The sequence below is a fragment of the Pseudomonas sp. NPDC086112 genome, assembly GCF_044746425.1.
GTDB lineage: Bacteria > Pseudomonadota > Gammaproteobacteria > Pseudomonadales > Pseudomonadaceae > Aquipseudomonas.
Genome location: NZ_JBIVCD010000015.1, coordinates 1 through 57,671, shown reverse-complemented (window position 1 = coordinate 57,671; position 57,671 = coordinate 1). Strand labels below are relative to the sequence as shown.

At 58.9% G+C, this 57,671-nt stretch carries 52 protein-coding genes, 1 tRNA gene and 3 pseudogenes (1 of these 56 running past the window's edge); 23 read left to right on the top strand and 33 right to left on the bottom strand.

Annotated elements, in window-relative coordinates; translation table 11 throughout:
* A protein-coding gene (locus tag ACIPLA_RS13435) for an MFS transporter (protein ID WP_218399224.1) crosses the window boundary here: on the bottom strand, positions 1–137 show its 5' portion. The gene continues 1,540 nt to the left of window position 1, outside the view; only the first 137 of its 1,677 coding nucleotides appear in the window; the start codon lies at positions 135–137; its stop codon lies off the left edge, out of view.
* Between the two features lie 364 nt (positions 138–501).
* Between ACIPLA_RS13435 and ACIPLA_RS13430 the strand changes: the two genes are divergently transcribed.
* From ACIPLA_RS13430 to ACIPLA_RS13355, 16 genes are all read left to right on the top strand, one after another.
* Positions 502–1,173, top strand: a complete 672-nt coding sequence (locus ACIPLA_RS13430; protein ID WP_007900901.1) for a GntR family transcriptional regulator — start codon at positions 502–504, stop codon at positions 1,171–1,173.
* Between the two features lie 114 nt (positions 1,174–1,287).
* Positions 1,288–2,220 carry a 4-hydroxyproline epimerase gene (locus ACIPLA_RS13425; protein ID WP_401173496.1) on the top strand — a complete coding sequence of 311 codons (933 nt, stop codon included), beginning with the start codon at positions 1,288–1,290 and terminating at the stop codon, positions 2,218–2,220.
* Positions 2,217–3,332 carry an NAD(P)/FAD-dependent oxidoreductase gene (locus ACIPLA_RS13420; RefSeq protein ID WP_401173494.1) on the top strand — a complete coding sequence of 372 codons (1,116 nt, stop codon included), beginning with the start codon at positions 2,217–2,219 and terminating at the stop codon, positions 3,330–3,332. Before ACIPLA_RS13425 ends, ACIPLA_RS13420 begins: the two co-directional genes overlap by 4 nt.
* Positions 3,325–3,561: a (2Fe-2S)-binding protein gene (locus ACIPLA_RS13415; protein WP_063340377.1), complete on the top strand. Its 237-nt coding sequence runs from the start codon at positions 3,325–3,327 to the stop codon at positions 3,559–3,561. The genes ACIPLA_RS13420 and ACIPLA_RS13415 overlap by 8 nt, the downstream gene beginning before the upstream one ends.
* Positions 3,558–4,814, top strand: a complete 1,257-nt coding sequence (locus ACIPLA_RS13410; protein WP_401173492.1) for an FAD-dependent oxidoreductase — start codon at positions 3,558–3,560, stop codon at positions 4,812–4,814. The genes ACIPLA_RS13415 and ACIPLA_RS13410 overlap by 4 nt, the downstream gene beginning before the upstream one ends.
* A 71-nt stretch (positions 4,815–4,885) precedes the next feature.
* Entirely contained in the window at positions 4,886–5,635 is a 750-nt protein-coding gene (locus tag ACIPLA_RS13405) for a helix-turn-helix domain-containing protein (RefSeq protein WP_401173491.1), read from the top strand.
* 562 nt (positions 5,636–6,197) lie between these two features.
* The gene (locus ACIPLA_RS13400) at positions 6,198–6,557 is read left to right on the top strand and encodes a DUF6124 family protein (RefSeq protein ID WP_401173489.1); all 360 of its coding nucleotides are present in this window, start codon (positions 6,198–6,200) and stop codon (positions 6,555–6,557) included.
* A 469-nt stretch (positions 6,558–7,026) separates the two neighbouring features.
* Positions 7,027–7,845: a transporter substrate-binding domain-containing protein gene (locus ACIPLA_RS13395; RefSeq protein WP_007903735.1), complete on the top strand. Its 819-nt coding sequence runs from the start codon at positions 7,027–7,029 to the stop codon at positions 7,843–7,845.
* Positions 7,846–7,855: 10 nt separating this feature from the next.
* The gene (locus tag ACIPLA_RS13390) at positions 7,856–9,634 is read left to right on the top strand and encodes an aconitase X (protein ID WP_401173488.1); all 1,779 of its coding nucleotides are present in this window, start codon (positions 7,856–7,858) and stop codon (positions 9,632–9,634) included.
* The gene (locus tag ACIPLA_RS13385; RefSeq protein ID WP_007903733.1) at positions 9,627–10,292 is read left to right on the top strand and encodes an amino acid ABC transporter permease; all 666 of its coding nucleotides are present in this window, start codon (positions 9,627–9,629) and stop codon (positions 10,290–10,292) included. The genes ACIPLA_RS13390 and ACIPLA_RS13385 overlap by 8 nt, the downstream gene beginning before the upstream one ends.
* Before the next feature lie 10 nt (positions 10,293–10,302).
* Positions 10,303–10,953 (top strand): amino acid ABC transporter permease, encoded by a 651-nt coding sequence (locus ACIPLA_RS13380; RefSeq protein ID WP_218399217.1) that lies wholly within the window; start codon positions 10,303–10,305, stop codon positions 10,951–10,953.
* On the top strand, positions 10,946–11,668 hold the full coding sequence (locus ACIPLA_RS13375; protein ID WP_401173486.1) for an amino acid ABC transporter ATP-binding protein: 723 nt from the start codon (positions 10,946–10,948) through the stop codon (positions 11,666–11,668). The genes ACIPLA_RS13380 and ACIPLA_RS13375 overlap by 8 nt, the downstream gene beginning before the upstream one ends.
* Positions 11,669–11,804: 136 nt before the next feature.
* A complete protein-coding gene (locus tag ACIPLA_RS13370) occupies positions 11,805–12,833 on the top strand; it encodes a proline racemase family protein (RefSeq protein WP_401173484.1) in 1,029 nt (342 codons plus the stop codon).
* Between the two features lie 115 nt (positions 12,834–12,948).
* A complete protein-coding gene (locus tag ACIPLA_RS13365; RefSeq protein ID WP_401173482.1) occupies positions 12,949–13,866 on the top strand; it encodes a dihydrodipicolinate synthase family protein in 918 nt (305 codons plus the stop codon).
* Between the two features lie 71 nt (positions 13,867–13,937).
* Positions 13,938–15,332 carry a fosfomycin efflux MFS transporter AbaF gene (gene abaF, locus ACIPLA_RS13360; protein WP_401173480.1) on the top strand — a complete coding sequence of 465 codons (1,395 nt, stop codon included), beginning with the start codon at positions 13,938–13,940 and terminating at the stop codon, positions 15,330–15,332.
* Between the two features lie 128 nt (positions 15,333–15,460).
* Entirely contained in the window at positions 15,461–17,041 is a 1,581-nt protein-coding gene (locus ACIPLA_RS13355) for an aldehyde dehydrogenase (NADP(+)) (RefSeq protein ID WP_401173479.1), read from the top strand.
* A 120-nt stretch (positions 17,042–17,161) separates the two neighbouring features.
* On the opposite strand, the gene ACIPLA_RS13350 is transcribed toward ACIPLA_RS13355, so the two are convergent.
* The 8 genes from ACIPLA_RS13350 to ACIPLA_RS13315 all read right to left on the bottom strand — a co-directional run bounded on the left by ACIPLA_RS13350 (position 17,162) and on the right by ACIPLA_RS13315 (position 29,616).
* Entirely contained in the window at positions 17,162–18,169 is a 1,008-nt protein-coding gene (locus ACIPLA_RS13350; RefSeq protein ID WP_401173477.1) for an Ldh family oxidoreductase, read from the bottom strand.
* Between the two features lie 106 nt (positions 18,170–18,275).
* Positions 18,276–19,919: a fatty acid--CoA ligase gene (locus tag ACIPLA_RS13345; protein ID WP_401173475.1), complete on the bottom strand. Its 1,644-nt coding sequence runs from the start codon at positions 19,917–19,919 to the stop codon at positions 18,276–18,278.
* Positions 19,920–19,950: 31 nt separating this feature from the next.
* Positions 19,951–21,729 (bottom strand): acyl-CoA dehydrogenase C-terminal domain-containing protein, encoded by a 1,779-nt coding sequence (locus ACIPLA_RS13340; protein WP_401173473.1) that lies wholly within the window; start codon positions 21,727–21,729, stop codon positions 19,951–19,953.
* Positions 21,730–21,736: 7 nt separating this feature from the next.
* Positions 21,737–24,253 carry an RND family transporter gene (locus tag ACIPLA_RS13335; protein WP_401173471.1) on the bottom strand — a complete coding sequence of 839 codons (2,517 nt, stop codon included), beginning with the start codon at positions 24,251–24,253 and terminating at the stop codon, positions 21,737–21,739.
* 15 nt (positions 24,254–24,268) lie between these two features.
* Positions 24,269–25,357 carry a WD40/YVTN/BNR-like repeat-containing protein gene (locus ACIPLA_RS13330; RefSeq protein ID WP_401173469.1) on the bottom strand — a complete coding sequence of 363 codons (1,089 nt, stop codon included), beginning with the start codon at positions 25,355–25,357 and terminating at the stop codon, positions 24,269–24,271.
* A 150-nt stretch (positions 25,358–25,507) separates the two neighbouring features.
* Positions 25,508–26,866, bottom strand: coding sequence for a DUF1329 domain-containing protein (locus tag ACIPLA_RS13325; protein ID WP_123497769.1), 1,359 nt, complete (start codon positions 26,864–26,866; stop codon positions 25,508–25,510).
* Positions 26,867–26,907: 41 nt separating this feature from the next.
* Entirely contained in the window at positions 26,908–28,920 is a 2,013-nt protein-coding gene (locus tag ACIPLA_RS13320; RefSeq protein WP_401173467.1) for a DUF1302 domain-containing protein, read from the bottom strand.
* Between the two features lie 129 nt (positions 28,921–29,049).
* The gene (locus tag ACIPLA_RS13315) at positions 29,050–29,616 is read right to left on the bottom strand and encodes an RBBP9/YdeN family alpha/beta hydrolase (protein WP_401173465.1); all 567 of its coding nucleotides are present in this window, start codon (positions 29,614–29,616) and stop codon (positions 29,050–29,052) included.
* A gap of 356 nt (positions 29,617–29,972) precedes the next feature.
* Here ACIPLA_RS13315 and ACIPLA_RS13310 point away from each other — a divergent pair, with 356 nt between their 5' ends.
* Positions 29,973–31,025, top strand: coding sequence for an AraC family transcriptional regulator (locus ACIPLA_RS13310; protein ID WP_123497773.1), 1,053 nt, complete (start codon positions 29,973–29,975; stop codon positions 31,023–31,025).
* 298 nt (positions 31,026–31,323) lie between these two features.
* Here ACIPLA_RS13310 and ACIPLA_RS13305 read toward each other — a convergent pair whose 3' ends face one another.
* The 7 genes from ACIPLA_RS13305 to ACIPLA_RS13275 all read right to left on the bottom strand — a co-directional run bounded on the left by ACIPLA_RS13305 (position 31,324) and on the right by ACIPLA_RS13275 (position 37,722).
* Positions 31,324–32,334, bottom strand: coding sequence for a YeiH family protein (locus tag ACIPLA_RS13305; protein ID WP_008072377.1), 1,011 nt, complete (start codon positions 32,332–32,334; stop codon positions 31,324–31,326).
* Positions 32,331–32,657 carry a Rieske 2Fe-2S domain-containing protein gene (locus tag ACIPLA_RS13300; protein ID WP_008072378.1) on the bottom strand — a complete coding sequence of 109 codons (327 nt, stop codon included), beginning with the start codon at positions 32,655–32,657 and terminating at the stop codon, positions 32,331–32,333. Before ACIPLA_RS13300 ends, ACIPLA_RS13305 begins: the two co-directional genes overlap by 4 nt.
* Entirely contained in the window at positions 32,654–33,319 is a 666-nt protein-coding gene (locus ACIPLA_RS13295) for a DsbA family oxidoreductase (RefSeq protein WP_401173462.1), read from the bottom strand. Before ACIPLA_RS13295 ends, ACIPLA_RS13300 begins: the two co-directional genes overlap by 4 nt.
* Positions 33,316–34,647 (bottom strand): MFS transporter, encoded by a 1,332-nt coding sequence (locus tag ACIPLA_RS13290; protein ID WP_123497781.1) that lies wholly within the window; start codon positions 34,645–34,647, stop codon positions 33,316–33,318. The genes ACIPLA_RS13295 and ACIPLA_RS13290 overlap by 4 nt, the downstream gene beginning before the upstream one ends.
* Before the next feature lie 91 nt (positions 34,648–34,738).
* Positions 34,739–35,791 (bottom strand): 3-keto-5-aminohexanoate cleavage protein, encoded by a 1,053-nt coding sequence (locus tag ACIPLA_RS13285; protein ID WP_218399203.1) that lies wholly within the window; start codon positions 35,789–35,791, stop codon positions 34,739–34,741.
* Between the two features lie 87 nt (positions 35,792–35,878).
* The gene (locus ACIPLA_RS13280; RefSeq protein ID WP_218399202.1) at positions 35,879–36,727 is read right to left on the bottom strand and encodes a TauD/TfdA family dioxygenase; all 849 of its coding nucleotides are present in this window, start codon (positions 36,725–36,727) and stop codon (positions 35,879–35,881) included.
* Between the two features lie 14 nt (positions 36,728–36,741).
* Positions 36,742–37,722, bottom strand: coding sequence for a quinone oxidoreductase (locus tag ACIPLA_RS13275; RefSeq protein ID WP_008072383.1), 981 nt, complete (start codon positions 37,720–37,722; stop codon positions 36,742–36,744).
* A gap of 231 nt (positions 37,723–37,953) precedes the next feature.
* On the opposite strand from ACIPLA_RS13275, the pseudogene ACIPLA_RS13270 reads away from it, so the two are divergent.
* Together ACIPLA_RS13270 and ACIPLA_RS13265 are read left to right on the top strand one after the other, a co-directional pair.
* Positions 37,954–38,319 (top strand): annotated as a pseudogene (locus ACIPLA_RS13270) (GntR family transcriptional regulator); the annotation flags it as partial.
* A 130-nt stretch (positions 38,320–38,449) separates the two neighbouring features.
* On the top strand, positions 38,450–38,632 hold the full coding sequence (locus tag ACIPLA_RS13265) for a hypothetical protein (protein WP_218399201.1): 183 nt from the start codon (positions 38,450–38,452) through the stop codon (positions 38,630–38,632).
* Positions 38,633–38,754: 122 nt separating this feature from the next.
* Here the strand turns inward: ACIPLA_RS13265 and ACIPLA_RS13260 are convergent, their stop codons facing one another.
* Both ACIPLA_RS13260 and ACIPLA_RS13255 read right to left on the bottom strand, forming a co-directional pair.
* Positions 38,755–39,330 (bottom strand): hypothetical protein, encoded by a 576-nt coding sequence (locus ACIPLA_RS13260; protein WP_218399200.1) that lies wholly within the window; start codon positions 39,328–39,330, stop codon positions 38,755–38,757.
* 184 nt (positions 39,331–39,514) lie between these two features.
* Positions 39,515–39,643, bottom strand: coding sequence for a hypothetical protein (locus tag ACIPLA_RS13255; protein ID WP_256349037.1), 129 nt, complete (start codon positions 39,641–39,643; stop codon positions 39,515–39,517).
* A gap of 129 nt (positions 39,644–39,772) precedes the next feature.
* On the opposite strand from ACIPLA_RS13255, the gene ACIPLA_RS13250 reads away from it, so the two are divergent.
* Positions 39,773–40,315, top strand: a complete 543-nt coding sequence (locus ACIPLA_RS13250) for a DinB family protein (protein ID WP_401173459.1) — start codon at positions 39,773–39,775, stop codon at positions 40,313–40,315.
* Positions 40,316–40,396: 81 nt separating this feature from the next.
* On the opposite strand, the gene ACIPLA_RS13245 is transcribed toward ACIPLA_RS13250, so the two are convergent.
* The 9 genes from ACIPLA_RS13245 to ACIPLA_RS13205 all read right to left on the bottom strand — a co-directional run bounded on the left by ACIPLA_RS13245 (position 40,397) and on the right by ACIPLA_RS13205 (position 50,723).
* Positions 40,397–40,663 (bottom strand): hypothetical protein, encoded by a 267-nt coding sequence (locus ACIPLA_RS13245; protein ID WP_218399197.1) that lies wholly within the window; start codon positions 40,661–40,663, stop codon positions 40,397–40,399.
* A 162-nt stretch (positions 40,664–40,825) separates the two neighbouring features.
* Positions 40,826–41,248, bottom strand: a complete 423-nt coding sequence (locus ACIPLA_RS13240; RefSeq protein WP_218399196.1) for an RDD family protein — start codon at positions 41,246–41,248, stop codon at positions 40,826–40,828.
* Between the two features lie 701 nt (positions 41,249–41,949).
* Positions 41,950–44,856 carry an AMP-binding protein gene (locus ACIPLA_RS13235; protein WP_401173579.1) on the bottom strand — a complete coding sequence of 969 codons (2,907 nt, stop codon included), beginning with the start codon at positions 44,854–44,856 and terminating at the stop codon, positions 41,950–41,952.
* Between the two features lie 115 nt (positions 44,857–44,971).
* Positions 44,972–45,616: a LysE family translocator gene (locus ACIPLA_RS13230; protein ID WP_401173456.1), complete on the bottom strand. Its 645-nt coding sequence runs from the start codon at positions 45,614–45,616 to the stop codon at positions 44,972–44,974.
* A 30-nt stretch (positions 45,617–45,646) separates the two neighbouring features.
* Positions 45,647–47,002 (bottom strand): diaminopimelate decarboxylase, encoded by a 1,356-nt coding sequence (gene lysA / locus ACIPLA_RS13225; protein WP_401173454.1) that lies wholly within the window; start codon positions 47,000–47,002, stop codon positions 45,647–45,649.
* A gap of 81 nt (positions 47,003–47,083) precedes the next feature.
* Complete coding sequence (cysC, locus tag ACIPLA_RS13220; RefSeq protein WP_218399192.1) at positions 47,084–47,677, bottom strand: adenylyl-sulfate kinase; 594 nt, start codon at positions 47,675–47,677, stop codon at positions 47,084–47,086.
* A 47-nt stretch (positions 47,678–47,724) separates the two neighbouring features.
* Positions 47,725–48,444 (bottom strand): sulfotransferase family protein, encoded by a 720-nt coding sequence (locus ACIPLA_RS13215; protein ID WP_007992552.1) that lies wholly within the window; start codon positions 48,442–48,444, stop codon positions 47,725–47,727.
* A 77-nt stretch (positions 48,445–48,521) separates the two neighbouring features.
* Positions 48,522–49,697 (bottom strand): argininosuccinate synthase domain-containing protein, encoded by a 1,176-nt coding sequence (locus ACIPLA_RS13210; protein WP_218399191.1) that lies wholly within the window; start codon positions 49,695–49,697, stop codon positions 48,522–48,524.
* A 42-nt stretch (positions 49,698–49,739) separates the two neighbouring features.
* Entirely contained in the window at positions 49,740–50,723 is a 984-nt protein-coding gene (locus ACIPLA_RS13205; RefSeq protein WP_401173452.1) for an aldo/keto reductase, read from the bottom strand.
* A gap of 165 nt (positions 50,724–50,888) precedes the next feature.
* Here ACIPLA_RS13205 and ACIPLA_RS13200 point away from each other — a divergent pair, with 165 nt between their 5' ends.
* Positions 50,889–51,836, top strand: coding sequence for a LysR family transcriptional regulator (locus ACIPLA_RS13200; protein ID WP_218399189.1), 948 nt, complete (start codon positions 50,889–50,891; stop codon positions 51,834–51,836).
* Positions 51,837–51,840: 4 nt separating this feature from the next.
* On the opposite strand, the gene solA is transcribed toward ACIPLA_RS13200, so the two are convergent.
* The 4 genes from solA to proC are packed head-to-tail and all read right to left on the bottom strand — an operon-like array spanning position 51,841 to position 55,577.
* Positions 51,841–53,010 (bottom strand): N-methyl-L-tryptophan oxidase, encoded by a 1,170-nt coding sequence (gene solA / locus ACIPLA_RS13195; RefSeq protein WP_401173450.1) that lies wholly within the window; start codon positions 53,008–53,010, stop codon positions 51,841–51,843.
* Positions 52,979–53,905, bottom strand: coding sequence for an EamA family transporter (locus ACIPLA_RS13190; RefSeq protein WP_148050152.1), 927 nt, complete (start codon positions 53,903–53,905; stop codon positions 52,979–52,981). The genes solA and ACIPLA_RS13190 overlap by 32 nt, the downstream gene beginning before the upstream one ends.
* Positions 53,889–54,764 carry a methyltransferase gene (locus ACIPLA_RS13185; protein ID WP_123498788.1) on the bottom strand — a complete coding sequence of 292 codons (876 nt, stop codon included), beginning with the start codon at positions 54,762–54,764 and terminating at the stop codon, positions 53,889–53,891. The genes ACIPLA_RS13190 and ACIPLA_RS13185 overlap by 17 nt, the downstream gene beginning before the upstream one ends.
* A gap of 18 nt (positions 54,765–54,782) precedes the next feature.
* Complete coding sequence (gene proC, locus ACIPLA_RS13180) at positions 54,783–55,577, bottom strand: pyrroline-5-carboxylate reductase (RefSeq protein WP_401173447.1); 795 nt, start codon at positions 55,575–55,577, stop codon at positions 54,783–54,785.
* A 535-nt stretch (positions 55,578–56,112) separates the two neighbouring features.
* On the opposite strand from proC, the pseudogene ACIPLA_RS13175 reads away from it, so the two are divergent.
* Both ACIPLA_RS13175 and ACIPLA_RS13170 read left to right on the top strand, forming a co-directional pair.
* Positions 56,113–56,205: pseudogene (locus ACIPLA_RS13175) on the top strand (cell wall hydrolase); the annotation flags it as partial.
* A gap of 699 nt (positions 56,206–56,904) precedes the next feature.
* Positions 56,905–57,078, top strand: a pseudogene (locus ACIPLA_RS13170) (integrase); the annotation flags it as partial.
* 60 nt (positions 57,079–57,138) lie between these two features.
* On the opposite strand, the gene ACIPLA_RS13165 reads toward ACIPLA_RS13170, so the two are convergent.
* Both ACIPLA_RS13165 and ACIPLA_RS13160 read right to left on the bottom strand, forming a co-directional pair.
* A tRNA-Pro gene (locus tag ACIPLA_RS13165) sits at positions 57,139–57,215 on the bottom strand.
* A gap of 89 nt (positions 57,216–57,304) precedes the next feature.
* Positions 57,305–57,625, bottom strand: coding sequence for a MerR family transcriptional regulator (locus ACIPLA_RS13160; RefSeq protein ID WP_401173577.1), 321 nt, complete (start codon positions 57,623–57,625; stop codon positions 57,305–57,307).
* Positions 57,626–57,671: the final 46 nt, after the last annotated feature.

Sequence of the window (57,671 nt, the reverse complement as noted above, 5' to 3'; positions counted from 1 at the left end):
GCGAGGGAGCCGTAAAGGTAGAAGTCGTACCACTCGAACACGGTGCCCAGGGACGAGGCGAAAATGACCTTGCGCTCCTCCCTGGTGATCCCGTGGTGGGGCGCGCTGCCTGTGGTCGTATTGTCGATTGCGGCCATGATTGTTCTCCGTCTTGCTCTTGTTATAGGCCGGAGTACCTCATTATTTTTTTACCGTACCCAGGCCCCAGGGCTGATGTCATCGGATTACGGATTACGCAAAGCATGCAAACAGGCTGACGGCCTCGCATCGCTGCAAGGTTTCTTGAAGCATAATCGGCTTCGCGCAGATATCCACTCGGTCATCCCGTCCAAACCCCGGCCGACGCGCTGCCGAATGACTATTCAGGCCCGTGAAATCCCACGCGAAGCGTCTGGGTGGCGCCCCGCTGATGCCTGTATCTTCGGGCGGCCATCGCCTGGAACTTCGCAGCGAAAGAATTTCGTATACCCTATCGCCATCTCACTCCAAACGACCGCTGCCGTGAACCTACCCAAACTCAACGCTCCTGACCTTGGCAATACCCCTTCGACCTCGGAAATCATCACCCGTCATCTGCGGGACGCGATCGTCGCCGGGCATTTCGCCGAAGACGAGCCGATTCGCCAGGACGACATTGCCCGCCAGTTCAACGTCAGCAAGATCCCTGTGCGCGAGGCCCTCAAGCGGCTGGAGGCCGAAGGGCTGGTGATGTTCCAGCGCAATCGCGGGGCGATGGTCACGCGAGTTTCCGATGCCGAGCTGGCGCAGATGTTCGAAGTGCGGATGTTGCTGGAGGACAAGATACTGCGCCTGGCCATTCCCAACATGACCGAAGAAACCTTCGCCCGTGCCGAGCGCATCTGTCAGGAATTCATCGGCGAGGACGACGTGGGCCGCTGGGCCGAGCTCAATTGGGAGCTGCACGCTTGCCTCTACGAGCCGGCGCAACGACCGTTTCTGGTCAGCCTGATTCGTTCGGTCAACGACAAGCTGGAGCGCTACCTGCGCATGCAGATGAGCCTGTCGGCCGGCAAGGAACGGGCTGATCACGAACACCGTGAGATCATCAAAGCCTGTCGTGCCGGGGATGTGGATCTGGCGGTGAAGCTGCTGGACGAGCACATTGCCGGGGTCTGCAAGACCTTGTTCGAACACCTGCCTCACGCGCACTGAGCCTTCAGGATGCTGTGCTGATTTCGTCATCGGCACAGGATAAATCCATCAAGCCGACACCCCGTTGCACAGGCCACTCTTTCGTTCACTCATCTGAACGGACGTGGCCCTCCCATGAAACGCATCACTGTGATCGACTCCCACACCGGCGGCGAACCGACCCGTCTGGTGACTGCCGGCTTTCCTGACCTGGGCACCGGCAGCATGGCCGAACGTCGCAAACTGCTCGCCGAACATCACGATCAATGGCGCGCCGCTTGTGTGCTCGAACCCCGTGGCAGTGACGTGCTGGTGGGTGCCCTGCTCTGCACGCCTGTGGACCCGAGTGCGTGTGCCGGGGTGATTTTCTTCAATAACACCGGTTACCTGGGCATGTGCGGCCACGGCACGATTGGCCTGGTGGCGTCGTTGGCGCATCTGGGCAAGATCAGCCCCGGCGTCCATCGCATCGAGACGCCGGTGGGTACGGTGCAGGCGACCCTGCACGAAGATCATTCGGTGAGCGTGCGCAATGTGCCGGCCTACCGTTACCGCAAGGCGCTGGTGTTGCAGGTGCCAGATGTCGGTCAGGTGGTCGGCGATATCGCTTGGGGTGGCAACTGGTTTTTCCTGATCCCGGAGCATGGCCTGCGGGTGGCCGGCGATAACCTCGACGCGCTGACCGCTTACACCTACGCCGTGCAACAGGCGCTGGAGGCCCAGGGTATACGTGGCGAAGACGGCGGGCTGATCGACCATGTCGAGCTGTTCAGCGATGACGATCACGCCGACAGCCGCAACTTTGTCCTCTGCCCCGGCAAGGCCTATGACCGCTCACCGTGCGGCACCGGCACCAGTGCCAAACTGGCGTGCCTGGCCGCGGACGACAAACTGCAACCGGGACAGATCTGGCGCCAGGCCAGTGTCATCGGCAGTGAGTTCGAAGGCTCTTACGAATGGCAGGGCGAGCGCGTTGTGCCGACCATTCGCGGCCGCGCTTTTATCAGCGCCGAAGCCAGTTTGATCATCGAACAGGATGACCCGTTCGCCTGGGGCATTCGTCCATGAACGAGGGCCTTGTGGCCGATGTGATCGTGATCGGCGCCGGCATCATCGGCGCCGCCTGTGCCCAGGCGCTGGCCCGTCGTGGCTTGCAGGTGCTGGTGCTGGACGCCGGCCTGCACGGTGCGACGGCGGCGGGCATGGGGCACCTGCTGGTGCTCGACGACAACCCGGCCGAACTGGCCCTGAGTCAATACTCCCTGCAACGCTGGCGCGAGCTGGCACCGGACCTGCCCGACGGCAGCGCCTACCGCAACAACGGCACGCTGTGGCTGGCGGCCAACGCTGAGGAAATGGCGGTCGCCCATGGCAAATACCTGAACCTGCAAGCCCAGGGCGTGATGTGCGAATTGATCAGCGCCAGTGCCTTGCGCCAGCGTGAACCGGAACTACGCGAGGGTCTGGAAGGCGGTTTGTTGATCAATGGCGACGGCATTCTTTATGCGCCGGCGACAGCCAACTGGATGCTCGACACGCCGAACATCCGTCAGCGCCGGGCGCGGGTCAGCGCAGTCGATGGCAACCGCGTATGCCTCGATGACGGTCACTGGTTGAGCGCCGATGCGGTGGTGTTGGCCAACGGTATTCAGGCCAACGAACTGTGCCCGGAGTTGCCCATCGAGCCGAAGAAAGGTCACCTGCTGATTACCGACCGCTACCCCCGCACCGTCACCCACACCTTGGTCGAACTGGGTTACGTCACCAGCGCCCACAACGCCACGGGGCCGTCGACCGCCTGCAACATTCAGCCGCGCCCCACCGGACAATTGTTCATCGGTGCCTCGCGGCAATTCGGTACCACCGACCCGCAGGTCGAAGGCTGGATGCTGGCGAAAATGCTCAAGCGTGCCGCCGAGTACATGCCGGGGCTGGCCCGGCTCAACGGCATCCGCGCCTGGACCGGCTTTCGCGCCGCCAGCCCCGACGGCCTGCCGCTGGTGGGCCAACACCCGCAGCGCCAAGGCTTGTGGCTGGCCGTCGGTCACGAAGGGTTGGGCGTCACCACGGCCCCCGGCACCGCCGACTTGCTGGTGGCGCAACTGTTCAACGAAACCCCGCCACTGGCCGCACAACCCTATCTGCCCCAGCGTTTCCTCGGAGAACCTGTCTATGCCTGAATTGCTGCTGGATGGCCGCGCCTTGAAAGTGGCCGAGGGCACCAGCGTCGCCGCTGCCCTGGCGTTGGGCAGCGACGGCTGCACGCGCACGTCGGTCAGTGGTCAGCGCCGCGCACCGCTGTGCGGCATGGGCATCTGCCAGGAATGCCGGGTGACCATCGACGGCCGGCGACGCCTGGCCTGCCAGACTTTGTGCCGAGACGGCATGCAGGTGGAGACACGCTCATGAACGAATACGCCGATCTGCTGATCATCGGTGCCGGCCCCGCTGGCATGGCCGCCGCCCTTGCCGCCGCACCCAGCGGCGCACGCATTGTCATGCTCGACGACAATCCGCTGCCGGGCGGGCAAATCTGGCGTGACGGCCCTCAAGCCAACGTGCCCGATCAGGCCCGTCGCCTGCGTGAGCGTTTGCAGTCTTGCAGCAACATCCGCCATCACGCCGGCACCCGGGTGATCGCCAGTCCCGGTCCGAAACAACTGTTGGTCGAAGATGATGACGACGGCTGGTTGATCAGTTACGACAAACTGATTCTGTGCACCGGCGCCCGCGAGTTGCTGCTGCCCTTCCCCGGCTGGATATTACCTGGCGTGACCGGGGCCGGTGGCCTGCAGGCGCTGATCAAGGCCGGTGTGCCGGTGCAGGGTGAGCGCGTGGTGATCGCCGGCAGCGGCCCGCTATTACTGGCGAGTGCCGCCACCGCAAAAAAGCATGGCGCGCAGGTACAACGCATCGCCGAGCAAGCCTCGCGCACCGCCGTCGCCGGTTTCGCCGCGCAACTGCCCCGCTGGCCCAACAAGCTGATGCAATCGTTCGGCTTGTTCGACCGCCATTACCGCACCGCGACTCATGTACTGGCCGCCCTTGGCACTGACCGACTGGAAGGTGTGCGCCTGCAACAGCAAGGCAAAATCGTCGAACTGGCATGTGATCGGCTGGCCTGTGGTTTCGGCTTGATCCCGAACATTCAATTGGGCCAGGCACTGGGTTACGCCATCGAAGGTCAGGCGTTGGCGGTGGATGCCTGGCAGGCCAGCAGCCGCGCCGATCATTATGCAGCAGGCGAATGCACCGGGTTTGGTGGCAGTGAACTGGCGTTGGTCGAAGGTGCAATTGCTGGTCACGCGGCGGTCGGTAACCTTGAAGCGGCCCGCCAATTGTGGCCGCGCCGGGCACGCTGGCAGGGTTTTGCCAAGGCACTGAATCAGGCATTCGCCCTCGCCCCGCCACTCAAGTCCCTGGCCCGGCCCGACACCCTGGTCTGCCGCTGCGAAGACGTGCCCTACGCCGCATTGGCCGGGCACACTGACTGGCGCGAAGCCAAGCTGGCCAGTCGCTGCGGCATGGGCGCCTGTCAGGGCCGGGTGTGCGGCGGTGCGGTGCAGCACCTGTTCGGCTGGCAACCTTCGGCACCCCGCCCACCCTTCAGCCCGGCGCGAATCGAGACCTTGATGTGCCTGGACGACACCCCGCCGGCCTGATTCCCCCTCGGGGGTTTCGGCCACGCTGCCGAGCCTCTATGATCCCGGGGTCGCCATCAGACCCCAGCGCCATGTATCCCTCGCTCAGCACCTTCAAACCCTGCGACCTGCCAACGCTGCTGAACAGCCTGCAGCCGATTGCGCCGCTGCTCGATACCCTCTCGGATGTGGTGTTTTTCATCAAGGACAGCGAAGCCCGCTACGCCTTCGTCAACCAGACTTTGGCCCGGCGTTGCGGTTTCAAACATCGCGAGGAACTGCTGGGGCGCACCGCCGAAATGGTCTTCCCGGAACGCTTCGGCCCGCTGTACACCGAACAGGATCGACGGGTCCTGTCCAGCGGCCGCGAACTGGCCGACCAACTTGAGCTGCACCTGTATTACGGCAATCAACCGATCTGGTGCCTGACCCACAAACTCGCCTTGCAGGATGAACAGGGTCAGATCGTTGGCCTGGCCGGGATCTCCCGCGACCTGCAATCCCCCCAGTCCAACCACCCCGCGTTCCAGAAACTCGCCGCCGTGGATGCGCACATCCGCAGCCACTTCGCCCGCCCCATCAGCCTCGCCGAACTGACCGCCATCGCCGGCTATTCCGTGGCGCAACTGGAGCGTCACTGCAAACGGGTGTTCCAGCTCACCCCACGGCAGATGATTCACAAGGCGCGCCTGGAAGAAGGTTCGCGGCTGTTACTGCACACCGACCTGCCCATCACCGAAATCGCCCTGCGCTGCGGCTACACCGACCACAGTGCCTTCAGCCGACAGTTTCGTGCCTTGACCAGCCTGTCACCGAGCCAGTTTCGCGATAATCCACGCTAGGTGGAGGTGCGCAATTTTTTGTTCCGGATTCATTTTCTGGTGGTTTGGCCGGGAGATAAAGGGTGTTCTTCCGGGCCTCTTCGCGAGCAAGCCCGCTCCCACACTGGATCTTCTGTGAACACATTATTTGTGACCGACACAAATCAACTGTGGGAGCGGGCTTGCTCGCGAAGAGGCCGGTACAGCCACCACAAGGCTCGGTGTCAGACCGCTAAACAAGCACTGTTTAATCGACACTTCCAGACACTCACCCAGGCTACACATCCTTGCGCCGCTGCCTACGACTACGCCAGAATCCGCCGGCTTGTACGCCAAAGGGCCGGGCTCTATCGTTTGCCTGTCGCTGAAAAACAGCGATCGGGTTTGGTAGCCCGGTTTGACTTGCGTGCATAGCGCACCTGATGCAGAGCCTTTTCGGCCTGCGTTTATGGTGGCCATGCGCAGGGCGCCTTCGGGCGCGCCGGTTTTCCAAGTCACCGGTCTACCAACCTTCGCATGGCCACCACCCCTTCGTTTGGTAGCGAGGGTGATGGCTCCTCTTTTCTGATTTGGAGCTTCATCTATGTTCAAACCTACACCCAACCCACCTGAAACCGATCCAACCTCCCCCTACGAATCCCTCGATTCCAAAAAGCTCAACGAAGCCGCCGACCGCGCTCTCGATTACTACCTCAAGCCGCCTATCCCCAAAGACACCAAGCGCAAACCCAGCACCATTTACCATGTCGGCACCGAGGTCGATAGCGAAACCCTGCTGGTCAACGCCTGCGAATCCCTGGCGTCAGCCAGCATGATGCTCAGTGAGTTCGCTGGGTTGATGGACATGCCACATCGCAACATGATGTTGGGGATTCAATCGGTGGTCATGCTCGGGGAGCTGGCGGTGAATCGGGTGCTGGATAACCTCGATCCGCCGTCCTGACCATTGATCTGAGGCCATAGGGCTTTTGTGGCGAGGGAGCTTGCTCCCGCTCGGCTGCGCAGCAGTCGCAAAACCTGAGCATGCGGTGTATCTGAAAAACCGTGACTGCCGGGTTTGGGGCCGCTTCGCAGCCCAGCGGGAGCAAGCTCCCTCGCCACATTGGGTGCATCCCCGCAAAGGGTTAGCCTAATCAAAAGATCGCAGGCTTTGCCAACTCCTTTGCCTGTGGGTGTTCCTTAAAGGGGCGCACCGCACAACCATTGCTCCCATCTGTAACACCTGCCGTTGCGGGCCCAAGCCTCCACGCCATCACTCCCCTCCAGTTGCTCCACCGCAACACCTCTACTTCAAGCCCTGACACTAAATTCGCGCTTCTGCCTGGCAATAGGCACGTTGATTGCTATTGTTAATATCGTATACGAAATCCCCAATACGATATCCAACAGCACTTCACATCAACGAGGCCTCTATGAAAAACCCCGCATTTGCCGTAGCCCTCAGCGCTGTTCTCAGTACCTCCTTCATCGCCACCGCCCAGGCCGACAAGCTCGACGACATCATCGGTTCGGGCAAGCTGCGTTGCGCCGTGACCCTGGACTTCCCGCCCATGGGTTTTCGCGATGCCGGTAACAACCCGGCCGGTTTTGACGTGGACTACTGCCATGACCTGGCGAAAATCCTTGGGGTCGATGCCGAAGTGGTCGAGACGCCGTTCCCGGACCGCATTCCGGCGCTGGTTTCCGGGCGGGCCGACGTGATCGTCGCCTCAACCTCCGACACCCTCGAACGGGCCAAGACCGTCGGCCTCACCGTGCCCTACTTTGCCTTCCAGATGGTGGTGCTGACCCGCGACGACACCGGCATCAACAGCTTCGATGACCTCAAGGGCAAACCCGTGGGAAACACCAGCGGCACTTATGAGGCCATCGCCCTGGAGAAAGACGTGAAGAGCTGGGGCACCGGCACCTTCCGCGCCTATCAGTCGCAAAACGACACGTTGCTTGCCGTCGCCCAAGGCCATATCGCCGCCACCGTGGTCACCAACACCGTGGCTGCCGCCACTCTCAAGTCGGGCAAATACAAAAACCTGAAAGTCGCCGGTAATGCGCCGTACGTGATCGACTACGTTTCCCTCGGTGCCAAGCGCAACGAGTATGGCCTGCTCAATTACCTCAACCTGTTCGTCAACCAGCAGGTGCGCACCGGTCGTTACAAGGAGTTGTTCGTCAAATGGGTCGGCACCGAAATCTCGCCGACCAACCTGACCGTGCCACAGGTCTACTACTAAGGTGTCCGGCATGCCTAGGCCCACTTCTCTGACCGGTCGCAGCCTGGTCGCGGGCGCCGCCGAGGGCGCCCTGCTGTTCGCCGATATCGGGTTGAGTTTCTGGGGCGGGGTCGATCCGTACAGCGGCGAGATCATTGACCGTCATCACCCGCTCAGTGGCGAATACCTGGCCGGCCGCGTGCTGGCCATCCCCAGCGGTCGCGGCTCGTGCACCGGCAGTAGCGTGTTGATGGAACTGATCAGCAACGGTCACGCACCGGCCGCACTGGTGCTGGCCGAACCCGATGAGATCCTGACCCTGGGCGTGCTCGTGGCACAGACCATTTTCGAGCGTTCCCTGCCGGTGCTGTGCATCGGCCGGGAGGCCTTCGCCGCCCTGCGCGGCAAGGCCTTCGCTCGGGTCGAGGACACAACGCTGAGCCTGTTCGAGCACCTGCCGGGCGATGCCTGGCAGGCACTCGACAGTCCTTTGCCGACCACCGATATCGCCACCGCGATCGAACTCACCGAACACGACCGGGCGCTGCTCGACGGCCAGAATGGCAAGGCCGCGCAGGTGGCCATGCAGATCGTCCTGCGCATGGCCGAACTGCAAGGTGCCCGCCATCTGGTGGATGTCACCCAGGCGCACATCGACGGCTGCATCTACACGGGACCGGCGAGCCTGCGTTTTGCCCAACAATGGGTGCAATGGGGGGCAAAAGTGCGAGTGCCCACCACCCTCAATTCGATTTCCGTGGATCAGCGCCGCTGGCGCGAACTGGGGATCGACCCGGCACTCGGTGAACCGGCCAGTGCCTTGGGCGATGCCTATATGGCGATGGGTGCACAGCTGAGTTTTACCTGCGCGCCCTACCTGCTCGACAGCGTGCCGAAGGCTGGCGAGCAGATCGTCTGGGCCGAATCCAACGCGGTGGTCTACGCCAACAGCGTACTCGGCGCACGCACCCTGAAGTACCCGGACTACCTGGACATCTGCATCGCGCTGACCGGTCGCGCCCCGTTGATCGGCTGCCATTTGGACGCGCAACGCAAGGCTGGCCTGCAAGTCGAGTTGCCTGCCTTGGGTGAACTGGACGACGCCTTCTACCCGCTGCTCGGTTACCACATCGGTACGCTGGCGGGCAGCCGGATTCCACTGGTGCGCGGGTTGGAAAACCGCCAGCCGAGCCTGGACGACCTCAAAGCGTTCGGCGCGGCATTTGCCACCACATCCGCCGCACCACTGTTCCATATCGCCGGAGTAACTCCGGAAGCACTCGACCCGGCGCAGCTGCTAGAAATGGATCAATCCATACCCGTGGAAAAAATCCGCCTGAACGATCTACTGGTCAGCTGGCGCGAACTCAACAGTGCCCGCGACAGCCGGGTGGATGTGGTCTCGCTGGGCAACCCGCACTTTTCCCTCAGCGAGTTCGCCCACCTCGCGCGATTGTGCCTCGGTCGGCACAAACACCCTGACGTGGTCCTCGCCATTACCTGCGGCCGTGCCGTGCTGGAGCAGGCTCGCGAAGCCGGGCATATCGCCGTGATCGAAGCCTTCGGCGCGACCCTGGTCACCGATACCTGCTGGTGCATGCTCGGCGAACCGGTGATCCCGCTGGCCGCAAAAACCTTGATGACCAACTCCGGCAAATACGCCCATTACGCACCCGGCCTGGTGGGCCGCAAGGTGCATTTCGCCAGCCTCGCCGAATGCATTGATGCCGCCTCTAATGCCACCGCCAGCGGGCGCCTGCCGGCGTGGCTACAACCTGCCGCCCTACTGGAGAGCCCTGCGCATGTTTGACTACAGCTTCCAATGGCGCTCAGCGCTGCGCGCCCTGCCGGACATGCTTGCCGGTGCCCTGGTCACCTTCGAGACCGCGGCACTGTCGATGATCTTCGGCGTGCTGATCGCCCTGGCCCTGACCGTGATGCGCGAAAGCAAAAACCCGCTGCTGCGCGGCATCGGTAACGGCTGGGTATCGATCGCGCGCAACACCCCGTCGCTGTTCCAGATCTACGTCCTCTACTTTGGCCTCGGCTCGCTGGGCCTGCACGTCAGTTCATGGCTCGCCCTGCTGGCCGGGATCACCTTCAACAATGCCGGGTATCTGGCGGAGAACTTTCGCGGTGGCCTCAAGGCCGTCCCGGACACCCAAGTGCGCGCTGCACGTTCGCTGGGCATGAGCGCCTTTCAGGCCTATCGCATGATCATCGTCCCGCAGCTGCTGCGGATCGTCTTCTACCCGCTGACGAATCAGATGGTCTGGGCGGTGCTGATGACGTCGCTGGGGGTGATCGTCGGGCTGAACAATGACCTGACCGGCGTGACCCAGGACTACAACGTCAAAACGTTCCGCACCTTCGAGTTCTTCGCCATTGCAGCGGTGCTGTATTACCTGATTGCCAAGGCGATCGTCGCGGCAGCCCGGCTGATGGCCTGGCGGTTGTTCCGTTACTGAGGAGCTGTGCATGTTTGCCACCGGATTTTCCTCCAATGACCTGTTGTTCCTGCTCAATGGCGCCTGGGTCACGCTGCAACTGACGTTCTGGTCGATCATGCTCGGCACCCTTGCCGGCTTGCTCTTCGGCCTGCTGCGGGCCTTGTTGCCTCGGGCCAGTTTGCCCCTGGCCTGGGTGCTGGACGTGTTTCGCAGCGTGCCGTTGCTGATCCAGTTCGTGCTGTTCAACTCGCTCAAAAGCATCGTTGGCTTGAACATAAGCGCCTTCAGCGTCGGCTGCATTGTGCTGGGGGTTTATGCCGCCGCGTACTTCACCGAGATCGTGCGCGCTGGTGTGCTGTCGGTGCCGTTCACCCTGCGCCGGGCCAGTCGCTCGCTGGGCCTGAGCTTCCTGCAGGACCTGCGCTGGATCGTTCTGCCGATGGCCACCCGGGTGGCTTTTCCGGGCTGGTTGAACCTGGTGCTCGGCGTGATGAAAGACACCGCGCTGGTGATGTGGATCGGCATCGTCGAACTGCTGCGCGCCTCGCAAACCATCGTCACCCGCATCCAGGAACCGTTGCTGGTGCTGTGCATCGCGGGCCTTATTTACTACGTCATGAGCCTGGTGGTCGCACGCCTGGGCGCTCGTCTGGAAAGAAGGTGGCAAGAAAATGATTGAGATCGACAACGTACATAAATCCTTCGGCGACCTCGCCGTGGTCAAGGGTGTCAGCCTGACGGTGAACAAGGGCGAGGTGGTGTCGATCATCGGCGGCTCGGGCTCCGGCAAATCGACCCTGCTGATGTGCATCAACGGCCTGGAACCGATCCAGAAAGGCAGCATCCGCGTCGACGGCGTCGAGGTCCATGACAGCGCCACCGACCTCAACCGCTTGCGGCAGAAAATCGGCATCGTGTTCCAGCAATGGAATGCCTTCCCGCACCTGACAGTGCTGGAAAACGTGATGCTGGCGCCACGCAAAGTCTTGGGTAAAAGCAAGCGCGAGGCCGAGGAACTGGCGGTGCAGCAACTGACCCACGTGGGCCTTGGCGACAAACTCAAGGCCTTCCCTGGCAAGTTGTCCGGCGGTCAGCAACAACGCATGGCGATTGCCCGCGCCTTGGCCATGTCGCCGGACTACATGCTGTTCGACGAAGCCACGTCGGCCCTCGATCCGCAATTGGTCGGCGAGGTGCTGGACACCATGCGCATGCTCGCCGAAGACGGCATGACCATGGTGCTGGTGACCCACGAAATCCGCTTTGCCCGCGATGTGTCTGATCGTGTGGCGTTCTTTCGCAATGGCCTGGTGCATGAGATTGGTTCGCCGGATCAGGTGATTGGTAATCCGGTGCATGCGGAGACTGCGGCGTTTCTGAAATCGGTGAAGTAACTGATGGCCCCTTCGCGAGCAAGCCTCGCTCCTACAGGGTTGGGTGGTGTACACAAAGTCGGTGACCGCCACAGATAAATGTAGGAGCGAGGCTTGCCCGCGAAGGGGCCCGCACAGACAGAAAAAGGAGCAAACCATGCGCTCATCGAAAGTCATTCACGTAGTCAGCTGTCACGCCGAAGGCGAAGTCGGCGATGTGATCGTCGGCGGCGTCGCCCCACCACCGGGCGCCACGGTGTGGGAACAATCGCGCTGGATCGCCAAGGATCAGACCTTGCGCAACTTTGTCCTCAACGAACCTCGCGGCGGCGTGTTCCGTCACGTCAACCTGCTGGTGCCGGCCAAGGATCCTCGGGCGCAGATGGCCTGGATCATCATGGAACCGGCGGACACGCCACCGATGTCCGGCTCCAATTCGTTGTGCGTCGCCACGGTGCTGCTCGACAGCGGCATCCTGCCGATGACCGAACCGCAAACCCGACTGATACTCGAAGCGCCCGGCGGCCTGATCGAGGCCGTGGCCGATTGCCGCGATGGCAAGGTCGAGCGGGTAGAAATCAAGAACGTGCCCTCCTTCGCTGATCGCCTCGACGCCTGGATCGAAGTCGAAGGCCTTGGCTCGTTGCAGGTCGACACCGCGTACGGCGGCGACAGTTTTGTCATCGCCGACGCCGAACGCCTGGGCTTTTCCATTCGTCCTGATGAGGCTGCCGACCTGGTGGCGGTCGGGCTGAAAATCACTCGCGCGGCCAATGAACAGCTGGGCTTCGTCCATCCGCTGAACCCGGAGTGGTCGCATATTTCCTTCTGCCAAATTGCCGCGCCCATCGTCATGGAGAACGGCATTGCCACCGGAGCCAACGCGGTGGTGATCCAACCCGGCAAGATCGACCGCTCGCCCACCGGCACCGGCTGTTCGGCGCGCATGGCGGTGCTGCAGGCCAAGGGGTTGATGCAGGTGGGCGAGCGCTTTATTGGCCGCTCGATCATCGGTTCCGAATTCCACTGCCGCATCGATTCCCTAACCGAAGTGGCCGGACGCCCGGCGATCTACCCATGCATTTCCGGCCGGGCCTGGATCACCGGCACCCACCAATTGCTGCTCGACCCGAGCGATCCGTGGCCACAGGGCTATCGCTTGTCAGACACCTGGCCGGGTGCCTGAAACGCCCCCAGACCAACGGCTACCAAAAACCCCTGACCAATTGAAAAAAACACTAGCCGAGTCACTGGCATTTAAAATATCGTATACGAAATACAAAAACGAACCGGAGGCAACAATGAGCAAACGTATTAACTGGAGTGGCGTCTTCCCCGCGGTGACCACTCAATTCAACAATGACTTCACCATCAACCTGGAAAAAACCCATCAGGTGATTTCCAACGTGATCCGTGATGGCGTCTCAGGCCTGGTGGTGTGCGGTTCGGTGGGGGAAAACACCTCATTGACCGCCGAAGAAAAAATCGCCGTGACCGAAGTCGCGGTCGACGCCTCCCGGGGTCGCGTGCCGGTGATCTGCGGTGTGGCCGAGTTCACCAGCGTGCAAGCGGCCAAGGTCGCCAATGCCGTGCGCCGGGTCGGCGTCGACGGCGTGATGCTGATGCCGGCTCTGGTCTATGGGTCCAAGCCGTTCGAGACCGCCGAGCACTACCGCTACGTGGCGAAAAATGCCGACGTACCGCTGATGGTCTACAACAACCCGCCGATCTACAAAAACGACGTCACCCCGGACATCCTGATTTCCCTGGCCGACTGCGACAACGTGGTGTGCTTCAAGGATTCGTCCGGCGATACCCGTCGTTTCATCGACGTGCGCAATGAAGTCGGCGACCGTTTCGTGCTGTTCGCCGGCCTCGACGACGTGGTGCTGGAAAGCATCGCGGTGGGTGCCGAGGGCTGGGTCTCGGGCATGTCCAACGTGTTCCCGAAAGAAGGCGAAACCATCTTCCGCCTGGCCAAGGCCGGTCGCTTTGCCGAAGCCATGCCGATCTACGAATGGCTGATGCCGATCCTGCACCTCGATGCCCGTGCCGACCTGGTGCAGTGCATCAAGCTCTGCGAAGCCATCGCCGGTCGCGGCAGTGCGCTGACCCGTCCGCCACGCCTGGCACTGCCGCAAGCTGATCGGGTGTTCGTCGAGCAGATCATGGCCAAGGCCTTGGCCAATCGTCCGGAGTTGCCAGACGTCGGTCTCTGAGTGATTGCCGGGCGGGTCTTTGCGGACCCGGCCCGGCTGCCTGTTTTTGCGCCCCTACAGGAAACGCCAGCATGTCCAATCCTCTACACACGCAAAGCGCAACCACCCCCTCGGGACTCAAACGCGTAGTGGCCGCCGCCATGGCCGGCACCGTTGCCGAGTGGTACGAATTCTTTCTCTACGGCACAGCCTCCGCACTGGTCTTCGGCCAGTTGTTCTTCCGCCAGACCGACAGCCCCATCGACGGCATCATCGCCGCCTTCGCCCTGTACGCGGTCGGCTTTCTCGCTCGTCCATTGGGCGGCCTGGTGTTCGGTCACTATGGTGACAAATTCGGCCGAAAACGCCTGCTGCAATTGAGCCTGGTGGTGGTCGGCATCACCACTTTTCTGATGGGCTGCCTGCCCGGCTTCGACCAGATCGGCTATGCCGCGCCGGTGTTGTTGGTGCTGCTACGGCTGATCCAGGGCTTTGCCTTTGGTGGTGAATGGGGCGGTGCGATTCTGCTGGTGTCCGAACACTGCCCCGACAACCGTCGCGGCTTCTGGGCCAGTTGGCCGCAAGCCGGGGTGCCGGCCGGCAACCTGGTGGCCACCGTCGCCCTGTTGCTGTTGTCGTCGAACCTGTCGGAGGAACAATTCCTCGCCTGGGGCTGGCGCGTAGCGTTCTGGTTCTCGGCGGTGGTGGTGCTGATCGGCTACTGGATTCGCACCAGTGTCGATGACGCGCCGATCTTCAAGGAAGCCCAGGCCCGTCAGGCGCAGACCAAGCAACAACAGCTGGGCGTGGTCGAAGTGCTGCGTCATCACTGGCGCGCCGTGCTGGTGGGGATCGGCGCACGCTTTGCCGAGAACATCCTCTATTACACCGTGGTCACCTTTTCGATCACCTACCTCAAACTGGTGGTGCACAAGGACACCTCGGAAATTCTGCTGCTGATGTTCGGCGCGCACTTGGTGCACTTCTTCCTGATTCCGTTGATGGGGTATCTGTCGGATATCGTCGGGCGCAAACCGATCTACCTGACCGGCGCGGTGCTCACCGCGTTCTGGGGCTTTGTCGGTTTCCCGATGATGGACACCGGCAACAACTGGCTGATCATGGCGGCGATCATTCTGGGCCTGGGTATCGAGTCGATGACCTATGCACCCTACTCGGCGCTGATGGCCGAAATGTTCCCGACCCACGTGCGCTACACCGCCCTTTCACTGTGCTACCAGGTGGCGCCGATTTTCGCTGGTTCCCTGGCACCGCTGATCGCCATCACCCTGCTCAACAAATATCACAGCTCGACACCCATTGCCTGGTACCTGGTGGGCGCCGCGCTGATCTCCATCGTGGCCGTCGGCCTGACCCGGGAAACCCGTGGCAAGTCGTTGCACCTGGTGGATGTCGAATCCGCTGCGCGCATTGCTGCCCTGGATAGCGCCGCGCCGGCCACACGCCGGGGTGATTCATTGGCCTGAGCCCTGTAGGAGCGAGGCTTGCCCGCGAACGGGGTCGGACATTCACCATTGATGTCGTCTGACACACCGCCTTCGCGGGCAAGCCTCGCTCCTACAGGTCCCGATCACTTTTTTGATAGGAGTTTTCCATGCCCGAGATCATCGGCCACAACTACATCGGCGGTGCCCGCAGCGCCGCCGGCAGCATCACTCTGCACAGCCACGACGCCAGCACCGGCGAAGCGCTGCCCTTCTCTTTCATGCAAGCCACCGTGGAAGAAGTGGACGCCGCCGCCCAGGCCGCTGCTGCCGCTTACCCGGCCTTGCGCAATCTACCGGCAACTCGCCGTGCAGAATTTCTTGAAGCGATCGCCACGCAACTGGATGCGCTGGATGATGAATTCGTCGCTCTGGTCACCCGCGAAACCGCGCTGCCGACCGGGCGCATTCAAGGCGAACGCAGTCGTACCAGCAACCAAATGCGCCTGTTCGCTCAGGTTCTGCGCCGGGGCGATTTCTATGGTGCGCGCATCGACCGCGCCTTGCCCGAACGTCTGCCACTGCCACGGGTCGACCTGCGCCAATACCGGATCGGCGTCGGCCCGGTGGCCGTATTCGGCGCCAGTAATTTCCCGCTGGCCTTTTCCACTGCCGGCGGTGACACCGCTGCCGCCCTGGCCGCCGGGTGCCCGGTGGTGTTCAAGGCCCACAGCGGACACATGGCAACCGCCGAACGCGTGGCCGATGCAATCATCCGCGCCGCCGAGCAAACCGACATGCCCACAGGTGTGTTCAACATGATCTACGGCGCGGGTGTCGGTGAAGCGCTGGTCAAGCATCCGGCAATCCAGGCCGTCGGTTTCACCGGCTCGCTAAAAGGTGGTCGCTCTCTCTGTGACATGGCCGCCGCACGGCCGCAACCGATCCCGGTGTTCGCCGAAATGAGCAGCATCAACCCGGTGCTGGTATTGCCGGAAGCCCTGCTCGCGCGTGGCGAGAAAATCGCCGGTGAACTGGTGGCGTCGGTGGTCCAGGGGTGCGGTCAGTTCTGTACCAATCCGGGGTTGGTGATCGGTATGCGCTCCCCTCACTTCAGCGCTTTCATCGCGCGGCTCAGTGCCTTGATGGCCGAACAACCGGCGCAAACCATGCTCAACGCCGGCACCCTCGGCAGCTACGAAAAAGGCGTGCAGGCCTTGCTCGACCATCCAGGAATAACCCGCCTGGCGGGCCAGAATCAGCACGGCAATCAAGCGCGGCCGCAACTGTTCAAGGCCGACGTCAGTCTGCTGTTCAAGGGTGATCCGCTGTTGCAGGAAGAAGTGTTCGGCCCGACCACCCTCGTCGTCGAAGTGGCCGACAAGGCCGAGTTGCGACAAGCGCTGAACAGTTTGCACGGTCAACTCACCGCCACGTTGATTGGCGAAGCACAGGACCTGAAGGAACACGCCGATCTGCTGGTACTGCTGGAACAAAAGGTCGGCCGGGTGCTGTTCAACGGCTACCCCACCGGCGTCGAAGTCTGCGATGCCATGGTGCATGGCGGGCCTTATCCGGCGACCTCCGATGCCCGTGGCACCTCGGTCGGCAGCCTGGCCATCGAGCGCTTCCTGCGCCCGGTGTGCTACCAGAACTGCCCGGACGCCCTGCTGCCCGACGCCCTGAAAAACGCCAACCCGTTGGGCATTACGCGTCTGGTCGATGGCAACAGCCACCGCGAACCGCTGTAAAAACATGACCTCCCGTAGGAGCGAGGCTTGCCCGCGAAGGCGTCTCGACATTCACCATTGATGTCGTCTGATACACCGCCTTCGCGGGCAAGCCTCGCTCCTACAGGATTTTCATCGCATTCAAGCCAGCAATGCGTTCAGGTCGTTGTACAGCGTCTCGGGAATCTGTACTCCCTCCACCATACTGCGCGCCCGCGCCGCATAACGCCGTTGCGACGGCAAGCGCGCGCCCTGCCCTTCAATGCCCTGAAACAACACTTCGGCCCGGGCCAAATGTTCCTCGGTGGCCGCACCCAGAAAACGTCGCGGGTCCAGCGCGATGATCAACTCGCCATGGTAGGGCGATGACTTGCTGCCCGCGTCATAGGCCAGCGATTCGGCACTGGTCAGATCACCGATCAAAGGCCCGGCGATCAACTCCACCATGGCCGCCAGCGCCGAGCCCTTGTGCCCACCGAACGTCAGCATCGCGCCGCTGTCGAGCACGACGTTGGCATCGGTGCTCGACCGGCCCTCAGCGTCCACGCCCCACCCCTCGGGAATCGCCTTGCCGGCACGCCGATGCAACTCGATATCACCACGGGCAATCGCACTGGTGGCGAAGTCGAACACAAACGGATCCTGCCCCGCACGGGGCCAGCCAAAGGCAATGGGATTGGTGCCAAACACCGGCACACGTCCCCCGGCCGGTGCCACCCAGGCATGGCTCGGATTACAGGCCAACGCCACCAACCCGGCAGCGGTCAACTGCTCGATCTCCACCCACAGCGCCGAGAAATGCACACAGCGATTGATCGCCAACGCCGCAATCCCGTTGGCCCGGGTTTTCTCCGCCAGCAACCCAAGCCCCGCCTGAAACGCCAACTGCGAAAAACCACCCCCGGCATCCACACGCACAATCGACGGCGCCTGGTCGATCACCTGCGGCTCGGCATCGGCCGACACCTTGTCGGCCCGCAGGGAATTCACGCAGCCCAGAATCCGGTACAAACCGTGGGAGGCACAGCCATCGCGCTCGCCGGCGATCACCGTCGCCGCCACCGCTTGCGCGTGGGCCAGATTAAAACCGTTGTGCAACAGGATCGATTCGGCCAACTCGCGGGCTTCGATCAGGGTCAGTCGGATCATGCTCATCTCCTTGGACAGACCGGTCAGGGTGGTCTATCCACAGAGATGTGGCTTGATGGGATTGGGCGCGAGGGATGACGAAATTGGCACAGGGGCACCGCGTCTTTCACCCCAATTCACTTTGCCGGATCAGCTTCTTATCAATCTTCCCGACACTGGTTTTAGGAATCTCGGCGACGAACTTGAACTGCTTGGGGATCGCCCATTTGTTGATGCGCCCACGCTCGACAAACCCTTGCAGATGCACCTCCAGGATCTTGCGGTCGAGATATTGCCCTGGCTCGCACACCACCAGCGCCATCGGCCGTTCGCCCCATTGCTCATCGGCAATGCCCACGACCGCGACCGACATCACCGCCGCGTGTTCGCTGATCAGGCTTTCCAGTTCCAGGGAGCTGATCCACTCCCCGCCCGTCTTGATGACATCCTTGATTCGATCTTTGATTTCCACCCCTCCCAAGGCGTCGATGGAGGCCAGATCGCCGGTGTGCATCCAGCCGTTGTGCCATAGCTCGGCGCCCTTTTCGGGCTCCTTCAAATAGCCTTGGGTCAGCCAGGGGGCGCGCACCACGATCTCGCCCAGAGACTCGCCATCGTGGGCAACGTCATTGCCATTGGCGTCGATGATTTTCAGGTCGACCATCGGCACCGGCGTGCCAGTCTTGATGCGGGTGGCCAGTTGGGCTTGCGTGGATTGTTCGAGGTCTTCATCACGCAGGTAGGTCAGGCACAGCAATGGGCAGGTTTCCGACATGCCGTAACCGCTGTGTACCTGAATACCTTTGGCACTCGCTTCGCTGGCAATTCCCAGCGTCAGTGCGCTGCCACCCAGAAGCATTTTCCAGCCATCGAAACGGGTCTGGTCTGCTTCTTCACAGCTCAGGATCATTTGCAGAATGGTCGGCACGCAGTGGGAAAAAGTGACCTTCTCCTCTCGATACAGCCTGACCAGGCTGTTGGGTTCGTAGCGGCCGGGGTACACCTGCTTGAGCCCCATCAGGGTGGCGACATAAGGCACACCCCAGGCATGCACGTGAAACATCGGGGTAATCGGCATGTACACATCATCGGAACGCAGCAACGGCAGGCCTTGATAGACGCCCAACGTGCCCACGGCATTCAAGGTGTGCAAGACCAATTGGCGGTGGGTGAAATACACGCCTTTAGGGTCGCCAGTGGTGCCCGTGGTGTAGAAAAGGGTCGCCACCGAGTTTTCATCGAAGTCGGGAAAGTCGTACTGGTCTGCGGCCCTGGACAACAGGTTTTCATACTCCCCCAGCACCGGTAACGACGTGTCGGTTGCCGTGTCGTCCGTGAGCTGCAGGTAACCTTTGACGGTTTCAAGCCGGCCCTGAATCTGTTCAACCAGCGGCAGGAAATCATCATGCACCAGCACCAGGTCGTCCTCGGCATGGTTCATGGTGAAGAGCATCTGATCCGGCGAAAGACGAATGTTCACGGTATGCAGTACCGCACCGATCATCGGTACGGCAAAAAAGCATTCCAGGTAGCGATGGCTGTCCCAGTCGAGCAAGGCCACGGTATCACCGGCCTTGACGCCGGCAGCGGTCAAGGCGTTGGCCAGCCTGCGGATCCGCTGGTTGAGGGTCTGGTAGCTGTAGCGCAGTTTGTCGGCGTAGACGATTTCCCGTCCCGGTTCGTAGCGCACGCCGGACAGCAACAATTGCTTGATCAGCAAGGGATAGGCATAGGCGCCGTCGGCGGGCGGAATTATTTTTGTCGCCATCATGGTTGTGGTTCCCGGTCCTTTTTACGTGGGCTCAGAACTGCTCTGCATCCAATTGATAAAGGCATTCGCTGCCAGCCTTGGCCGACGCGCTCAACGAGTGGATGCGTGGCAGCAGACGAGCGAAGTAGAAGCGCGCGGTGGCCAGTTTGCTGGCGTAGAAATCATCTTTGGAATGCGTGCTCATGGCAGCCTTGGCCATTCGCGTCCACATGTAGGCGTACGCGGTGTAGCCGAACACGTGCAGGTACTCGACCGACGCCGCGCCGATTTCATTCGGGTTGCCCTGGGCTCGGTCCAGCAGCCATGCGGTCAGTTCGTCGAGGGTGTCGACGGCGGCGTTCAACGGTTTGGTGAACTCACCGAGGTCAGCGCAGGCTTTGGCGGTAAAGTTGCGGATTTCCGAAGCGAACAGCCGGTACAGCGCCCCGCCGCTTCCGACTATTTTGCGCCCGGCCAAATCCAGTGACTGGATGCCGTTGGTGCCTTCGTAGATCTGCGTGATGCGCACATCGCGAACCAGTTGCTCCTGGCCCCACTCGCGAATGTAGCCGTGGCCGCCGAAGATCTGCTGGCCATGCACGGTGGTTTCCAGGCCCATGTCGGTGAGGAACGCCTTGGCCACCGGGGTCAGCAGCGACACCAGCTCTTGGGCGCGGGTGCGGGTTGCCACGTCATCGCTGTACTTGGCGGTGTCCAGTTGCAGGGCCACGTAGCTGGAGAACGCGCGCCCGCCTTCGTTCAAGGCTTTCATGGTCAACAGCATGCGTCGTACATCCGGGTGCACGATGATCGGGTCGGCGGCCTTGTCCTTGTTCTGCGCGCCTGTCGGCGAACGGCTTTGCAGGCGGTCACGGGCGTATTCGACGGCGTTCTGGTACGAACGCTCACCCAACGCCAGACCCTGGATCCCCACGCCCAAACGTTCGTAGTTCATCATGGTGAACATGGCCGCCAGGCCTTTGTTCGGCGCATCGACGATCCAGCCGGTCGCCTCGTCAAAGTTCATCACACAGGTGGCGGAGGCCTTGATGCCCATCTTGTGCTCGATGGAACCGCAGGACAGCGAGTTGCGCTCACCCAGCGAGCCATCGTCATTGACCAGCACCTTGGGCACCAGAAACAGCGAAATTCCCTTGGGACCGGCCGGTGCATCCGGCAACCGCGCCAGCACCAGATGAATGATGTTTTCGGTCAGGTCGTGCTCGCCGCCGGTGATGAAAATCTTGCTGCCGCTGATCTTGAAACTGCCGTCGGCCTGAGGTTCGGCGCGGGTGCGAATCAGGCCCAGGTCCGTGCCGGCATGCGCCTCGGTCAGGCACATTGAACCGGTCCAGGTGCCTGCGTACATGTTCGGCAGATAGCGTTCCTTGAGCTCCTGACTGGCGTGGGCATTGATCGACAGGCACGCACCGGCGGTCAGCATCGGGTACAGGCCGAACGACAGACTCGCCGAGTTGACCATCTCCTCGACCTGAGCCGAAATCGCCTTGGGCATGCCCATGCCACCGAATTGCGGATCGCCACCAACACCCACCCAACCGCCTTCGGCAAAGGCCTGATAGGCCGCGACAAAACCGTCCGGCGCCTGGACCGCGCCGTTGCTCCAGGTGCAGCCCTGCTCGTCGCTGCTGCGGTTCAGCGGTGCGATAACTTCGCCACTGATTTTGCCGGCCTCTTCAAGGATCGCGGCGGCCGTTTCTTCATCGATCACCTCGGCCAGGCCAGGCAATTGGGCCCATAGCCGGGACACCTGGAAGACTTCGTTGAGTACGAAGCGCATATCGCGCAAAGGAGCTTTGTAATCAGACATGGTTGGCTTACTCGGAAGTGGTCAGGGCATGGGGCATACCCTGGCGTTGAGAGGTGTCGGTTTCAGTGGCTTGCGCCACTTTGGCTTGCGGAACGGGGTGACGCAGCAGGAAGTACGACAGGGCAGGAATCAGCACCAGCGCGCCGAGCATGTTCCACAGGAACATGAAGGTCAGCAGGATGCCCATGTCGGCCTGGAACTTGATCGGCGACCAGACCCAGCACACCACGCCGGCCGCCAAGGTGATGCCCACCAGGCCTACCACCCGACCGGTAAACGACACGGCGTTGCGGTAAGCCTGACTCAGCGGCAGGCCCTGACGCTGGTAATGCAACTGCACGCTGAGCAGGTACAACGCGTAGTCCACGCCGATGCCCACGCCCAATGCGATCACCGGCAGGGTCGCGACTTTCACGCCAATGCCCATGGCCACCATCAACGCCTCGCAAAGGATCGAGGTCAGGACCAGTGGCAACAGGGCGACCAGGGTCGCGCGCCAGCTGCGGAAGGTGATCAGGCAGAACAGCGTCACCGCCGCATAGACGTAAAGCAGCATGGTGCGATTGGCCTCGCGCACCACAATGTTGGTCGCCGCTTCAATCCCGGCCGACCCGGCCGCCAGCAGGAACTGGCGATCTGCGCTGTTGTTCTCCCGGGCGAACTTTTCGGCGATGCCCACCACGGCATCCAGGGTCTCGGCTTTGTGGTCCTTGAGGAAAGTGATCACCGGCATCAGCGAACAGTCGGTGTTGAACAACTCCGGGGAGTTGACCGAGGCTTGCTGCGCGGCGTAGTTCAGCACGTCCTGATTGCGCTGGATGCTGTTGAGCTTGGGGTTGCCTTCATAAGTGCCGGCGGTGATTTGGCGCACCGCGTTGACCAACGACGCCGTGGCCTGTACGCCCGCAGACTGCTGCAGCTCCCAGGCCAGACGGTCGGCGAGGACCAGCGTCTTATAGTTCAAGCAGCCTTCCGGCGCGGTCTTGATCATCACCGCGAACAGGTCGCTGGACAGCGCGTAATGGCTGGTGATGTAGGCGTTGTCACGGTTGTAGCGAGAGTCGGCACGCAACTCCGGTGCGCCACTTTCCAGGTCGCCGATCTTCAACTGCAAGCTGACCATGAAGCCGCCGATGCCCATCAGCACCGCGACCAATACCGCACCCGTGGCCCACTTACGCGTGGTGAAACGGTCGAGCAAGTCCCACAGTTTGCCGAAGCCTTTGTGCCCGTCTGCACGGGTGTCGATTTTCAGCGCACGCTCGGCCGCCTTGGTGCCAACGCCGACATAAGACAGCGCCACCGGCATCAGCAACAGCGAGGTGAAAATCAGCACCGCCACACCGATGCTGGCGGTGATCGCCAGGTCCCGGATCACCGGAATATCGATCAGCATCAGCACCGCGAACCCGACAGCATCGGCCAGCAACGCGGTGACGCCGGCAATGAACAAACGGCGGAAGGTGTAGCGTGCGGCGATGAGTCTGTGGGTGCCACGGGCGATGTCTTGCATGATGCCGTTCATTTTCTGCGCCGCGTGAGACACACCAATGGCGAAGATCAGGAACGGCACCAGCACCGAGTAGGGGTCGATGGCATAGCCCAGCCAGGCGACGATGCCCAGTTGCCAGACCACCGCGATCAGCGAGCAGCCGACCACCAGCAAGGTGCTGCGCACGCATCGGGTGTAGGCGTAAATGATGATCAGCGAAGTGACGACGGCCAGGCCGAAGAACATCATCACCTGGATCAGGCCATCGATCAGGTCGCCCATCAGTTTGGCGAAACCGATCACCCGGACTTTGTACTGGCCCTTGCCCTCCTCCCCGGCCTTGCGCGCAGCGCTGTCACCGGCGAATTCGATCTTGTCGCGCAACTGCTCTTCAAGCATCTGCGAAAAGGCGTGATAGTCGATGCGCTGACCGCTGGCCGTGGCCTTGTCCAGCAGCGGCACGATGAGCATGCTCGATTTGTAGTCGCTGGCCACCAGACTGCCGACGATACCGGCGCGGGAAATGTTCTGGCGCAGCTGTTCTATTTCTTCCGGCTTGCCCTGGTAGGTATCGGGCATCACCGGGCCACCCTGGAAACCTTCCTCGGTGACTTCGGTCCAGCGCACCGCCGGGCTCCACAACGACTTCATCCAGGCACGGTCGACGCCTTCGGTGACGAACAACTGATCGTTGACCTGTTTGAGCACGTCAAGATAAGCGGGATCGAAAATATCGCCCTGGGTGTTCTCCACCACCACCCGTACCGAGTTGCCCAGACCGCGCAGCGACTGGCGGTTTTCCAGGAAATTCTGAATGTATGGCTGGCTCTGCGGAATCATCTTTTCGAAGCTGGGGCGCAGCTCCAGGCGCGTTGCGGCCATGTAGCCCAACACCACGGTGGCCAGCGCCATCAGCAGCATGAACAACGGACGGTAGTTGAACACCAACCGCTCCAGCAGGTTGCCGGAATGGCGGTCGAAATCCCGCAGATCGCGGATCACCGGCATGGTTTCTTGTTTGATATTGCCCATGTCTGGGTTCTCGCTCTAAGGGTTCGAGGGCTTATCAACGGACAGCGTCCGTGCACCACGGCTGCCAACCACCACCAGCGCACCGTCGGCGGACTGAGTGGCGCCGGTCACCGGTGTCGGTGCCTGTTGCTGAACCAGATGCAATTGCGCGTCTGTGCCCTGGCTGACCAGCATCTGCCCGCCCTGGGTGAACAAGCGGTAGTTGCCACGGCCATCGACCAGGCCCGCGGTGATGCTGACGCGCAGGCCAGTGTCCAGCGGAGTCCAGCTGAGACCGCCATCGGTGCTGCGCAGCACATTGCCGCGCAAGCCATAGACGAGCACTTCCCCGGGCTTGCCGAGCACACCGAAAAAACTGCCTTGATAGGGTGTCTGCACGGCGGCGAAGCGCTGTTGGGTGTCATCCCACTTGAGCAGCAGCCCCTGCTCTCCAGCGATGTACAGCGCATCGCCAGTGGAGGCGATGGCGTTGAGGTGAAAGCCCTGCGGGTTGTCGGTGCGGTCCTGGAACGGTGTCCAGCTCTGGCCGCCGTCCTCGGTGCGCAAGATCAGGTTGAACACCCCGACCACATAACCGAGGCGCTCGTTGGCGAACCAGACATCGAGCAACGGTTTGTCGGCGCCCTGCGCCATCAGGCGCTCACCTTCGGCGACAAGCAGTGGCCATTGTTCGTTGCCCGGTTCTGCACTGGCCAACGCGCCGTAATGCTTGACCAGCAAGGCCCCGATCTCGCGGCCGTCCAGTTGCTTGCGCCAGGTCGCACCCGCGTCACGGCTGTGCAACACCACGCCGTCGCCGCCCACCGCCCAGCCTTGGGTGGCGGAAGGAAAACTCACGGCATTGAGGTCGGCACTGACCGGCACCGCTGCCTGATGCCAGTGTTTACCGGCATCATCGGAATACAGAATGTGGCCACGCTGCCCGACGGCAACCAGACGCTCGCCGGCACGGGCCATGCCAGATAGCGGGCTGTTGACGGCCAAGGCGCTAACCCTGGCCGGCAGATCCAGCACGTCGACATAAGCGGACGCCTGGCTCAGGCCCTGCAACGTTGCAAGCAAGGCGCCGAGCGCCAACTGCAGATAATTTTTGTACGAACACATACCGCGTCCTCTTCGGAAAACCGCGTCGGGACACACGTCCGTGTGCCTGACGTTCCAACCTGGCGCCCGAAACGATCGGCATGCACCGACCGTCGTGCGGTCCCCTGCCTGTCAGGCAGTGGACTGCACGGACGCTTTGTCACGGTTTGCTTAGCGAATCCCGTTACCGGCCAGGGACTCAGGCGACCACTGCGCCTTGGAAAGCGGATCGATGTACTTGATGCCGCCGTAAGGGCCGACCACACCGTTGATGTTGTAGGAGCCACCCACCAGGTCATAGATCATGAAAGGCGTGGAGTCCGGGATCTGCTTGTCGTAGCTCTGGCTGAGGAACGCGAAGGAGCCACGGTACAGCTGACCACGGGCGTCATATTGGTCAGAGGCCAGAGCGGTCCAGCTGTCTTCATCGAGGTAGAAGCGACGCTTCTGATAGATGTGCCGGGCGCCAGACTTGAGGTTGCCCTCCACCACCCAGACCCGGTGTTTTTCCCAGCGCACGTAATCCGGTGCCAGGTGATTGGCGGTGGTCAACGATTTGGGGTCTTGGGCATAGGTCAGCTTGTAGGTGTTGTAGGGCACGATCATTTCCTGCTTGCCCACCAGCTTCCAGTCGTAGCGGTCCAGTGCACCGTTGAACACGAAAACATCGTCGTAGGTGCCGGCACCGGCGGTGCCAGGGTTAGGCGTATCGTAAGCCAGGTTCGGTGCCAGCTTGACCCGACGCTGGCCCGGCAAGTATTGCCAGGCGCGGCGCGGTTGCTGCAGCGGGTTGGCGGCGTCCTTGAGCATCACCGCTTCACCGGCCCGGCGCGCAGGGCCGGTGTAAGACAGCTTCATCTGGTAGTACACGTCGGCGCTGCTGATCGGCTGCGCGAGGTTTTCGTAGATCGGATAGGAAATGAACGCCAGTCCGGTGGTCGCCAGGCTCGGCACGCCAGCGGAGTCGACGTTCCAGGAGTCGTACTTGGAGTTGATGTTGACGCCCTGGTAACGCAACAGGAAGTTCCACATCGCCTCGTTGCCCGACTGCGGAATCGGGAACGGCACGCCCGGCAGCACGTTATCGATGGCCAGACCGCCTTCGAGGGACTTGGCGCCGCTGGCATTCTTCACGCCGTTATCGAGGATGGCTTTTGGCAGCGAAACGGTGCGGTGGGTCGGGTAGACATTGACGTGGAAGCTTGGGAAACGCTTGGCCAATTCCACCGTGGTTGCACTGAGCAAGCCCTTGTACTGATCGACGTTCTTGCCGTCGATTACCAGCAACGGTTTTTCGTTGACGAAGGGATCCGGACGCATGCTGTCACCGGATTTGAAACTGGCCGGCGGCGTGGTCAAGCCACCGTCATAGGCGGGAATGGAGCCATCAGCGTTCCCGGCCTTTTCGGCCCCGACCAGGGTCAGGCTGCTGCCCAACCTGGCAGCGTCCTGAGTGGAAACAGCGGCCTGTGCCTGGGCGGCAAGGACCATGGCCAGCGAAGCGGCCAACACGGTTTTTGCGAATTTCATCTTGTTATTCTCCTGCTTGCATTGAGCAAATCAGTGGTGCATCAAAAAGTGGTTTTCATCGTCAGGTAAACGGCGCCACGGTCCTCAGTCGTGGCACCACCACCGGAGAAGGCCGAGTAGCCGCCGCCGTAACACGCGTAGTTTTCATTGCCGCTAAAGGCATTGGGGGTGGAGCCGTCGCCGCTGCCGGCATTGGCCGCGCCGGTGCTCAGACCGCTGGCGTCGCACTTGTCGGTCTTGCCGAAGGAGTCCACGTACTTCAGGTCGATGAAGTATTTGTTGTACACAACAGCACCCACGCCCACGGCATAGTTGCCGGTGTCTTTGGCACCGCCACCGGACACCGGTGACACGCCGTCGAGACCGACGTTGATGGACATCGGTGCGTTGAGGTCGACACCGGGAAACACCTGATACCAGGTCGGTGTGAAGTTGACCGCGATGCCCCAGTTGTCCCGGGTCGGCTGGTCGATGCCGCGATAGGTGTCCTTGCCCTTGTAGAGCGCTTCGTTCTTGCTATCGAGCTTGAGCAAGTTGCTGTAGTACAACTCGGCGAGCAGGCTGGCCGAATCGAACACCGGGGTTTTCGGGAAGGTCATCAGGCCGTTGAGCGTCCAGTGCAAGGTGTCGCCGGTGGCGGCCATGCTGTCGCCCTTCTGCGGGGTGTCATAAACCACACCGGTGGCCGCCGTACGCGCCGGCAACAGGCCAAGACCAGCGCCCAGGCCTAGCGGACTGTTAGTGCTGACAACCGCCGGAATACTGGCCAACGGCATGTTGTGACGAATGTTCAGGTCCGAACCGACGCTCACCCCGCCAACGTCCTTGGACAGGCTCAGGCCAACGATCTTGATGTTGTCGGCATAGGCCATTTGATAGGTGGCGGTGCTCAGCGAGTTGAGCGTGTTGATCACCGCAGGCACTTGCCCTGCCGGCCGGGTGCCGTTGGGGTTGGCCGAACTCAGGCCTCTGGCATCCAGCCAGGCTTGCGGCAGGATTTCCGAGGTTTCGCGGTAGTAAACACCGAGGGTGCCATCCAGCCAGGCCGGCGACCACTTGGCCATCACGCCCCAGTCTCCGCGCTTGTCCGGCGTCAGGTCGTGACCGCGACGCACATTGGTCAGCCCGTTGCAGGGCGCCAGACCACAACCCAGCGGACTGCCCGGCACCACGCCATTGGTGTTGCCCAGCAGGAATGACTGCGCACCGAAGCCGACCAGATCGGAACCGCCATAGTAAGTACCGGCTTCAGGCAGGCGCGCAGCATCCCAATCGAGGAAATACTGGGCACCCACGGTCAACTCGGGATTGACGGTGAACGACATCGACAACTGGTTACGCGGAACGAACAGTTCCTTGGCTTCGGTACCGGGCGAGGCAGCCAGTTTGGCCAGGTCCAGGCCCGATTGGCCGTAACTGTTCGAATGCACCGGGTTGAGAATGGTTTCACCCCAGAACACGTTGTGCTGACCGGCCTTGACGCTCAACAGCGACTCCTCGCCCACTTCGGTGCTGTAGAACACGAAGGCATCGAGGATTTCGCCGGATGGACCGGTGTAGTAACGCTGGGCGTAGTTGCTCAGGTGCGGGCTGCCATTGCCGACATTGTCGCCGGTGACCCCGGCCAGGCGCGGATCGTTGGCAACCAGACCCGACCGTGCGTCATTGCCGTTGACGAACGGGTTGGAATTGGAACCGGTGTTCTCGTAGGCCTTGTCGTACCAACTGGCGGCGCTGACGCGAAAGCCCATGTGGTTCTGGTAGACCACATCCATTTCGGTCAACAGGTCAACACGGTTGGTGATGTTGGTCCCGGCCTTGCGGAAGTTGTAGTCGCCATCGTTGTTGTTCGGTGTCGCCAACATGCGCTTGTCGGCGCTTTCGGTGCGTACGCCGTAGTTGTACTTCACGGTGTTATCAAAACGCACGGTCCAGTCCGGGTTACCTGTGTCGAGTTCGACCGCCTGCGCGACCGGCACGGCGGCGGCCAGAATGGCCGAGGCCAACAAGGTGTAACGCGAGGGTGCGAACCCGTGACTCTTATTGTTGTGCATTGCGTTGTCTCTCCGCCTTTTTGTATTTGTTTTAAGCGCAGCCGCCCTCGCGCAACCCTTGTTTCAGGGGTTTGCGTTTTTCAGGAGTGAGGGCAAATACCGGATGGCTGGAACCAGCCGGCGCCTGAACTAGCGATCCAGCTCCAGGATGAGTGCTTCGGCTTGCGGCCAGTGGCCAAACCCTGCTGCCGGATTGAGATGACCCACCTCGCCCAGGTTGAGCAGTTCACTGCCCCAGCCTTCTGCCAGGCGAGTGGCGGCATCCAGGCTGGCAAGGTGGTCGTTGGTACTGACGGCCACCAGACTGCGGAACGGCAGTGGCTTTTTGGGTAGAGGATTCCAACCCTGGGTACGCAGGGTTTCGGCAGATGGGTAGCCTTGGGGCCATTGGGCATCGAGGTCCGGAGGCGTGGCCAGCAGCGCGCCCTTGATCGGCCGACTGTGCTGCGCCGCCCAGTGCGCGACCATCAGCACACCGGCGCTGTGAGCGACCAGGATCACCGGCCCGTCGATCTGCTCCAGCGCGTGCTGGATCGCTTCGACCCGCTTGGCGCAATCGAGCTTGTCGGTTTCCACGGGCGGCACACTGCGTACCTTGCAGAGCCTTGCCTCAAGCAGCGTTTGCCAATGCTCGGCAACGTGCTCACGCAGACCCGGTACGATCAGAACGGTGGCGGCAGTTTGCAGTTTGTCCACTTCAACACCTTCGCTTTCTCGATGACTCGACTGGCTCTATACGCCAGGGGCTTTTTGTAGGACTGACATTAAAGAGCCCCCACCCGAGGTGCTTTTCATTGGACGTCAGGCACTTTTCTTTTCATGACAGATTTGCAGATGCTGGTGTGCCCCGACCATTGGTCGAAAAACCCCGCAGCTTCTCTGCGGGTCACTGTAATCAATGGGTGAGCGTCGATTGCTCGACAACAACGCAGGGGCTTCTGGACAGAATCGGGCGAGCGCCCCCGACAACGTCACAACTGTTCAATTGCTGATGTGCTGGATATAGTCGCCACGCTCATCCGAATCGCAACTGGCCCAGGAAAGACCTTCGCATGCCCAAGCTTGTTCGCGCCGCTGTCTTGACCAACTACCTGGAGGTCACCCAATACCTGGGGTTCAACCCACGTGATGTGCTGGCCGGCGTCGGCCTGAGCAAAGCGCTGCTGCAAGCGCCCGAACACCGCATCCCCATTGATGCCGCCGTACGCCTGCTGGAAGATTCGGCCGCCGCCAGTGGCTGCCAAAGCTTCGGCCTGAGCATGGCCGAGTCGCGTCAGCTTTCGGACTTCGGTGTGGTCAGCCTGCTGCTCAGCCACCAGCGAACGCTGCGAGATGCCTTGCAGGTCGTGGTGCATTACCGTCATCTGATGAACGATTCATTGGCCATTTTCATTGAAGAGGCCGGCAAGATGGTGATCATTCGCGAAGAGGTGGTCACCGAATCGCCGATGCCCAGCCGGCAAGCCACCGAACTGGCCATCGGCGTGATGTTCCGCCTGTGCGCCGCGCTGCTCGGCACCCACTGGCACCCTTACAGCGTCAACTTCACGCACCAGCCTCCCGACAACCTGCAACTGCATCGGCGCCTGTTCGGTTGCAAGCTGGAGTTCGGCAGCGAGTTCAACGGCATCGTCTGCTCCGACGCCAGCCTCGACGTGACCAACCCCAATGCCGACCCGGCCATGGCACGCTACGCGCAGAGCTACCTCGACTCGCTGCTCAGCCACGAAGGTCCTTCGATGCTGTTCGAGGTGCGCAAAGCCATCTACCTGCTGCTGCCGATGGGACGCGCCACCATCGAGCAGATCGCCCAGACCCAGGGCATGAACGTACGCACCCTGCAACGTCGCCTGAAAGACGACGGCTGCGCCTTCAACGACCTGATCAACGACGTGCGCCGCGACCTGGTGTTGCGCTACCTGGAAAACCCGAATTATTCGTTGGGCCGAATCGCCGACATGCTTGGCTACTCCATGGCGAGCTCCTTCACACGCTGGTTCATCACCCAGTTCGGCATGCCGCCCGCCGCATGGCGCAGCGCGCAAAAGCACCCCGTCAAAGCACCGTCGGACCTGAGCACTCTGCCCGGCTCCAGCGAACCCTGAAGCGAATGCAAAACAGGCAAAAAAAACGGCGACTGCTGGCACAGTCGCCGTAAAAGAACCGGTGTTATGACACCGGCCGAGGAGTCCCACTGCAATGTGGAGCGAGGTCCGGCCCTGTAGGAGCTGTCGAGCCTGCGAGGCTGCGATCGACTGCGAAGCAGTCGTGAATCCGGCTGACGCGGTTTGCCTGATGCACCGCAGGTTCTGGTTTTACGACTGCTTCGCAGCCGATCGCAGCCTCGCAGGCTCGATAGCTCCTACGGGATAGCATTACGGCTGACAGTATTTTTTAACGGGCTTAAAGACCCCAGCGCAGCAACAGCAGCACCAGCACGACAAGGAACACCGTCTCCCCCACCATCAGCAGGATCGGCTTAATGCCCACCGCCGCCAGCTCCTTGAGCTGGGTTTTCATGCCCAGGGCGCTGATGGAAACCACCAGGCACCAGCGCGACAAGTCATTGACCGATCCCTGCACCACCGGGGCTATCCAGCCGGTGCTGTTGATACAGGCCAGAATCAGAAATCCGACGGCGAACCATGGCAGCAGCGGCGGCCGTTTGCCGGCCGGGTCGGCGCCTTGCATGCGGGTAATCATGGCGGCGCAGACGATCACGGGCAGCAGCATGGCAACCCGCATCAGCTTGATTACCGTGGCCGTATCGCCGGTCTCGGTCGACATGCTGTAACCGGCGCCGACCACCTGCGCGACATCGTGGATGGTCGCCCCCAAGAACACGCCCGCCACTTGCGGCGACAACGACAGCCAGTTGGCAATCATCGGGTACACGATCATCGCCAGGGTCGACAGCGCCGACACCCCGATCACCGTGAATAACGTTGCGCGTTCTTTCTGCGGATGGTTCGGCAATGCCGCCGCCAGCGCCAACGCCGCCGACGCACCACAAATCGCAGTGGCCCCGCCAGTAAGCATGCCGAACAAGCGTTGAAACCCCAGCGCTTTGGCCGCAATCACCGAGACGCCGATCGTCACCACCACCACAATCACCACCAGCGCCACAGGCTTCCAGCCCAGCGCGGCAATCTGTTCGAGGGTGATGCGCATGCCCAGCAGCGCCACGCCAATGCGCAACACCGTACGTGCCGTGAATTCGATGCCAGCCTTGCAGGCGCCATCACCGGCCAGAAAGTTCAGCGCCATGCCCAGCAACAAGGCGAACAGCATCACCGGCGCGCCGTAATGCTCGGACAAAAAGGACGCGGCCGCCGCCACGATCAGACTGACGACAAAACCTGGCGCCAATTCGCGCGTTCGGCTGTGGATACGGGTGAGAGCGATAGTGCTCATGGCACGGACTCCTCGGGAACGATGACGATGAATACCTGGCCGTCAATGATCTCGACGGGGTAGTTGGCGACTTTGAGCTGGGTTGAATTGAGCAAGTAACCGCTGCGCAGATCAAAGCGCAGGCCATGGGCGCAGCACTGAATCACCCGCCCCTCAAGACGCCCGCCACACAGCGAGGCGCCCTGATGCGGGCAACTGTCGTCAATGGCGAACAGGTCACCTTCGACGTTGAATAACGCCAGGCTTTTGCCATCGAATTCGAACAGCGCACGACCACCCGCCTGCGGGAGTTTTCCGGCAGGCACGGGAATACGAAGACTCATGCCGGTTGCCGCTTGCGAGCACTTTCGAGCAAGGCTTCGCACATCGCGTCCAGCAGCGCTTCGGCAGGCTGTGCGCCCACCACCGTCAGGCGCTGGTCGAACTGAAAACTGGGTACACCGCTGGCCGCTCCCGCCTCGTTGCCGACGTAAGGATCGCCGTCACCTTGCAGAAAGGAGGCCATCGCCGCAGCGTTGAAGCCACACGAGCGGGCGATGACCAGCAAGGTGTCCGGGCAGCCAAGATTTTCGCCAAACTGGAAATAAGCCGCGAACAAACGCTCCAGCAACACATCGCATTGGGCGCTATTGCCCAGCGCCCTCGCCCGCTCCAGCAAGCGATGGGCGTCGGCGGTATTGGGCATGTTGGGAATACGGCTCAAATCGATGGGCACGCCCACCGCCATCGCCGCCTGCTGCACCTGGGCCTGGCGCATCGCTACCGCTTCAGGACTGCCCAGACGCTTGAGGTAAAAATCGGCGAAGGGTTCACCCTGTGCCGGCAGCTGCGGCAGCAATTGCACCCCGTGCCACACCGTGGTGATTTCCACGTCGGGTTGCTGCACGCGCAGCAGGTCTTGCGCGCGCTCCAGTTGACGCTTGCCAATCAGGCACCACGGGCAGATGAAATCGAAAAACACATCAATACGTAAACGACCACTCACAACTTCACCTCTAACGCCGCTTTGCCAATCGAATCGAGGACTTGCTCGCCCTTAAGCCGGGCAATGTCCTTGTGGTAATGACACTTGGCATAAAAGAACACGGCCGCCGCCGCGATGCTGACCAGAGGCACCAGCTGAAAAGCAGCCTGCAAGCCGATGAGGTCGGACACCCTGCCGGTGATGAACGGCCCGGGCGCCAGCCCCAGCATATTGTTGGCCAAGGTCAACGTGGCGAAGGCCGTGCCATGGACCGAGTAATGGGTCAGGTTGGCAACCATGGCTCCGCAAGGGCCGGTCGTGCCGGCGGCAATCAACATGCCCAGGCAGATCAGCACCAATTGTCCAGCCCCCGCCGGCAGAGCGAACGCCGCTGACAGCAGCAGGCAACTGCCCAGGCAATAAGCGATGGCCAAAGCGACTTTGCGCTCCGGCGAATGGCGGCACAGACGGTCACTGAGCATGCCGCACAGGATCATCCCAGCACCGCTGCACAGCACGATGATCGCCGCGAGGCCACCAGCCTTGTCGGTGGCCATGTCGTAATAACGATTGAGGTAACTGGGCATCCACACAATGACGGTGCCGCCGACGAACAGTTGCAAGCCACTGCCGATGTAGGCCGCGATCACCGAGCGGCTGGAAAACAGCGTACGCAACGGACGCTTGACCGCGGCAGCTGCCTTGTTCGCCGCCTGAGCGGTACGTTGCGGCGCAATGCGTGCTTCCTTGACGATGACCGGGTAAAGCACCGCCAGCAGCAGGCCAAACAGCGCCATGCCGGCAAACGACCAGCGCCAGCCAAGCTTGGCGGCGATTGCACCGCCCAGCGCCATCCCTAACACCGAACCGAACATGCCGCCCGCCATGAACGCACTGGCCAGGGTTGCACGCATGTGTTTTGGAAACACCGAGATCACCACGGCGATGCCGACGCTGCCGTACGCCGCTTCGCCGACGCCGACCATGAACCGTGCAATGAACATCTGCTGATAGTCCTGCGCCAATGCGCAGCCCAGCGTCGCCAGGCTCCACAGCAAAGCCATCAGCGCCAGGCTCTTGACCCGGCCGAAGCGATCCGCCAGCAATGACAGGGGAATGGTCAGCAACCCCACCATCAGCGCGACAATGCCACTGAGCAGGCCGAGCTGGCCGTCGCTCAGGGCCCATTCGCCCTTGAGCATCGGGAACACCGCGTTCAACACCTGACGCGACATGTAATCGGAAATCAACAAACCGAACGTCAGCGCAAAGACGATCCAGGCGTACTTGCGCGCAACGCCGACGCCACTGCAGTCATCATCGTCTGCGGCGATTGGGTGAAAGGCCATGCAGCCTCCTCAAAGCTTCGTTTTATTGTTGTTATCAAGCGTGTTGCAGTGCAGCGAGCGGGAAGCCATTGCCCCCCGCTTCGTCTGCCGATCAGCCGCGTTGCGGCACACCTTTCTGCCCGGCCTTGCGGTTGGGGGCCATGCCATTGGCCAACAGGGTTTCTTCGATGCTTTGGTACTGCACACCGATGCGGTAGATCTCACGGGCTTCTTTACCCGTGGCGATTTCGCGACCCAATTCATGGGCGATGCGTACGGTTTGCTTGATCTGCGCAACCGAGCCGAAACGATCGCCCTTGTGATCAATAATAGTGTCTTCATTGCCCACACGCGGGTGCATACCCATGGCCATCGACATGGTGTTGAACGGCATCACGTTTTTGAGCAGCGACTCGGAGGTCAGGGTGCAACCGTCTGGCGCGCGGTGGATGAAGTTGAAGAAGTTGAACGGATTGGGGCCATCGAAACCGCCGCCGATACCGATCCAGGTCAGGTTCAACGGGCCCTTGTAGACACCCTTGCGCACCAGACGCTCGAGGGTCTCCATGGCATGCATGCCGGTCAGCTGGAAGTGCGGCTGGATGCCGTTGTCCGTCAGACGCTTGAGGTGCTCGGCGACCCAGGCCGGGCCGGCCGGTACGGTCATCTCGCTATACGCCGCCTGATAGGCAGGATTGGCCAGGGACGTGCCTTCCAGGTATTGCGGATACAGCAGTTCCATGATGTTCATCTGGGTGGTGTTGATGGCCACCGTGACCTGATCCGGTTTTGGCGTCAGCTCGGCCAGCATGTGCCGGGTATCGTCAGACAGCCATTTGGCGGCTTCGCCATCGCTTTCCGGCGCGAAGGAAATCGAACCACCGACCTGGATGATCATGTCCGGCACGGCTTCACGCACACCGGCGATCAATTCGTTGAACTTGGACAGACGCTTGGAACCCTTGCCGTCCAATTCACGCACGTGCAGGTGCAATACCGTTGCACCCGCCTCATAACACTCAACCGCCTTCTGCACCTGCTCGTCCATGGTCAGCGGGATGTCTTCGGGGAAGTCTTCCGGCATCCACTCGGGGCCATACGGGGCCACGGTGATCACCACCTTTTCCATGTTTTCCGGGTGCAGGGAATCGTCGAAGAATTGCATGAGTTACTCCTATTCTTATGATTGTTCCGCCCACCCGGGATCGTGCCGGGCAGGCGTGTTTACGAGTGCGAATGCAGTGGCGGTCGATCAGTAAGTCTTGTCGCCGATGATGCCGGCGCGTTCCATCTTGCGATGGCACGGCGGGTAATCCATGACGGCGTAGTGCTGGGTACTGCGGTTGTCCCAGATGGCGATGCTGTTGGGTTTCCAGCGCCAGCGCACCTGATACTCGGGGATGTAGGCCTGGCTGATCAGGTAACGCAGCAGTTCACCTGCGCCCGGGTTGGCGTCCTGGCCGAAGCGCACCCGCTCGGGGGTGTGGTAGTTGCTCAAGTGCGTCGTGAAGGCGTTGACGAACAGCACCTTTTCCCCGGTTTCCGGGTGGGTGCGCACCACCGGGTGCTCGGCATCCGGATACATCGCCTTGAGCGCCAGACGCTTTTCGATCGGCATGGCGGCACCGAAACTCGCCTCGATGCTATGGCGCGCGCGCAGGTCGGCGATCTTCACCTTCACGTCTTCGGGCAAGCGCGCATAGGCCTCGACCATGTTGGCCCACATAGTGTCGCCGCCCACCGGAGGGCACTCTACGCAACGCAGCACACAGCCCATCGGCGGCGCCTCGCGCCAGGTCGCGTCGGTGTGCCAGGCGTTTTCGTAGCGGTCCATCGGCTGGTCCGGGTTCTTGTAGATGCGCACCAGCCCGGGATGATCCGGATCACTGCCGGCCACCGGATGATCCTCCAGTTCGCCAAAGCGCCGGGCGAATGCCACATGCTCCTCGCGTGTGATGTCCTGATCACGCAGGAACACCACCCGATGCTTGAGCAGCTGAGCACGAATCTCGGCAAAAAGACCGTCGTCATGGACTGCATCGGCGAGGTTGACGCCCACCAGTTCCGCGCCAATGTTGCAGGTCAATTGTTCGACTTTCATGGCAGACAACTCCCTTAAATGACGAAAATCGATGAGCCCGTGGTTTTGCGTGATTCCAGGTCGCGATGGGCCTGCACGGCATCCTGCAAAGCATAGTGCTGGTTGATCTCGATCTTGATCCGGCCGCTGCCGACATGATCGAACAATTCGCCCGCCAACGCGGCTTTTTCCGCCGGATCGGCGATGTAATCGGCCAGGGCCGGACGGGTCAGGAACAGCGAGCCTTTCATCGCCAGCAATACCGGATCGAAAGCCGGGATCGGGCCGGATGCCGTGCCGACGCACACCATCAAACCGCGACGCTTGAGCGAGTCCAGGGAACCCATGAAGGTGTTCTTGCCGACACTGTCGAACACCACGTTGACCCCAACGCCGTCCGTCAGCTCGCGAACGCGCTGGGCGACGTCTTCATGGCTGTAATTGATGACATGCTCGCAGCCATGGGCCCGGGCAATTTCACCCTTTGCCTCGGTGGACACAGTGCCAATGACGTTCAGGCCGAGCAGCTTGGCCCACTGTGAAACAATCAGGCCCACACCACCGGCAGCGGCGTGCAACAGAATGCTGTCGCCGGGCTTGAAGTCGTAAATGCGTCGCATCAGGTACGACGACGTCAAGCCGCGCATGGTCATGGCTGCGGCAGTCTCGAAACTGATGGTTTCCGGCAGCTTGATCAGCGGCGCGGCCGGGATCAGACGCTCGGTGCTGTAGGCGCCCAATGTATTGAGAAAACCGGTGTAGGTGACGCGATCACCGACTTGTACGTTGGTCACCCCTGCGCCGATGGCCTGGACCACACCGGACGCTTCAACCCCCATGCCGTTGGGCATCGGGATCGGGTAAGTGCCATTGCGAAAGTAGGTGTCGGCATAGTTCAGGCCCACCGCCACATGACGAAGACGAACCTGGCCTGGACCGGGATCGCCGACTTCGACCTCTTCATAACGAAGGACTTCGGGACCACCGGTTTCGTAGAAGCGTACGGCTTTGGCCATTTTTTCTTATTCTCCAGTCTCAAGTTGGGCGTGCTGCGTCGAATTGCGCTGATTGGACTGTAGGACGCCGCCTGGTGAGTCGCTTCTCATCAGACGACAATGGCTTTTCATTTCATGACAGCGGGCACTGCATCAACAGCTGCCATGGATGACTTATCCAGTGCCTCTCGATACCCTGCGGGTACCTGATGGTGTTCCAGGTCAAACCACCTCCCTCCAGACGAGCATGTAATGAAATCCCCTGCAGGTTTGCTGCTGTCGGCTATTGAGCTGGACCGTACCAGCGCCATCCCCCTGTACCGCCAACTCTATTTGCAGATTCGCAAGCAGATTCTCAGCGGAAAGATGCAAGGGGGCGTGCGCCTGCCGTCGACGCGGACCCTGAGCAAAGAATTGGCGCTGTCGCGGATCACCATTCTCAATGCATTCGATCAGCTGATTGCCGAAGGCTTTTTGGCCTCGCGCACTGGGGCGGGCACCTATGTCGGCAATGAGTGGGAGAGCCGAGGGATTGCCGACGAAGAGCAGCGCCAGCCACCGCGCCTGTCCGACCTGAGCCAGTCCATGCTGTCGTTGCGCAGCAGTCACTTTCGCGGGGGCGGTGCAAAGCTGATCGGGGTCGACTTCATTGAACAGGCCAAGACCTTTCGGTGGAGCTCTCCCCTTGGGCTTGAAATCGTTGAGGGTTGCGACTATCAGTGAGGTTCAATCCTTCGAGGGCAATAACATGCCAACGACTGAAGAATCGATAATTGCAGCAGCAAGGCTGCGCGCCGCATACCGGGGAGAAAACGAGGCGCTGGCTGCGGCTTCAGCGCTCGAGGCCCTGGGAGTGCTGAAAAAAACTTTGAAAGGAGATAAATACCAAGAGGCGCTCGAAAGACTGTATATCGAGTATTCAACCTCTTGATCCACCTGTGCCGCCTTAGCGGCGGCACATTGTTCACTTATTGAGGACAGTGTGAACTCGCATCACCTCGGAAGACCGCAAGAGCAACACCGCAGAAACGAGAAGGAACAACCGACCTGGCTTCACTTGCTGCCAGTACGTGACCACTCATCTCCCCTGACGCCCGCTGCACTGGCGACTATCAGCGCCACTACACAGGCAACCAACGAGAACAGAGCAAAAGCCCCCATCACATGCAAGTAAGGAAGTACGTGATTCCACGCTCGAGCTACCCCCAGGAAAGCGGCAAATAACCAGCCGCTCATAGAGAGAGCCCCCAAGAGAGCGAGGCGAGTGCGGCCGGAGTTGCGTAACAAGACAAAGGGGGCCTTCTGCAGCAGCGGGAAACCGATCCGATGCAACAAAACACCATTGAGGCTAAGCAGCGCGACAACACTCACCTTGGCCCAGAGCTTTTGATTGAGCAGATACGCGCTCCCCTCATAGAGGTAACCCTGTAGCACCAGCAGCAAGCCACTTCCCCAAAGAGCCAATAGCGCGAGCGTGACGATTTTTTGGGTCTCGTCGAGATACTCACGCTGTATCTCACTCAACACATCCTTGCGCCAGCTCCATAGCTTTTGATCCGCCTGTAACACCCTCCCCAGAGCAATACAGGTGGCAATCAGATGACCATACACGAGTAGCATTTTGAGCATTACCTGGACCTTATTTTTATATGGGCAATGCACTCCCTCGCACCCTCGATATGAAACTAAATGATACAGATTCATATTTGTATCAACAAGTTACACAATCAGCCATCCATCTGGAAGCGGCTGTTTTTGCGGGGTTTTTCCTTAGCCCGGCGCTTGCGGAGCTGACGAGTCTGCTTGGTTAACGTCAGCGAGCCGACGGGTGGGGGCAATGTGCCCCAGCCAGCGGGCCGATGGTGTCGACACAACCGAAGATCTCGTCGTAGTAATCGTCATCGGGGATGTCGTTGCGTTGGACCTCAAACGATGTGGACACCGTCTCTGCTAAAATCTTGCCCGGCCCGCCCAGGCTTGATACAGCCCGCCAAAATACAAAAGCCCAGCACTAGACTGGGCTTTTAGATGAGCGAGGATCGCTTATCAAACCACTCAAAGGATGAACACGATGAGCCGCACTAGCCATATCTGTCTGATGGCAACCTATAACGAGTGGATGAGTGCCAAGGTCTATGAAGCAGCCAGGGGCTTGTCCGATGAAGTGCTCTCGGCGGACAGGAAAGCTTTTTTTGGCTCTATTCTCGGGACTCTGAACCACTTAGCGGTCGGAGATACAATCTGGCTGAAGCGATTCGCCAAGCACCCAACGAACCACTTGGCACTGGAGCCGGTGAGGCAGCTTCCTGATCCGAAAAGCCTCGATCAATTGTTGTTCTCTAATATTCGAGAGCTCTCAGCGTATCGAGAATGGCTCGACCGAATAATCATCAAATGGGCTCAATCCATTACGGAGTCCGATTTAGACAGCCCCTTCAATTATGCAAACATGAAGGGTGTAGTGTCCGCTAAGGATTTTTACAGCCTGGTCATGCATTTTTTTAACCATCAGACCCATCATCGCGGCCAAGTTACAACTCTGTTTTCGCAGGCGGGTGTCGACGTAGGCGATACGGATCTAGTCGTTTTGATTCCATCCGAGTCCTGCACTTAGCAAAATCCAGCATTTAGACTGGGCTTTTCACGTCAGGACATGCGGAGTTTCAGGCCACCATCCCTATCAAAATCCGCATGTTCATTGTCCGCTCCCCTGCTTTTGATTTGCCTGCTGCATTTTTCTATAAGCATCAAAGCACAGGACCCGAAAGAAAGTGGAAAACTGCTTCACTGAGGCTTCCTTGCCCTCCTTTGTTTCCTCCACGGGATAAAGCTCAGCAGCAGAGAACATTGTCTTGGTCAGTCCTGTTTCATCTTTAATCGGATCGTAGTCGGGGATTAGCGACTTAGTCTCTTCAATAGGACGCTCGTACTGCCTGCCATGCATTATGTAAGCTGCTGTCAAAGCAGGCTCCGTGCACCCGCCTGGGACCCCTGAAATCCTGATTGTTTCCGCTCCCGCATGCAAAGACAGAAGCATCAATGCCAGAGCTGGAACGCCTACTACTGTCACAAAAAACCGCATGATTCTTTCTCGCCCGAAAAGTGGGGACCCTAGCGTTTGCCTTTACTTGGATCGGATCACGATCGTAGATGCGAGCATGTCACCAAGCCGTTTTCGCGAACCAAAGAAAATAAATATCCAGTCAAAAATACTCAGAAACGGCGTAGTGATGTTGCGTACAAAAGATTGATATAGATTGCAGTTAAGGTAGCTGCGCTCATCAATCACGGACATCCCCAGCAGCTTTTTACCCAAGCTCTGACCGTTGGGCATTGCATCGGAAAACAGGTAATACGCCGCGCCTGATCCTAAAGCCAGGAGGGCGACCACGGTTGGCGGTAAACCAACAAACTCGGCTGCTCGCCCTACGGCATAGAACAGAAAGAAGGTGGTTATGGAGTCAATCATTTGTCCTCCCCACCGACGTCCCAGGCCAGCCAGATTTTTGGGCTTCTGGTACTCGCTTTGGGTGTTGCTGATTTCCATGCGTTGTCACTCCGTTGGTATATGGATACAGGAGTATCGGCACCACGTTAGCAACATTGAATTACATCGTTTCACCAGCGACCTACCGCAGCATGTGATTGATTGCGCATCTTTGTGTCTGAGAATCAGATGTGCTCTGCGGATACATCGTTGTACATACGATGCCGACAACCTTCCCTTGGTCAGAATTGATCTCACATACTCATAACGGGCAGCACACCCTAGTGCAGCTTCGATGAGCTAGTGGACTGGCTTGGTTCCGTCGTATTGAATGCGGAGCCATGTAAGGGCGAAGGTCAGCCCCATAGCTAAATCGTTCTCTCAGGCTGTCAGTACCAATAGAAGACCGGCAGCATCACCAGTCATACCCGGGCGCTGAGCTTGGACATTTGATTGAAGCTGCGAACACGGTCAGCAACCGATTCGCGTGGACCGGTGCTGACAATTTTGAAGAAGAAGCAGGCGTGAGAAATCGAGAAGTCACGTAAATGTCACGCGCATGAAAAAGGCCAATGCTGTGAACATTGGTCGTTCACTATTTGTATTAGCTGCGAAAGGGAGCGTTCGGCCGGTGATGCTTCAACGAGTTGATTAAACAGGTCGATTGGCCCAAGCCTTCCGGAATCTGTGGATTCAGTTCGCAGTATCGGTTGAAGATCTGCCGGGCCTGAACAGTTTCATATCATTAGCCGTTAAAAAAACTAAACCAACTCACCCGCCAACCGTTCCACAAACGGCTCAAATTCCGAAAGCGTGACCATCAGTTCCTGATACTGGGTCAGACCCAGTCGCTGACGGCTCGATTCACGCAAGTTCACATCCGAAGGGTCAGTAAACAAGACTCTCTTCGAAGTGTCGGCCGCCAGGATGCCAGCAATCAGCATCGATTCGCAGTCCGCACGCTCCGATATCTGCGCGACAAAGTCACGGTGATCGACGACGCTGACCGACATGCCTAAGCGATTGGCACAATGGGCCACCAACGCCTCGAACGTTACAAACTCAATGGCCGTGACATCCACTTGTTGTGCCAGCAAATCGAAGGCTTCGGGCGCCGCGACAAAATGACAAATCCAGTTGGCCAAACGGTCTGCCGGCAGTAAACCAATGTACCCGTAACCCGCGGGCACCTGCCCGAGTCGTAGGCATAATTTCAGCAACAGGTGCACCAGGGATTTTTTATGGCTGTAGCCCATGCTCACCGACGGCAAGACATCATCGATCCGATAGATCTTCGCTCGCATCCCTTGCGCCTGGGCGTCCAGAATCAATCGGTCCGCCAGGTATTTCGTATAGCCGTAGCCATTGATGCCGTTCGACCGGGCATGCTCATCCAGCTCGGCTCCCGTCACCCCGACCTGACCATCGAGCGAGCATCTGGCCGCCAACGAGGAAACATGGTGCAGGCGCTTGAAGGTCGACTCGTTGCAAAACCGGATCAACTCGGCAGTCCCCTGCACGTTAGCGGCATACAGATGGGAAGGCTCGGACAAGAAATTCACTTCAGCGGCGCTATGGATGACCTCGTCCACGCTCTCGGTCAGTTGTATCCACTCTTGCGGATCGAGGCCAATGCAGGGTGACCTCAGATCCCCGAGGACAGCCTTGAGTCTGGTGGTATCCAATACTCTTCCGGTGAAGGCATTGGCGTAGATGGACATCAACCGCGCCTGGGCTGACTCAAGGGTGTCACCGCGCAAAAGTACCGTCACCCTCAACGCGGTAGAGGTCAGCAAACGCTCCAGAATATGGATACCGACAAAACCGGTCGCTCCAGTGAGCAGAATTTCCTGGATGCGCCTCTGCGACTGCCCCCAAGGTCGCAAGGTGTGGCTGTACAAAGGCGCCATTTCAATGGCTTTGGTGCCGGCGTTGCCATCGAACAATGCCGCGCCAAGGCTCAGCGGTGTCGGGTGGCGGTAGAGGGTCTGTAAAGCCAAAGTCCGGTTGAAGCGCGCGCCTATCAAAACCTTGAGTGAAACAGCAGCCAATGAATCCCCGCCCCACTCAAAAAAATTCGAGTCCTGACAAAAACAATCGCTCAACAGCACCTGACGAAAGCACTCAAGCAACTGATCCTGCGTCGAGACGGCCGGGGTGGGCGCCTGGAAAAACTGCCAGCTCCCGATGAATGCGGCTGCAATGGCGGTGTAATCCAGTTTGCCATTCGGACTGACCGGCAACGTTTGCAGGTGCAGAAAGTATTGTGGGATGTGCGTCAGGGGCATAAGCCGACCGAGTTCTTTTCGCAGTTCACAGACATCGATCGCACGCTCTGCGGTGTAGGCCAATGCCAGCGTGGCGTCGCCCTGTGCAGCGTTGACGACGACTGCCGCGGCATCGCGCACTTGGACAAAAGCTTCGCGAAAACGCGCGTTCACCTCATCGAGTTCGATTCTGACACCCCGCACTTTCACTTGATGATCGTGGCGTCCATGAAACTCCAGCAACCCGTCTTCACGCACCCGCGCCCGGTCGCCTGTTCGATAAACGAAAGCCCCCGGCACATCGGGAAACAGGTTTGGCACAAAGGATTTTTCCGTCAGCTCGGGCTCGTTAAGATAACCGTTGCCCACACAGATTCCCCCCACCACCACCTCGCCGACGATGCCGTCTGGCAGCACCTCCAGTTGCGGCCCGACGATTCGCACGTAGGTATTGTCGATTGGGCGTCCAAGGGGAATAGCTCCGGCATCAGTGTCACGCACCTGGTGAAACACCATGCCGATAGAGGCTTCCGTATGCCCATAGGTGTTGATGATGTGCACACCGGGCAGGATCCGGCGAAAGGAATGGACGGAAACCGGGTCAATGGCCTCACCGCCGATCAGCACATACTGCAGGCTCTGCAAGTGAGATGGGCAGATTGCCCCTTGCTCCAACGCCCGCACAAGAACCTTGAAAAGCGATGGTACAAAATCCGTCATCGTGACCTGGTGACGACGAATATGCTCGACAACGCAGTCCAGATCCCACAGCTCACGCCGGTACGGAATAATCGTTGTGCCGCCACTGGTCAGAGGCCATAGCAGTTGCCAGATCGAGGAATCGAACAGCGGCGCACTATTTTGGTAAACCACATGCCCATCGCCAAAGTAGCGACTCATGTAGCGGAATTGATTGGCCACCCCGGCGTGATGATTCAAGGCACATTTGGGCGTCCCGGTCGTGCCTGATGTAAAGAAACCATAGAGGTTTGTGTTGGCACTGCTGCGCGATGTCCGTGGTGGCAGTGTCGCATCGTCACAGTCAGTGCTGACCTCCAGACAAGTGAGGCCGCAAAGCTCGGGTCTGGGCGCTTCACCTCTGGGCACATAAACAAACCGGGCACGGGTACTGGCCAATACGGCGGCCATGCGATTGGCTGGCCAGGACAAGTCGATCGGTATGAGCACGGCACCGACCATCATCGCGCTTAACCAGACCACCGATAACTCGACACCTGCATCGACTCCGCACAACAGGCACTCCCCCCCCTGCAATCCAGCCTCCTCCAGAGACGCTGCGTTATGGCTGGCCATAAGCATCAGGTGACGGTAGCTGACACGCTCGGTGCCGCTCACAACGGCAATGTGATCCGGCGTTGTCGAGTGACTCTGCAAAACCATTTCCAGGACGTCGCAAGACAACTCGACATCAAAACCAAAGGCAGTACTCAGGGGAGCGCCAGACATAAATAAATCCCTTTATTTGCAAACTATCCCAGGCTTGCTGATACACGGATCACAAGCTGACGGTGGTGGCCAAACGTATGCTCAGTCCAATCAAAACTGCGCCCATGACTCGATCCAGCCACTGTCCTGCATTGGGGTGGGTGCGAAGCCTTTCTGTGGCTTTGGCTGCCACCAGGACGAACGAAACTTCAACGACGATGGCAACCAGGATTACCAGGCTGCCTAATAAAAAGATCTGTAGCGCGGGAGCCCCCATGGACGGCTGAACGAACTGAGGCAGGAACGCCAGAAAGAACAAAGCGACTTTCGGGTTAAACACGTCGATAAGAATGCCCTGCTTGTAGGCTTGCCATACACCGTATTGCTTGACCTGCGCGTTGTCCTGATCATGAACGGACCCCGTGGAGGGCATGACACTTTTCACGCCCAAGTAGAGCAAATAAGCTGCACCGGCATACTTGAGTGCATCGAAGGCATTTTCCGAAGCGGCAATTAGAGCGCTGACACCGCAGGCCGCCAGAACCACATGGACAAAGGCACCGCTACAGACCCCCAGCGCCGAGGCGATACCGACTTTTTTTCCTGAGGATATCGTCCTCGACAAGATGTAAAGCAGGTCGGGCCCTGGAGAAATATTCAACAAGAGTGCCGAAAATAAAAAAACAAGCCAAAACGTTTCATTGTCCACAGTCACTTCCAGCCGCCTTAATCAAACAACAGAGGATTACTTAACCAGCTTCAAACTTTTAGCATCAGACTTGACTGTTTCAATGCCGTCCATTTCCCTGGCAACGAGATCCTCGTAGCGCTCTCTCTGGCGCACGACTTGATAGTGCTCGCCCATGACCACCACTTCAGCCGGACGAACTTTCGAGTTGTACTGGCTGGCCATGCTCATCGCGTAGGCACCCGCCGAAAAAACGGCCAGGGTGTCATGTTCCGAAAGCGTCGGCAGCGGACGCGACAACGCGAGAAAATCCCCTGTTTCACAAATCGGCCCAACCACATCCACCGGCGACAATGCCCCGTCTGGCCGGGGTTGCGAAGGATTGGTCGCGTGCGTCCAGTGCCCGTTGAAATCGCCATATCGGATCGGCCACATGGCATGGTGGGCACCGTAAAGCGTGGGTCTGAGCAAGATGTTCATGCCGGCATCGACAATGACGATCTGACGGTCCCAGCCATCCTTGATGTATTCGACGCCGGTCAACAACACGCCGGCATTGGCGCTGATAGAGCGACCGGGTTCAATCACGAACCGCAGGCCGCGCGCCTTGAGTCTCTTAAGCCGGTGAGAAATGACGCTGCCCATTTCCTGCAACGAAATGCTATTGGAATGAGAGGCTTCGTATATGGCTGGAAAACCACCACCGATATTGATCGTATCGACGGTGCCGCCCGCCTGTTCCACCTCATCCAACAGCGTCTCGATGACGTCTATGCAAGCCAGATAGGAAGCGCTGTCATGGATAGGCGAGCCAATGTGCGCATGGATTCCGAAAACGTCGACGTTGCCGTACAAACCCTCTGCGTAAAGCCGCGCCGAACGCGTCACCGGAATGCCGAATTTGGTCTGACGTCCTCCCGTAGATGTTTTTTGCGGGGTATCACGGTCAGCAACGTCGGGATTGATCCGAATAGAAACCCTGGCCCTGCAGCCGCACTGACCCGCAATAGCATCAATCCTTGCCAGTTCCCCCTCAGACTCAACATTGAACTGATAGACGCCTGCCTCCAGTGCATATTTGATTTCCTCCGCAGACTTGCCCACCCCGGCAAATACAATGGTTTCGGGGCGAGCACCGGCCAGCAGGGCTCGATAGATTTCGCCACCACTGACGACGTCCAGACCTGCGCCGTGCTCCACCAGAAACTTCAGGATGTTCAAATTGCTGCAGCTTTTGACTGAGAAACAAATCAGCGGGTCAATCAGTAAAAAAGCATCGCGCATGTTTTGCAAGTGCGACGCCAAGGTACTCAATGAATAAACAAACAAGGGTGTGCCCAACTTTTCAGCCAGGCTGTCCAGGTTCACCCCTTCGGCATGCAGAACACCTTGTTTGTAACTGAAACCGTCCATTCGAACCTCTCTGAAAAACCCGGCAGTAAAATAGTCATTGCATGTTTTTTAATGTCAGTCGTACGGCGACGCGTCGACAAATCAATTCAACCTGCCGCTCTCGCGCAAATAAGCAATAACGCTGTCGGCACTGCTCTCAGGGCTCTGCGGTGTCCCTCCGATCAGGATATCGGGGGCCACGGGGCGTTCGTATGGCGAGTCTATGCCGGTGAAATTCGTGATTTCACCCCTCCTGGCCTTGCTATACAGCCCTTTGGGATCACGCCGTTCACACACTGCCAACGGGGTGTCGACGAAGACTTCGATGAAGTCCGCTCCCAGCAACGTCCGAACCGTACTGCGGTCCTGTTCGAAGGGAGATATCAGCGCCGCGAGGACAATGATTCCACTGTCCAGAAACAGCTTGGTGACTTCCCCCACGCGCCGGATATTTTCAATACGGTCATCGGCGCTGAACCCCAGGTCACGGCACAAGCCATGGCGAATGTTGTCGCCATCGAGCACCACCGTGACGTACCCCAACTCGAACAACTTCGCCTCCACCAGCCTCGCCACTGTGCTCTTGCCGGCCCCACTGAGGCCCGTGAACCACAAGGCACAAGGCTGCTGACGTAATTGCCGCGAACGCATGTGCGGCAGGATCGCTCCAGCGTGCCAGCCAAGATTTTTCGACATACAGCGCCTCACTCAAAACGAAACAGCGTCTCGACTCAGTTTGAACATCACAGGTAAGACAGGAACTTCTTGTAGACAACCAGGTTGTCGTCATAGAAGGACTTCAAGCGCGGGTCGTTATCGACACGTACCGCATAGTGCTTGCTGACCGGTCTTATGGAGGTGCTCTGGGCCGCATCTTCATGCCAGTGCCGAGTGCGCTCCCACACTCGGCGATGACCGGGTTCCCACTGCAAGGATTCGGGTTTTTGTTCAATGCCTACTTTGCGGCAAAAGTCCGCGATAACGTTTTGCGGAGCCAGCACCAACTGGTTGGCATCGACAATGACCGGATCATGTACGCCTCTCGCTCTGGCGGCGCAGTACAACGCATCAAGGTGCTGGTAGCCGACTTGTTGTGAGGTCAACTGCGGGTTCATTGCATAGTGCGAGTTGATGACTTGCTCGGGGTTTCTGATCATGAACACATGGTGCGCGTCGTCCGGATAAGCACCTTCATCGATAAACCCTGCATAAGAAAATTCGCAGGTGTCTTTAATGAACACATTGCCCTTGTCCAATAACGTTCTGACATGCGCGAACAACCTGTCCGGCGAATCTATCCGGTGCGTTTCACCCTGTACTTCATGGGTAAAAACATGACCGGCAGCCAAATCGCACAACGGCTCATGCAGTACCGTGAAATCGCCCCTGGCTTCAATCATTCGCACGAACGCCGTTGACAGCGAGCGCGGCGGCGCCCACAAGATCACTAACTTGTTTGTCATTCCCTTGACCGCTCAGCTCGGGTAACTGAAAGAGCACAGCAAAGGTATCCCTGCGCTCATGTGAATCGCCAGTCGGATCAGGCAGATTCAAGGATGTTTTCGGTGATCCAGCGTTGCCCGCCATGGGCAAAGCGATACTGCTGCGCCGTGAATCGATTCCGGCTGTAGTTGTAAACACGGTCAACCAGATAGCTGCCCTTGTATAACTTCACGTCCACATAACCATCGGCCCATTGCACTAACTCATTCACCGCTTTGAAGGCCGCCTGAGTGGCCGGATCGTACAAACGACCGGCATACGTCTGCCGGGCAATGAACGTCGAACTGAAACGCAAGACTTCCCAGGAGTCTTTATCGACAGTCGCCTGATAAAGGCTCTTCAATGCCGTGGCGATCAAATCCAGACCGGGTGACTCATACGTGCCCCGCCCTTTCGTGCCATTCATTCGATTCTCGAGCACTGCCTTGATCACGACACCATTGCGCCCGGCGATTTCGTTGGCCATCGCCACCGCTTCATAATGGGACAGGACCTTGCCGTTGATTTCCACCGGGTAACCTTTCTCGAACCGGATGGTGCAACGTTCTACCTGTTCGGGCGCCTGCTCCGGGCGCACCCCCATGATTGGCTGGACGCTGTCCGGGGAGTTGGCAATGGACTCAAGCTCAACACTCTCATGGGACACGCCGCCGAGATTGGCATCGATCGAATGGGCAGCCTTGTCACGCAACAACTGTTCGTTCTTGTCTATTACCGCCCGGCCCATATCGCTACGGGTCTTGAAGCGTTCAGCCGTCGCACTGTCCTGCCAGGGGGAATAGGGCATGATCTGCGGGGCAAACATATTCAGGTAGTACGTGAACCGAAATTCGTCGTTGCCACCGTGCACGGCTCCGTGGGCCAGGACGTTGCATCCCTTGGCGCCAAGCGCCGCGACCAGCCCCTTGACGGTGACGGCACGGGCAATGCCGGTGGTGTTCCAGTAGCCACCATCGTAATGCGCCTGCGCCCTGACAGCGTTCAGGCATTCAGTCGCCATATCTTCCTTCAAGTCGACAACATGGGCGGCATTGAGCAGATCGATATTACGGGTACAGAATTGATGGGCCTCTTCATTGGGCTGGCCGATATCAACAATGAACTGCTCGAAATCAATTTGCTCATTCTCGAGTAGCTGGCTAATGAACAGACTGACCAGGCCACCCGATGAGCACACGCCTACTTTGCGGTTCTTCAACTCTGAAATTTTCATGACATTCCCTTGATCAAGATAGAAGACACTTCGTAAGAAATGTTATTGCGACCACTCTGTCGGCGTTCGGTCCCAGCGATGACCTGCAAGACGCTGCAGAAGTTCGGCGTCCAAGGAACCTTTCGATGAACACGCCAGGTTCTGCGAAAGGTTCCTTATCGCCCGCATGCCGGGGATAACCGTATGAATGTCCGGATTCGAAAGGATGAAGCGCAATGCACACTCAGCCATTGACACCCCCTCGGGAATGTCTTTTTTCAACACCTCGACTCTATCGACGGTGGCGTGCAGGTTCTCCGGAACAAAGTAACTGTTACGCCAATCGCCTTCCGGCCACACGGTTTCTTTCGTCAATACCCCCGTCAAGGACCCCTCGTCGAACGGCACCCTGGCGATCACGCCCACATTGTGTTTTTTGCAGGCAGGAATAAGGTGGTCCGTGGGCGCCTGGTCAAAGATGTTGTAAATAACCTGAACGCTGTCAATCAATCCCGTCTCCAGTGTCTTGATGACATTGTCAGGCTCCCACCGATTAACACTGATGCCGATGCCTTGAATAACCTTCTGAGACTTCAGGTCATCAATCACCCGCATCCAGCTTTCATCTTGTGCCCAGTCGTCTTCCCAGACATGAAACTGCATCAAGTCAATAGAGTGCATTCCCAGATTGTTCAGACTCTTATCAACAAACTCTCGAATATGATCGGAGGGGAAAACATCATTGAGCCGATCGCCTCGTTTGGAAGGCCACTCCCTGTTCTTTGGTGGAATCTTTGTGGCAACGACAATCTTTTTATCGGGATTGCTCTTGAGCACTCGGCCCAGCATGTGTTCGCTGTGCCCACGGCCATATATCCATGCGGTATCGAAAAAATTGCAGCCTTTATCGACAGCCAGTTGCAGAGCCTGCATGCCTTGTTCATCGGCAGAGCCGGTCCAGCCTCCTTCGCCGCCGGCAATACCCCACATGCCATAACCCACCTCACTGACTTTCCAGCCAAGCCTGCCAAACGTTCTGTAATTCATCGTGTTATCCATAACCACCAATAATCCAGAGCACTTGCTTAAGTACTGAACTTGCTTGCTGGCTATTATCTGCAACGTACAGTCAGATTAAAAATATCAATTTACTCAGTATCGATTCATATCTGATATGGTTAAATCCTACCCATTACTGAGGCAAGGATCGCCATGGCAACGTTGAACTTCAGGCATATCGAGATATTCTGGGCGGTCATGACGACAGGTAGCGCGACAGCCGCCGCAGCCCTGCTGCGCACCTCACAGCCGACAATCAGCCGAGAACTGGGCAGGCTTCAGTCAGTGACCCAGTTGACGTTGTTCAAACGCGCCAATGCCAAACTGATCCCGACCGAACAAGCGCTGATGCTCTTCGACGAAGTCAAAAGGGCTTATTTTGGCCTTGAGCGGATAGCCAAAGCGGCTGACGCCATTCGCCAGTACAAGCACGGGCAAATCACCATAGTTTGCCTGCCTGCTTTCTCCCAGGCCGTGGCGCCCACTGTCTGCAAACATTTCCTCGATCAATACCCCGGAGTGGGAGTCAGCATCACTCCCCAGGACTCTCCCCTGCTCAACGAGTGGCTTTCTTCACAGCGCTTTGATCTGGGGCTTATCGAGGACACCATTGCCCCCCGTGGCACAGACCTGGAGACCATCTTCACGTCGGACATTGTCTGCATCTTGCCCACCGACCACCGACTGTGTGAAAAAGCCGTCCTGTACCCCGAGGACTTTGAAGGCGAACACTTTATTTCTCTGGCGACCAACGATCCCTATCGCAACAAGATCGACAGTTTTTTCGACAGTCTCGGAATCAACAGACAGTTGGTAGTTGAAACGCACAGCGCAGCGGCAGTCTGCGCGACGGTGGCCCTAGGGGTCGGCATCGCAATCATCAATCCACTCACAGCACTGGCCTACGCCAAACTTGGGCTGAAAATTCGCGGGCTGTCACTTTCCATTCCGTACACCGTCAGTGTTGTTCGCCCGCAGCATCGCCCCTATTCGCCGCTGGTCGACAATTTCATCAGCTCATTGAGGCATTGCTGCCAGGTGCTGACCAGTCAGCTCCAATCAATCACTGACAGCGAAAACAGACCGCACCCAGACCAGTGACAGCTCACCCGGCCTTATCGAAGCGAGCTTTGGAGAAAGCCGGGGCAATGTGCTGCAGCGACTCGCCAAGAACCGCCCAGGACAGCCACTCCCCCAACCCAGTTGCGAATTTGAAACCGTGCCCCGAACATGCAGACACATAGAACACACCCGGCAGTAGCGCCGACTCCCCCAAGATAAACGACTCATCCGGGCTCATGGTGTAGATGCATTTTTTAGCGGCATAGGGCGTTGGGTCCAGGGATGGAAAAAGCGCTGCCACACACTCGGCGATTTCCTCCCTTGCCGAGCGGCTGACGGGCTCCAGTTGGGTCCCCATATCCAGATCCGTTTGCTGACTGTTATGAAAACCTATCTTGATCCCGGGTTCGGTCTCAGTGATCTGCGGGGTACCGTACAGCAAGCGGCCATCGGAGAGTTCATACAGGAAAGCCGGAAAATTCTTGAAGCTGTCGGCGCTGCCCGGCCTGGGGCTGAACCAATAAATCGGGACGCTTTTAGGGCGCAACAATCCGGCCAAGTCGGGGATCAAACTATCGGTCAAGGTGCAGCCGGTCGCTAGCACGACCCGCTCCGTCTCGATGACTTCGCCATCAGACAATCGAATCAAAAGCCTGCCTTCGCTGCGATGTATTTCAAGAACATGGCTACCGAAACGAATCTGGGCACCACTACGCACGGCAAGATTGAGCATGTGCAGCCTGCTGGCGTCGGCTGCAATCGTGTAAGCGCCTTCCTCGACAATACCTTCCATGTCTGGCTGCACCCGAAAGGCCGGAAACATCTGCGTAATCTGTTGTGCATTCAGTTGCTGATGGTCAATCCCGCCTGCCCGCGCCGTGGCGGCACTCTTGGGTACCACGCCTGAACTCTGCGGCCCGATGAAAAGGCCACCGCTACGCCACAGCAAAGGATGATCACTGGACGCCTCCAGTTCGTGCCAAAGATCATTGGCTTGGGAAAGCAAAGGAAGGTATTGCGTGCCCTCCCAATACGCTTGCCGGAAAATTCGGGAGCCACCGTAGGATGAACCCAGTCGATTGATCGGCGCTCCAGCATCGATACCCAGAATGTTGGACTGGCGAGTCGACAGGCGCCACAACGTGGCGCTCCCGACAATGCCCAGCCCGATGACGACAGCGCTATATTTTCGACCCACTTTCTTCAACTCCATTTGATCCAAGGAAGCCTTTCAATACAGGTTCAAAGATGACCAGTATCATGCCGAACGCAATAGCCGCAAAAGCCAGCAACGTGTAAGTCGAGGCTGGTTGCCCGTAGATCTCGACAGCCACAATGAACTGGGTCAATGGCAGGATGAACTGCAACAGCCCCATGGCCGAAATGGGCAAGCGCCCGGCAGCAAACGAAAACAACGCCAGCGGAATGATCGACACCAGCCCGCAGCCAATCAGCAGCGCCTGTTCATACCCGCCGAAGCTGGCGGGCAAGGGTATGAACCCATCGAACAGAAACAGCAGCGGGCACAGCGCGCAGGCAAGCACCAAGGACTCCACAAACAACCCGTTGAGCGGGCTCAATGACGTGAGTTTTTTCAGCCAGGTGTACAGCCCCCATGTCACACCGATGACGACATAGACTCGGGCATCCAGATCGCCGCTGCCTGTGACCAGGAAAAGGACACTTAAGCAAACGATGCCCAACGCAACCGCTTTCAGGGGGCTGAGCCGTTCCCGATAGACCAGCAACCCCACTGCAATACTCACCAAGGGGGCGATCAGGTATCCCAGCCCGCTTTCCAGCACCCGACCGTGAATCGAAGCCCAGATAAAGGCCCCCCAATTGGTCGCCACCAGTACCGCAGCACAGCCATGAAGCACTACTTGACGCAGCTTCAGTCGGTGAAACAGCGCGAGCAGATCTCGCTTCACCCACAAGATCAATGTGACGGTCGCTAGCGAAAGCACCACTCTGTAACCCACCAGAGCAATAGCATTCATGTCATGGAACACCCTCCAATAAAGCGACGACAGTCCCAGAAACAAGTTGGACAGTCCGGCAGCGAGCATCCCGGTCAGAAAAGGTAAACGTTTATTGCCCGTTGCCATCGATTGACCTTCTGCTGAATGTCAGCTCCAGGATTTCATAGGACCAAATGATGTCGCCCTGCTCGTTAAAGCGACAATACGCGGCGCCCTGGCGTGTCCAATCGACGATTTCCTCGTGGATCAATCCCTGAAGTTGCCGCCACTGCTGCGTGTACAGCATCAGCGGAAACTCATGTCGCTCCAAAAGGCACCAGTCAATGTGGTAATCGGCCTCGTGCTTTTGACACAAGGCATGCATCACGGCAGGAATACCCACCAGCGAGTTCAGGCCAATAATGAGTTTTGCGCCTGGCTTGAGAAATAATGGCACTTCATCAAAAAAGCGTTTGAGCGTGCGATCGCCATAAAACATCGCCTCAATGGACAGCCCCTGAGCCGACTCGGTACGTTGCAAGGCCTGTAGAAACGCCGCCGAAGGGGTTTGCCAGCCAGGAGGGTTGAACAGAATCACATCAAAGGCGTCGTTGGTGGGATCCAGGCCATCGAACAGGTCACTGTGGATAAATCGGACATCGCCCGTGCCAAGATTGGCAACCTCATTGATCCTCGCCACATCAATCGCCTGGGGTGAAATGTCCGTGGCCGTGACTGACTTCATACCCAGGCGGCGCAAGAGCAGCGAATGCACGCCACTGCCCGTTCCTATATCGAGAAAACGAGCATCGGCGTATTGCCTTCCGAAACGCCTTGTCAGTAATGAACCAAATGCTTTGCCGGCCGCGCTGACTTTGAACACTTCAGGGTGATCCACCAGTGTGAGGCACTGACCCAAACCAAAATAGAGCGAGTAACTGACGTCCTCCGCCGGTGGAGAATCGATGTTTGGAGAGGCTGATTGCAAATTTACCTGGGCACTCATCAAGCTATCCTTTTCTCATTACTTTCCGAGTTCTACCGAGCGACGCGCCGCAGCCCGTAACGCCGCTTTGACGATGCCCTTGATATCCGCATCAACAAACGTGTCGATAGCACGCTCCGTCGTACCGCCTTTGGTTTGTACATCCTTGCAGACTTGCCAGGCGGGCTTGCCCGTTTCGCGTATCAACCGGGCAGTGCCGTGCAGTAGCTGAGTTGCGATCAGTTCAGCCTGACGGGCATCGAAACCTTCCTCATGAGCATATTCCTGCAAGGCGTCGGCAAAAAAGGCGACCAGCGCTGGACCGCCGCCTGCCAGGGCCGTGCCTGAATCAATCTGCGCTTCGTCCTCAACACGAATGACCAAGCCGATTGCACCGAACACCTGCTGTGCAGCAGCTGTCAGTTCGGGACGGGCTTGCGTCGGGGCGTAATACAGTGTCACGCCTTCACCCACCTGTGACGGTGTATTGGGAATCGAACGCACGACGTTGCAATGCCCCAACTCACGGGTCAGCGTATGCAAAGTGATGCCGGCCATGACCGAGATGACCGGGCCGCGATGTCGTTTGAGCAGCTCGTTTTGTACCAATGCCTGTTCGAACTGCTGTGGAGGGACAGCCAGAACAACAATGTCGTCGTCCTCAAGTCTTTCGAGGCGGGTACTGACCCGGAAACCATCAGTGGAATATTTGGCGCTACGCTCGGCATCAACCTCGACAACACGAAGACTTTCGGTACCCTTCATCTGCTGACGAAGGCCGTAAAGAATGGCCCCCCCCATATGCCCTGCGCCCAACATATGTACCGCTCTCATAAACAGTCCTTTATGTATGAATAGAAGTATCGCACCACTTTACGGGCCAAGAAAAAAGCCAGTAACGCTTGCATAAAATTCCATATCAAATCGAGGACTGTCAACGCATATCAGATATGCATAACGGGTAAAACAATTGATATTGTTCAACGCATAACAAGGGGGTGTAAATTATAAAACTAATCTTCATAGCTACCACACAACACAACTTCCTAACTGCACACTAAAAAGAAGCTAACTTTTCCATTGAAAAATCCTCAAACCTCTAGTGTGCCACCTCAGAAATAAGATCCCTATTGATCGGTGAAGCCAGTGCCTCACGGGCGCATTGTATTTTATTCAAAACATCCTCTCCCTTTGCATTCCAGATACAGCCCAATGACGTCCCAGAATTTCTCTTCGATGTTTGGACAAAACGCCAAAGTGGACTTCAGGCCCAAACGGAAACGGCGAGGATTCCACCCAGAGCCAGGCGTTTTGTAGGGGTAAAAACGACCAAAAATAAAAAAGGGTCGCAAGGTAAAATCTCGCAACCCGTGACGAATCGCTCGCAGGTCAGATCGCAGTGGCTTGGACCATTCGCAATCGCGTGAATGACGGTCAGACAAAGTCTTGGTGGGGCGAGGGCTAATTGGCGGTTAGCGACTCGAGTTCTTTGATGGTGATTTTGGCCATGAAATGGATTCCCCCCTACTTTTCCCCCCACAAAAACGTCGGCTCTTGATGGGCGTTCCTGGACTCTCGTAGAGCAGAACACCGCTGGAACTCAAGTAAATACTATCTTAGAAAAATCCAGAGTAAAATTTTGGAGTTTTCAAGAAGTATGAAAAAGGAGATGGGGTGCTAGGGGGCGAGTGTTCGAATCACTCCGTTCCGACCATATAATTCAAGGCTTCCCCCCAACGTGTACGCGCGAGGATATCGCGATATTTTTCAGTTTCGGCCATATGTATCTCCGGGCGTAAAAAAGCCCGCACTTGGCGGGCTTGGGGAATACCTCAGCTACTTGTTTACTCAGCACTCATTTTCAGAAAAAGAATCGCTCCAGGACGTACTTTTGACGCCCGAAATCGATAGTTGGACATCCATCCCCCCCGAGCTACCATCAGGGAATGGATGATACTGACCTGGGCAAAGTATGAGCACCGAACCTAAGCACGGATGGAAATGGGCTTACCAAAAACTGCGTGGGATGTACTTTTCACGCGGGACAGCCTTCTACAGAGCAACGCTTTATTCCCTTCGGGGCGATACGGGGTCGTTCTACGTTGATCGCAGCTGGGAGAAGGTGCGCCTTCGACGGTGATTGCATCACTCGTTTTGCGACGTTCTGATCGATATTTTCAACCACGCCGCGGCAAAGGGACTGTACCCGGACATCCCCGCCGCCAGTACGATCAATCGCAGCGAGAAGAAACAGCGCAAACGCCATACTGTCGAAGGTCTTAAAGCGATCAGGGAAAAGGCGCCAGCCTGGCTACAGAACGCGATTGGTTTTGCGCAGGGACAAAAAAGCCGATCTATTTGATCGGCTTAAGTGTCTGATTCTACTCAGTAAATATGGTCGGGACGGAGTGATTCGAACACTCGACCCCTAGCACCCCATGCTAGTGCGCTACCGGACTGCGCTACGCCCCGACTAGGCGTTGAATCTGTTCCTCATCTCGAGGAACGCTCAAGAATATATCGCAAGCTTTTGAAAACTGGAAGTATTTAAAAGCAGGAATTTATTTCTTGAGAACCACCAGCACATCTTCCAGCTCGGCGATCATCTGGCGGATCATTTGTTTGTATTGGGTGGTATCGTCTTTGGCTTCATCACCGGACAAACGCAAGCGTGCGCCGCCGATGGTAAACCCCTGATCGTAAAGAAGCGCGCGGATCTGCCGGATCATCAGCACGTCCTGGCGCTGATAATACCGGCGGTTTCCGCGGCGTTTGACGGGGTTGAGTTGAGGAAACTCCTGCTCCCAGTAGCGCAGCACGTGCGGTTTTACGGCACATAGCTCGCTGACTTCACCAATGGTGAAGTAGCGTTTGAACGGGATGACGGGTAGCTCGTCGTTATGACTTGGTTACAGCATAAGCCTCAAC

Coding starts and splice junctions, on each gene's coding strand:
- ACIPLA_RS13425 (WP_401173496.1), top strand. CDS start 1,288: ATGAAACGCATCACTGTGATCGACTCCCACACCGGCGGCGAACCGACC.
- ACIPLA_RS13420 (WP_401173494.1), top strand. CDS start 2,217: ATGAACGAGGGCCTTGTGGCCGATGTGATCGTGATCGGCGCCGGCATC.
- ACIPLA_RS13415 (WP_063340377.1), top strand. CDS start 3,325: ATGCCTGAATTGCTGCTGGATGGCCGCGCCTTGAAAGTGGCCGAGGGC.
- ACIPLA_RS13410 (WP_401173492.1), top strand. CDS start 3,558: ATGAACGAATACGCCGATCTGCTGATCATCGGTGCCGGCCCCGCTGGC.
- ACIPLA_RS13405 (WP_401173491.1), top strand. CDS start 4,886: ATGTATCCCTCGCTCAGCACCTTCAAACCCTGCGACCTGCCAACGCTG.
- ACIPLA_RS13400 (WP_401173489.1), top strand. CDS start 6,198: ATGTTCAAACCTACACCCAACCCACCTGAAACCGATCCAACCTCCCCC.
- ACIPLA_RS13395 (WP_007903735.1), top strand. CDS start 7,027: ATGAAAAACCCCGCATTTGCCGTAGCCCTCAGCGCTGTTCTCAGTACC.
- ACIPLA_RS13390 (WP_401173488.1), top strand. CDS start 7,856: ATGCCTAGGCCCACTTCTCTGACCGGTCGCAGCCTGGTCGCGGGCGCC.
- ACIPLA_RS13385 (WP_007903733.1), top strand. CDS start 9,627: ATGTTTGACTACAGCTTCCAATGGCGCTCAGCGCTGCGCGCCCTGCCG.
- ACIPLA_RS13380 (WP_218399217.1), top strand. CDS start 10,303: ATGTTTGCCACCGGATTTTCCTCCAATGACCTGTTGTTCCTGCTCAAT.
- ACIPLA_RS13375 (WP_401173486.1), top strand. CDS start 10,946: ATGATTGAGATCGACAACGTACATAAATCCTTCGGCGACCTCGCCGTG.
- ACIPLA_RS13370 (WP_401173484.1), top strand. CDS start 11,805: ATGCGCTCATCGAAAGTCATTCACGTAGTCAGCTGTCACGCCGAAGGC.
- ACIPLA_RS13365 (WP_401173482.1), top strand. CDS start 12,949: ATGAGCAAACGTATTAACTGGAGTGGCGTCTTCCCCGCGGTGACCACT.
- abaF (WP_401173480.1), top strand. CDS start 13,938: ATGTCCAATCCTCTACACACGCAAAGCGCAACCACCCCCTCGGGACTC.
- ACIPLA_RS13355 (WP_401173479.1), top strand. CDS start 15,461: ATGCCCGAGATCATCGGCCACAACTACATCGGCGGTGCCCGCAGCGCC.
- ACIPLA_RS13350 (WP_401173477.1), bottom strand. CDS start 18,169: ATGATCCGACTGACCCTGATCGAAGCCCGCGAGTTGGCCGAATCGATC.
- ACIPLA_RS13345 (WP_401173475.1), bottom strand. CDS start 19,919: ATGATGGCGACAAAAATAATTCCGCCCGCCGACGGCGCCTATGCCTAT.
- ACIPLA_RS13340 (WP_401173473.1), bottom strand. CDS start 21,729: ATGTCTGATTACAAAGCTCCTTTGCGCGATATGCGCTTCGTACTCAAC.
- ACIPLA_RS13335 (WP_401173471.1), bottom strand. CDS start 24,253: ATGGGCAATATCAAACAAGAAACCATGCCGGTGATCCGCGATCTGCGG.
- ACIPLA_RS13330 (WP_401173469.1), bottom strand. CDS start 25,357: ATGTGTTCGTACAAAAATTATCTGCAGTTGGCGCTCGGCGCCTTGCTT.
- ACIPLA_RS13325 (WP_123497769.1), bottom strand. CDS start 26,866: ATGAAATTCGCAAAAACCGTGTTGGCCGCTTCGCTGGCCATGGTCCTT.
- ACIPLA_RS13320 (WP_401173467.1), bottom strand. CDS start 28,920: ATGCACAACAATAAGAGTCACGGGTTCGCACCCTCGCGTTACACCTTG.
- ACIPLA_RS13310 (WP_123497773.1), top strand. CDS start 29,973: ATGCCCAAGCTTGTTCGCGCCGCTGTCTTGACCAACTACCTGGAGGTC.
- ACIPLA_RS13305 (WP_008072377.1), bottom strand. CDS start 32,334: ATGAGCACTATCGCTCTCACCCGTATCCACAGCCGAACGCGCGAATTG.
- ACIPLA_RS13300 (WP_008072378.1), bottom strand. CDS start 32,657: ATGAGTCTTCGTATTCCCGTGCCTGCCGGAAAACTCCCGCAGGCGGGT.
- ACIPLA_RS13290 (WP_123497781.1), bottom strand. CDS start 34,647: ATGGCCTTTCACCCAATCGCCGCAGACGATGATGACTGCAGTGGCGTC.
- ACIPLA_RS13285 (WP_218399203.1), bottom strand. CDS start 35,791: ATGCAATTCTTCGACGATTCCCTGCACCCGGAAAACATGGAAAAGGTG.
- ACIPLA_RS13280 (WP_218399202.1), bottom strand. CDS start 36,727: ATGAAAGTCGAACAATTGACCTGCAACATTGGCGCGGAACTGGTGGGC.
- ACIPLA_RS13275 (WP_008072383.1), bottom strand. CDS start 37,722: ATGGCCAAAGCCGTACGCTTCTACGAAACCGGTGGTCCCGAAGTCCTT.
- ACIPLA_RS13265 (WP_218399201.1), top strand. CDS start 38,450: ATGCCAACGACTGAAGAATCGATAATTGCAGCAGCAAGGCTGCGCGCC.
- ACIPLA_RS13260 (WP_218399200.1), bottom strand. CDS start 39,330: ATGCTCAAAATGCTACTCGTGTATGGTCATCTGATTGCCACCTGTATT.
- ACIPLA_RS13250 (WP_401173459.1), top strand. CDS start 39,773: ATGAGCCGCACTAGCCATATCTGTCTGATGGCAACCTATAACGAGTGG.
- ACIPLA_RS13240 (WP_218399196.1), bottom strand. CDS start 41,248: ATGGAAATCAGCAACACCCAAAGCGAGTACCAGAAGCCCAAAAATCTG.
- ACIPLA_RS13235 (WP_401173579.1), bottom strand. CDS start 44,856: ATGGTTTTGCAGAGTCACTCGACAACGCCGGATCACATTGCCGTTGTG.
- lysA (WP_401173454.1), bottom strand. CDS start 47,002: ATGGACGGTTTCAGTTACAAACAAGGTGTTCTGCATGCCGAAGGGGTG.
- cysC (WP_218399192.1), bottom strand. CDS start 47,677: ATGTCGAAAAATCTTGGCTGGCACGCTGGAGCGATCCTGCCGCACATG.
- ACIPLA_RS13215 (WP_007992552.1), bottom strand. CDS start 48,444: ATGACAAACAAGTTAGTGATCTTGTGGGCGCCGCCGCGCTCGCTGTCA.
- ACIPLA_RS13210 (WP_218399191.1), bottom strand. CDS start 49,697: ATGAAAATTTCAGAGTTGAAGAACCGCAAAGTAGGCGTGTGCTCATCG.
- ACIPLA_RS13205 (WP_401173452.1), bottom strand. CDS start 50,723: ATGAATTACAGAACGTTTGGCAGGCTTGGCTGGAAAGTCAGTGAGGTG.
- ACIPLA_RS13200 (WP_218399189.1), top strand. CDS start 50,889: ATGGCAACGTTGAACTTCAGGCATATCGAGATATTCTGGGCGGTCATG.
- solA (WP_401173450.1), bottom strand. CDS start 53,010: ATGGAGTTGAAGAAAGTGGGTCGAAAATATAGCGCTGTCGTCATCGGG.
- ACIPLA_RS13190 (WP_148050152.1), bottom strand. CDS start 53,905: ATGGCAACGGGCAATAAACGTTTACCTTTTCTGACCGGGATGCTCGCT.
- ACIPLA_RS13185 (WP_123498788.1), bottom strand. CDS start 54,764: ATGAGTGCCCAGGTAAATTTGCAATCAGCCTCTCCAAACATCGATTCT.
- proC (WP_401173447.1), bottom strand. CDS start 55,577: ATGAGAGCGGTACATATGTTGGGCGCAGGGCATATGGGGGGGGCCATT.